This window comes from Shewanella sp. VB17, from assembly GCF_013248905.1.
GTDB lineage: Bacteria > Pseudomonadota > Gammaproteobacteria > Enterobacterales > Shewanellaceae > Shewanella.
The window spans coordinates 172381-230051 of the sequence record NZ_JABRVS010000001.1; the positions used below are offsets into that span (position 1 = coordinate 172381).

At 40.7% G+C, this 57671-nt stretch carries 51 protein-coding genes, 1 tRNA gene, 3 rRNA genes and 6 pseudogenes; 15 read left to right on the plus strand and 46 right to left on the minus strand.

The genetic code is table 11. The features are described from left to right. Window positions 1–38 precede the first annotated feature (38 nt). Window positions 39–191, plus strand: a complete 153-nt coding sequence (locus HQQ94_RS00725) for a hypothetical protein (RefSeq protein WP_173292646.1) — start codon at window positions 39–41, stop codon at window positions 189–191. Window positions 192–378: 187 nt separating this feature from the next. Here the strand turns inward: HQQ94_RS00725 and HQQ94_RS00730 are convergent, their stop codons facing one another. The 8 genes from HQQ94_RS00730 to HQQ94_RS00765 all read right to left on the minus strand — a co-directional run bounded on the left by HQQ94_RS00730 (window position 379) and on the right by HQQ94_RS00765 (window position 11017). Beyond that, complete coding sequence (locus HQQ94_RS00730) at window positions 379–1224, minus strand: DUF6999 family protein (RefSeq protein WP_173292647.1); 846 nt, start codon at window positions 1222–1224, stop codon at window positions 379–381. Then, window positions 1214–1903 (minus strand): iron-containing redox enzyme family protein, encoded by a 690-nt coding sequence (locus HQQ94_RS00735; RefSeq protein ID WP_254303969.1) that lies wholly within the window; start codon window positions 1901–1903, stop codon window positions 1214–1216. The genes HQQ94_RS00730 and HQQ94_RS00735 overlap by 11 nt, the downstream gene beginning before the upstream one ends. Further along, window positions 1904–3010, minus strand: coding sequence for a beta-ketoacyl-ACP synthase III (locus HQQ94_RS00740; RefSeq protein WP_173292648.1), 1107 nt, complete (start codon window positions 3008–3010; stop codon window positions 1904–1906). Further along, window positions 3007–3573, minus strand: a complete 567-nt coding sequence (locus HQQ94_RS00745; protein WP_173292649.1) for a diguanylate cyclase — start codon at window positions 3571–3573, stop codon at window positions 3007–3009. Before HQQ94_RS00745 ends, HQQ94_RS00740 begins: the two co-directional genes overlap by 4 nt. Window positions 3574–3957: 384 nt before the next feature. After that, complete coding sequence (locus HQQ94_RS00750; RefSeq protein WP_173292650.1) at window positions 3958–5304, minus strand: hypothetical protein; 1347 nt, start codon at window positions 5302–5304, stop codon at window positions 3958–3960. Further along, window positions 5304–5810, minus strand: a complete 507-nt coding sequence (locus HQQ94_RS00755; protein WP_173292651.1) for a hypothetical protein — start codon at window positions 5808–5810, stop codon at window positions 5304–5306. The genes HQQ94_RS00750 and HQQ94_RS00755 overlap by 1 nt, the downstream gene beginning before the upstream one ends. A gap of 73 nt (window positions 5811–5883) precedes the next feature. Then, entirely contained in the window at window positions 5884–9552 is a 3669-nt protein-coding gene (locus HQQ94_RS00760; protein WP_173292652.1) for an SPOR domain-containing protein, read from the minus strand. A gap of 94 nt (window positions 9553–9646) precedes the next feature. Further along, window positions 9647–11017, minus strand: coding sequence for a UPF0236 family transposase-like protein (locus tag HQQ94_RS00765; protein ID WP_173292653.1), 1371 nt, complete (start codon window positions 11015–11017; stop codon window positions 9647–9649). A 459-nt stretch (window positions 11018–11476) separates the two neighbouring features. On the opposite strand from HQQ94_RS00765, the gene HQQ94_RS00770 reads away from it, so the two are divergent. Both HQQ94_RS00770 and HQQ94_RS00775 read left to right on the plus strand, forming a co-directional pair. Then, a complete protein-coding gene (locus tag HQQ94_RS00770) occupies window positions 11477–12082 on the plus strand; it encodes a FlgO family outer membrane protein (protein WP_173292654.1) in 606 nt (201 codons plus the stop codon). Window positions 12083–12170: 88 nt separating this feature from the next. Continuing rightward, a complete protein-coding gene (locus tag HQQ94_RS00775) occupies window positions 12171–12803 on the plus strand; it encodes a FlgO family outer membrane protein (RefSeq protein WP_173292655.1) in 633 nt (210 codons plus the stop codon). Window positions 12804–13027: 224 nt separating this feature from the next. Here the strand turns inward: HQQ94_RS00775 and HQQ94_RS00780 are convergent, their stop codons facing one another. The 9 genes from HQQ94_RS00780 to HQQ94_RS00820 all read right to left on the minus strand — a co-directional run bounded on the left by HQQ94_RS00780 (window position 13028) and on the right by HQQ94_RS00820 (window position 21584). Continuing rightward, the gene (locus HQQ94_RS00780) at window positions 13028–13819 is read right to left on the minus strand and encodes a hypothetical protein (RefSeq protein ID WP_173292656.1); all 792 of its coding nucleotides are present in this window, start codon (window positions 13817–13819) and stop codon (window positions 13028–13030) included. A 73-nt stretch (window positions 13820–13892) separates the two neighbouring features. Then, window positions 13893–14573 (minus strand): FlgO family outer membrane protein, encoded by a 681-nt coding sequence (locus tag HQQ94_RS00785; protein WP_254303970.1) that lies wholly within the window; start codon window positions 14571–14573, stop codon window positions 13893–13895. Between the two features lie 237 nt (window positions 14574–14810). Continuing rightward, window positions 14811–15602 (minus strand): hypothetical protein, encoded by a 792-nt coding sequence (locus HQQ94_RS00790; protein ID WP_173292657.1) that lies wholly within the window; start codon window positions 15600–15602, stop codon window positions 14811–14813. Window positions 15603–15789: 187 nt separating this feature from the next. Continuing rightward, complete coding sequence (locus HQQ94_RS00795) at window positions 15790–16464, minus strand: hypothetical protein (RefSeq protein WP_173292658.1); 675 nt, start codon at window positions 16462–16464, stop codon at window positions 15790–15792. 112 nt (window positions 16465–16576) lie between these two features. Then, window positions 16577–17221, minus strand: coding sequence for a hypothetical protein (locus tag HQQ94_RS00800; protein ID WP_173292659.1), 645 nt, complete (start codon window positions 17219–17221; stop codon window positions 16577–16579). 951 nt (window positions 17222–18172) lie between these two features. Beyond that, entirely contained in the window at window positions 18173–19357 is a 1185-nt protein-coding gene (locus HQQ94_RS00805; RefSeq protein ID WP_173292660.1) for an NAD(P)/FAD-dependent oxidoreductase, read from the minus strand. Between the two features lie 22 nt (window positions 19358–19379). After that, window positions 19380–20396, minus strand: a complete 1017-nt coding sequence (gene gpsA / locus HQQ94_RS00810) for an NAD(P)H-dependent glycerol-3-phosphate dehydrogenase (RefSeq protein WP_173292661.1) — start codon at window positions 20394–20396, stop codon at window positions 19380–19382. A 109-nt stretch (window positions 20397–20505) separates the two neighbouring features. Next, the gene (secB, locus tag HQQ94_RS00815) at window positions 20506–21000 is read right to left on the minus strand and encodes a protein-export chaperone SecB (RefSeq protein ID WP_173292662.1); all 495 of its coding nucleotides are present in this window, start codon (window positions 20998–21000) and stop codon (window positions 20506–20508) included. 149 nt (window positions 21001–21149) lie between these two features. Further along, the gene (locus HQQ94_RS00820; protein WP_173292663.1) at window positions 21150–21584 is read right to left on the minus strand and encodes a rhodanese-like domain-containing protein; all 435 of its coding nucleotides are present in this window, start codon (window positions 21582–21584) and stop codon (window positions 21150–21152) included. Between the two features lie 241 nt (window positions 21585–21825). Here HQQ94_RS00820 and gpmM point away from each other — a divergent pair, with 241 nt between their 5' ends. Genes gpmM through HQQ94_RS00840 form a run of 4 tightly spaced genes read left to right on the plus strand, consistent with a single transcriptional unit; the run spans window position 21826 to window position 26541 of the window. Further along, complete coding sequence (gpmM, locus tag HQQ94_RS00825; RefSeq protein WP_173292664.1) at window positions 21826–23370, plus strand: 2,3-bisphosphoglycerate-independent phosphoglycerate mutase; 1545 nt, start codon at window positions 21826–21828, stop codon at window positions 23368–23370. Between the two features lie 7 nt (window positions 23371–23377). After that, window positions 23378–24514 (plus strand): murein hydrolase activator EnvC, encoded by a 1137-nt coding sequence (locus HQQ94_RS00830; RefSeq protein WP_173292665.1) that lies wholly within the window; start codon window positions 23378–23380, stop codon window positions 24512–24514. A gap of 34 nt (window positions 24515–24548) precedes the next feature. Next, a complete protein-coding gene (locus HQQ94_RS00835; RefSeq protein WP_173292666.1) occupies window positions 24549–25754 on the plus strand; it encodes a S41 family peptidase in 1206 nt (401 codons plus the stop codon). Between the two features lie 25 nt (window positions 25755–25779). Beyond that, entirely contained in the window at window positions 25780–26541 is a 762-nt protein-coding gene (locus HQQ94_RS00840; protein ID WP_375335710.1) for a divergent polysaccharide deacetylase family protein, read from the plus strand. Window positions 26542–26546: 5 nt separating this feature from the next. Here HQQ94_RS00840 and HQQ94_RS00845 read toward each other — a convergent pair whose 3' ends face one another. The 5 genes from HQQ94_RS00845 to HQQ94_RS00865 all read right to left on the minus strand — a co-directional run bounded on the left by HQQ94_RS00845 (window position 26547) and on the right by HQQ94_RS00865 (window position 32390). After that, window positions 26547–26798, minus strand: a complete 252-nt coding sequence (locus HQQ94_RS00845; protein WP_173292668.1) for a YkgJ family cysteine cluster protein — start codon at window positions 26796–26798, stop codon at window positions 26547–26549. 109 nt (window positions 26799–26907) lie between these two features. Then, a tRNA-Asp gene (locus tag HQQ94_RS00850) sits at window positions 26908–26984 on the minus strand. A 106-nt stretch (window positions 26985–27090) separates the two neighbouring features. Beyond that, window positions 27091–27206 (minus strand): 5S ribosomal RNA (gene rrf, locus HQQ94_RS00855). 259 nt (window positions 27207–27465) lie between these two features. Next, a 23S ribosomal RNA gene (locus HQQ94_RS00860) occupies window positions 27466–30370 on the minus strand. Between the two features lie 476 nt (window positions 30371–30846). Beyond that, window positions 30847–32390 (minus strand): 16S ribosomal RNA (locus HQQ94_RS00865). Together the 16S, 23S and 5S rRNA genes with 1 tRNA gene alongside form the textbook arrangement of a ribosomal RNA operon. 670 nt (window positions 32391–33060) lie before the next feature. On the opposite strand from HQQ94_RS00865, the gene HQQ94_RS00870 reads away from it, so the two are divergent. After that, on the plus strand, window positions 33061–33618 hold the full coding sequence (locus HQQ94_RS00870; RefSeq protein WP_173292669.1) for a gamma carbonic anhydrase family protein: 558 nt from the start codon (window positions 33061–33063) through the stop codon (window positions 33616–33618). Window positions 33619–33631: 13 nt separating this feature from the next. Here HQQ94_RS00870 and HQQ94_RS00875 read toward each other — a convergent pair whose 3' ends face one another. The 8 genes from HQQ94_RS00875 to HQQ94_RS00910 form a co-directional block, all read right to left on the minus strand. Beyond that, window positions 33632–33910 carry a DUF1488 domain-containing protein gene (locus HQQ94_RS00875; RefSeq protein ID WP_173292670.1) on the minus strand — a complete coding sequence of 93 codons (279 nt, stop codon included), beginning with the start codon at window positions 33908–33910 and terminating at the stop codon, window positions 33632–33634. A gap of 11 nt (window positions 33911–33921) precedes the next feature. Next, the gene (gene aroE / locus HQQ94_RS00880; RefSeq protein WP_173292671.1) at window positions 33922–34737 is read right to left on the minus strand and encodes a shikimate dehydrogenase; all 816 of its coding nucleotides are present in this window, start codon (window positions 34735–34737) and stop codon (window positions 33922–33924) included. Window positions 34738–34982: 245 nt separating this feature from the next. Continuing rightward, entirely contained in the window at window positions 34983–35903 is a 921-nt protein-coding gene (hemF, locus tag HQQ94_RS00885) for an oxygen-dependent coproporphyrinogen oxidase (protein WP_173292672.1), read from the minus strand. Window positions 35904–35923: 20 nt separating this feature from the next. Beyond that, on the minus strand, window positions 35924–36481 hold the full coding sequence (locus HQQ94_RS00890; protein WP_173292673.1) for an L-threonylcarbamoyladenylate synthase: 558 nt from the start codon (window positions 36479–36481) through the stop codon (window positions 35924–35926). A gap of 70 nt (window positions 36482–36551) precedes the next feature. Beyond that, window positions 36552–37115: a topoisomerase DNA-binding C4 zinc finger domain-containing protein gene (locus tag HQQ94_RS00895; RefSeq protein ID WP_173292674.1), complete on the minus strand. Its 564-nt coding sequence runs from the start codon at window positions 37113–37115 to the stop codon at window positions 36552–36554. Between the two features lie 299 nt (window positions 37116–37414). Then, a complete protein-coding gene (locus tag HQQ94_RS00900; protein WP_173292675.1) occupies window positions 37415–37888 on the minus strand; it encodes a DUF494 family protein in 474 nt (157 codons plus the stop codon). 2 nt (window positions 37889–37890) lie between these two features. Continuing rightward, window positions 37891–38910: a DNA-processing protein DprA gene (dprA, locus tag HQQ94_RS00905; RefSeq protein WP_173296459.1), complete on the minus strand. Its 1020-nt coding sequence runs from the start codon at window positions 38908–38910 to the stop codon at window positions 37891–37893. 132 nt (window positions 38911–39042) lie between these two features. Further along, window positions 39043–40152: a LysM peptidoglycan-binding domain-containing protein gene (locus HQQ94_RS00910; protein ID WP_173292676.1), complete on the minus strand. Its 1110-nt coding sequence runs from the start codon at window positions 40150–40152 to the stop codon at window positions 39043–39045. A gap of 181 nt (window positions 40153–40333) precedes the next feature. Here HQQ94_RS00910 and def point away from each other — a divergent pair, with 181 nt between their 5' ends. The 5 genes from def to HQQ94_RS00935 are packed head-to-tail and all read left to right on the plus strand — an operon-like array spanning window position 40334 to window position 45988. After that, window positions 40334–40843, plus strand: a complete 510-nt coding sequence (def, locus tag HQQ94_RS00915; protein WP_173292677.1) for a peptide deformylase — start codon at window positions 40334–40336, stop codon at window positions 40841–40843. Between the two features lie 7 nt (window positions 40844–40850). Beyond that, window positions 40851–41813, plus strand: coding sequence for a methionyl-tRNA formyltransferase (fmt, locus tag HQQ94_RS00920; RefSeq protein WP_173292678.1), 963 nt, complete (start codon window positions 40851–40853; stop codon window positions 41811–41813). 1 nt (window position 41814) lies between these two features. Next, window positions 41815–43092 (plus strand): 16S rRNA (cytosine(967)-C(5))-methyltransferase RsmB, encoded by a 1278-nt coding sequence (rsmB, locus tag HQQ94_RS00925; RefSeq protein ID WP_173292679.1) that lies wholly within the window; start codon window positions 41815–41817, stop codon window positions 43090–43092. A 9-nt stretch (window positions 43093–43101) separates the two neighbouring features. Further along, a complete protein-coding gene (trkA, locus tag HQQ94_RS00930; RefSeq protein ID WP_173292680.1) occupies window positions 43102–44511 on the plus strand; it encodes a Trk system potassium transporter TrkA in 1410 nt (469 codons plus the stop codon). Between the two features lie 34 nt (window positions 44512–44545). Then, window positions 44546–45988: a TrkH family potassium uptake protein gene (locus HQQ94_RS00935; RefSeq protein WP_173292681.1), complete on the plus strand. Its 1443-nt coding sequence runs from the start codon at window positions 44546–44548 to the stop codon at window positions 45986–45988. Between the two features lie 142 nt (window positions 45989–46130). On the opposite strand, the gene HQQ94_RS00940 is transcribed toward HQQ94_RS00935, so the two are convergent. The 4 genes from HQQ94_RS00940 to HQQ94_RS00955 all read right to left on the minus strand — a co-directional run bounded on the left by HQQ94_RS00940 (window position 46131) and on the right by HQQ94_RS00955 (window position 50093). Continuing rightward, window positions 46131–47087 carry a sensor histidine kinase gene (locus HQQ94_RS00940; RefSeq protein WP_173292682.1) on the minus strand — a complete coding sequence of 319 codons (957 nt, stop codon included), beginning with the start codon at window positions 47085–47087 and terminating at the stop codon, window positions 46131–46133. Window positions 47088–47090: 3 nt separating this feature from the next. Continuing rightward, window positions 47091–47636, minus strand: coding sequence for a heme NO-binding domain-containing protein (locus HQQ94_RS00945; protein WP_173292683.1), 546 nt, complete (start codon window positions 47634–47636; stop codon window positions 47091–47093). A gap of 11 nt (window positions 47637–47647) precedes the next feature. Continuing rightward, window positions 47648–48985: an HD domain-containing phosphohydrolase gene (locus HQQ94_RS00950; protein ID WP_173292684.1), complete on the minus strand. Its 1338-nt coding sequence runs from the start codon at window positions 48983–48985 to the stop codon at window positions 47648–47650. A 313-nt stretch (window positions 48986–49298) separates the two neighbouring features. Then, entirely contained in the window at window positions 49299–50093 is a 795-nt protein-coding gene (locus tag HQQ94_RS00955; protein WP_254303971.1) for a transposase, read from the minus strand. 345 nt (window positions 50094–50438) lie between these two features. Here HQQ94_RS00955 and HQQ94_RS00960 point away from each other — a divergent pair. Beyond that, window positions 50439–50753 (plus strand): annotated as a pseudogene (locus HQQ94_RS00960) (transposase); the annotation flags it as partial. Window positions 50754–51289: 536 nt separating this feature from the next. Continuing rightward, window positions 51290–51808, plus strand: coding sequence for a hypothetical protein (locus HQQ94_RS00965; protein ID WP_173292685.1), 519 nt, complete (start codon window positions 51290–51292; stop codon window positions 51806–51808). 215 nt (window positions 51809–52023) lie between these two features. On the opposite strand, the pseudogene HQQ94_RS00970 reads toward HQQ94_RS00965, so the two are convergent. The 12 genes and pseudogenes from HQQ94_RS00970 to HQQ94_RS22955 form a co-directional block, all read right to left on the minus strand. Further along, a pseudogene (locus HQQ94_RS00970) lies at window positions 52024–52356 on the minus strand (transposase); the annotation flags it as partial. Between the two features lie 477 nt (window positions 52357–52833). Continuing rightward, window positions 52834–53358 carry a DUF4303 domain-containing protein gene (locus HQQ94_RS00975; protein WP_173292686.1) on the minus strand — a complete coding sequence of 175 codons (525 nt, stop codon included), beginning with the start codon at window positions 53356–53358 and terminating at the stop codon, window positions 52834–52836. A gap of 24 nt (window positions 53359–53382) precedes the next feature. Beyond that, window positions 53383–53925: pseudogene (locus tag HQQ94_RS22425) on the minus strand (RHS repeat-associated core domain-containing protein); the annotation flags it as partial. Window positions 53926–53958: 33 nt separating this feature from the next. Then, complete coding sequence (locus tag HQQ94_RS22275) at window positions 53959–54201, minus strand: RHS domain-containing protein (RefSeq protein ID WP_217273967.1); 243 nt, start codon at window positions 54199–54201, stop codon at window positions 53959–53961. A 171-nt stretch (window positions 54202–54372) separates the two neighbouring features. Further along, window positions 54373–54435: pseudogene (locus tag HQQ94_RS23030) on the minus strand (hypothetical protein); the annotation flags it as partial. Window positions 54436–54511: 76 nt separating this feature from the next. Continuing rightward, entirely contained in the window at window positions 54512–54859 is a 348-nt protein-coding gene (locus tag HQQ94_RS00985) for a hypothetical protein (RefSeq protein ID WP_173292687.1), read from the minus strand. Further along, window positions 54856–55149 (minus strand): hypothetical protein, encoded by a 294-nt coding sequence (locus HQQ94_RS00990; protein WP_217273968.1) that lies wholly within the window; start codon window positions 55147–55149, stop codon window positions 54856–54858. Before HQQ94_RS00990 ends, HQQ94_RS00985 begins: the two co-directional genes overlap by 4 nt. Window positions 55150–55216: 67 nt before the next feature. Further along, window positions 55217–55417: pseudogene (locus tag HQQ94_RS22435) on the minus strand (RHS repeat-associated core domain-containing protein); the annotation flags it as partial. A 467-nt stretch (window positions 55418–55884) separates the two neighbouring features. After that, window positions 55885–56310: a hypothetical protein gene (locus tag HQQ94_RS01000; protein ID WP_217273969.1), complete on the minus strand. Its 426-nt coding sequence runs from the start codon at window positions 56308–56310 to the stop codon at window positions 55885–55887. A 7-nt stretch (window positions 56311–56317) separates the two neighbouring features. Continuing rightward, entirely contained in the window at window positions 56318–56716 is a 399-nt protein-coding gene (locus tag HQQ94_RS22440) for a hypothetical protein (RefSeq protein ID WP_254304139.1), read from the minus strand. Between the two features lie 72 nt (window positions 56717–56788). After that, window positions 56789–56893, minus strand: a pseudogene (locus HQQ94_RS22285) (RHS repeat-associated core domain-containing protein); the annotation flags it as partial. Between the two features lie 33 nt (window positions 56894–56926). After that, on the minus strand, window positions 56927–57409 hold the full coding sequence (locus HQQ94_RS22955; RefSeq protein ID WP_309247270.1) for an RHS domain-containing protein: 483 nt from the start codon (window positions 57407–57409) through the stop codon (window positions 56927–56929). Window positions 57410–57671 lie beyond the last annotated feature (262 nt).

A 57671-nucleotide genomic window follows, 5' to 3' on the forward strand; every position in this document is an offset into this window, starting at 1 on the left:
TTTACAACAATAATGACTCGGTTATCGGTAACTCTGATGTGACCTTTGGCCGAGGTGTAGACATTGGTAGTCGCTCTGCTGCGGAAGTTGGAGCGATATTTAATCGTGTCGCTCAAGACGCCAATCCTATTTCAGCAGACCGCTTGCCGTGGTTAACATGCAGGCGCCCTGCGCGCGTCATTGGCGAGTGATAAATGCCCCTCAGCAGGCTCGGTAAATCAACAAGTTAAATTCCATCTGATTGTTATTCACCCATCCGCTTGCTTAATGCCAACATTTTTGTCGATATTAAGCGGCGCAGCTTAACCCGATCTCAGGTTAACTTGAAGTGGTCAACTATGCCTGCCTATATTTACTTTTAGAAAATGTGATCAGCCTTCATTCGAAGATTTCAGATAGTGAACTTTCATTGCGTATGGCTTCCAGCTCTGCATAAAGGTACTCGGTAAAAAAACCATGCATCAGAAATCGCTGACTTAAATTCCAAGGGCCAACTAAATAGTGAGGATATTTGTTGTATGCCATCTCAACAATTTCAGGTTTATCTATAATCCGGCCAATACGGATCGCAATAGACTGATCTAAGTTAAAGCCGTTTATCGCATCTCGGTATTCGTCTCGTGTTAGCAAGAAGCAAAACAGACACATGAATAGTGCGTGAGAGGTTTCGAAATCAATCACTTGAGTTTTCTTTCGCGCCAACTCAAACGATGCCATATCCAGCTTTTCCCAATGCTCCCATGTCAACGATTTATGTGCCACTTGCAGTGCATCTTTTACATCCCCAAATTGGAAGAAAGCCTCAAAAAGCTCTTGGTCATGCTTAATAAAAGTATCCCGTAACATATCGTCAATACGCTTTGGATACAGATCCACGACCACATCTTTACCGGTATTTTCGGCTAGGAAATTAAGCACATTAGATTCGGTTGAAAAGTGACGCAAGATTAATAGATTCGCCTCTGGTGACACTAGATGCTTGCAGAACCAGCAGATCATTTTTTGCAATAAACCATGACAGTTAAACTGCGGCAGCGGAAGTCGCTTAAAAAACCAGATAAGATGTAACAAGATAGCAAACAGGCACTGCAATATCGGTCTCAATGTCCATCGAAATGGGTTATCGAGATCTTTGACCCACAAATCAACGGCGGCTTTTTCTATCGGTAATGAATTGTCGTTGGCAAGGGCACGTATAAACGCGCTTTGCTCTCTATTGGACATGATCAACCTCCTCCAACTGCAGAATGTAAAGCCTGGCAACGACCTCGGCGGTACGCTCTATCGATTTTATCGCAGCAGCATCAACCGCCACGCGATCCACCAGCTGATACAACTCCTCCATATGATGTTCATCATTCTCACCGTGATAACGCATAAATTGCGTGGCTGTGCTCGGTAACTCAAGTTGCTCCTCTACTAATGCTGCCCATTTGCTCGACATCTTGTTACCCAAGCCTTCAATGATCCACATGGCACCAATGAGATCGATCGGATTTTCTTGACTAGCGCGATACATTAAAAATCCATGTAACGCTTCTGAACCTATATTCTTACTTGTATTTTGAATCACGCTCACATTGCCGCCAGTGGCGACATAATCACTTTCTAGCAAAAGAAAATCCTTATGTTCATCCTTAGCATGGCCTATCACCGTTGAGCGAACATCTGCATAGTCTCGATTAAAGCTCGATGCACAGCGAGTGATCCAGCGGGAGCCTTCAATGACTTGCTGACGTAAATTCACAAGCAGTTTTTGATAATCTTCATGACTGAGCCGACGCTGCTCTAAACGTTTTACGATGGGGGCCTTAGATAACGCCAGATCAAAATCAAACCAGATCTTGAGAAGGGATTGTAAACACGCTTGGCCCGAGGGTGTTAAAATATGTTCTGTCATCATCTACTCCACGACAGTTAAATGCATGTAGGCACAATTAAATCGGCCACTCTCTGGTACCATACAAAACAACGTTTCGCCTACTGACAAGGAGTGTGTAGCGAGAAATTCATTCAACATGATAAAAATAGAGGCACAGCCCGTGTTACCTCGTTCATACAAATTGGTGTACCACTTCTCTTGCGGAATGCGCACTCCGGCAACCTCAAGCATCTCGACGATTTTACTTTTGAAATAGGCAGATGAAAAATGACATAACACATGGTTTATTTCTGCGACCTTGAACATCTCATCTTTCAACAGCTGCAAGAAGCCATTTACACCAACGGAAACGATGTTATCAAGTAGACGAACATCTTGACGTAGCAATAATGCCCCCGCTTTCTCGGCGTCGCTGTAGGTCGGAAAATCTTGCCAGCTCTTAGTGTCATTTTTTGGCATCCCCACCGACATACAAACCGGATAGACATCGGCATGGGAAAAGCTTTTTATCCAATCTATTCGTAAACTTTTGCCCGTCTTTCTTGGTCGGTTTTCAAGTAATAAAGCCCCAGCACCATCGGACAACATCCAACGTAAAAACTCAGCATTAAAATCGATTTCATTACCTTCAACTTGCTCATAACGAGTATGTTTAAACAATCGAGACGCCAATTCACTGGCGATCACTAAGGCATTAGTAGACTCCTGCGCCTTAATATTTGTATAGGCTGCTTTAAGTGCCATCATGCTGCTGGAGCAGATCCCATGGCTAGTGTTCAGCTGAACCGAAGGGATATCTAATTCAGCTTGTACCATGCTACCAAAACCTGGCAGCACCAAATCACCTTGGCTCGTCGCGACGCTAAGCATCTCCACTTGAGTGGAGGATATATAGCTTGCATCCAAACAGCGTAGCCCCGCATTGGCGGCCATTTCACTGTTAGTAATTTGAGTTTCTTGTTGCTGATTGATAGCGTAATGACGTGTTTTTATTCCGTTGGATTGCAATATTTTATGCTTCAATCGGCTTTTTTTACCATTCACTAACCCTAAGATATTTTCTATCTCGTCATTATCTATTGGGGGGCCAGGTAGATAATGCCCTGTACTGTTAATATAGACGCTCAATTTATTGATTCCTTTCTTATGGCGACTCGAATACATCGAATATTTTCTTCGATATAAGGAAATACACAAACGACAGACATAAAGCTTAAATAGATCAGCAAATACCCACTGCCACCATGTGGTGTATCCACAGCAATTAGAGACATATTATCTTGCCAATTCAAGCTGATAAGATTGATGAATTGCGGCCAATTTATAATAATAATAGTGATCAACATATACATAGGAAGCGTTCCGAGATAGTTATGGGCATGCATCTCCCAAATTGATATTTCTCGTTTTGGGGCCGCAAAGCTGACATCCGCGTGAGCAACAACTTCGTGCAGCATCCAAGTTAAAAAGCAGATGATTAAAATCAATACATTGACGGTATATAGAAGACATAACACCATAGGGATCGCAATTTGAATGCCCATTAATGAATGCATGAGCGTCTCTTTAACCCCCGAGGTGTGTTCTATTTTTGTGGCTCTGTGACAAAGCCAATCCGCTAATCCTGCGATACCCCAGATTGGCAGTAGCATGAACAGCAAAAAGTTAATCAATAATTGTGACGTATCCATGCCAATATTAGCTCTATTCTTTATTCCTAAATAATTGGATATACTAACATCCTTAGAAGTATTTGTAAGGTAAGCTTCAAGGCATTCTAATGAATTGATTTTAAATAATTTTGTACCTTCCCCCTGTCTCAGGATTGTTGCCCCCCCTTAAAATCATTCATGAATTCAGTCTAGAGAACGGTAAATAGAGAGCTAAACAGCTCGATATTCACAAGCACTTAAAGACGCATACCAATCAATTACACTTTCATTAGTTTAAGCGCGTAGCGAAAATCTCGAAGGCTTGTTCCAGTCGGTATTACCCAGTACATGGAAAATCACCTAATGTTTTCATTATTAATCTTGGCTTATCACATCCTACGATTATTCCTCCATTAGGCTGTATTATTGAAATAGGCATCGACCAATATCATCTGCTGAAAAAGTTTTAGTACCTTTAATCGGCTTAAAACTGACTGCTTGCTGACTGGTATTAAATAAATAGCCACTTACATGGCTGCTAGTAACACCATCTTCTACCTGCTTAGCTTGACCAAATAAACTTAACGTCACACTATTACTTGCCTCTATTTCCTGCTTATTACTCTCTATATCATCTACAGTGCTTGTGCTTGTACTATTACTGGTACTAACAGCAATCACCTTACCAAACATATTTTCTTGATATGAACATGCAAGCTCCCCGACCTCTAATGGATTGTTTTTACTAGATATCCATTGTTCACGTGACGGGATGCTATCTGTTTTCTCGGTTTGTTTAACCTGGTCATTTGGCATCTGGTTACCCTTGTCTTCGGCTTTTTTTTTCCATGTTAGATCCTCAATATTGCTATCAGCCACTTTTTTCCATGTTAGGCCCTCTATGTTGCCATCAGCCACTTTTTTCCATGTTAGACCCTCTATGTTGCCATCAGCCACTTTTTGCCATGTTAGATCCTCTATATTATTATCAGCCACTTTTCTCCACCCTACATTTTCTGAATTACCTTGTGCCGCATCTTGCCAAAAATCTCGTTCTTTAACGGTTTGTTTATAGGCCTGCATATCCGGTAAGCCCTCGTTTAATGGCTGATATTCACCCACTAGCAACTTCGGATCTTGTAGGTACTCTTGGTATGCTTGTGGAGAAAGAGACTGCTTAAGTAGCTCAATAAAAGCCACTAGAGAGCTTTGTGGGGCTTGTTGGTCAACGAGATAAAGCAGATAGTCTTTAACTAACGAAGGTTGTATTTTTTTTAGCTGAGCTAGTTGGTTATTTACTTGATAGACTTGAACATAAAAGTCATAAAAATCATATTTATACTCTTCAAAATAGTAATTAAGCAAGGTGCGATTACCACGATTGGTTTTGCTTTTATATTCTGTTAATTGTGAGCAAACTGGACTACAAATATATTTATTGTTAAACCAAGGCGATAACAAATTAATTTTATTAACGTTTTTTTCGTTATCAAGTTTAATGTTTTTTAGCTGATAACTTAAAGGAGCATGAATATTTTCCATCGGTAACTGGGATAATTTCGCACTAATAGTAATGCCATATTCTGGTAGGGTGCTTTCGCCGTACTGCATCAATGCCAACCATTTGTCTACCGTATATTTATGACCTTGTTGAGCTTGATCGATTGAACTTTGACAAGCCGTTAATAATATTAAACAAGGGAGACCAATAAAGGTGAATAAGTAGCAACGAGTTAATGTGTCAATGATGATCCTAAAATTATTTATCATTAGGGTAGCTCACTCCATTCGATACCTGCTACTTTTGTAAAGGTAACACTTGTGCTAGGTGTTGTTGGTGAAACAATGAGTAATTGCCCTCCGAGATACATATTGACGATGCCTGAACTACCACTGTCTATTTGTTGGATCGTGTTAGGGATAATAACAACGGTTTCAAAGTCACTAACTGATTCTCCAGCTGGAATATAAAGAAAACCATCACCTTCATTATCACGTTGATCCATTTTAAAGCGGATCTGCTTGTTTGGGTTGGCTATAATGGTGTAATGACCTCGTATACCACCGCCATAAGCACCACACATCTTCGATGGATTGCTCACTGTTATTGCACCGGTTTCATGACTCATCGTGCAATTACCTGCAATGAAAAGTACTAAACCGAAAGATATTTCTTTATTGACATGAAAAGAAGGCGTTAGGGCATAGCAACTAAAGCTTGTCGATAAGAATAGAGATATCAAAGCAAGTCGGTGGTAAGTCATACTATGTTTCATTTAATAACCTTTTGTCGGGATAAAGAGATTTATCATTTCTCAGGTAACTATTCTTCTATAGAACTCACCGCATTTAATACAGTTTTTCTACATTGGTAAATGGTGAAGAAGACGTTACCCAACCGTCAATATTTAATCTATCTTTTGCTAATATTGCCGCTTTCTTACTGGCAAAAACCTCACTAATTAAGCAGTAAAGCGTACCTTTATCTGTCGATTTCTTGGTGGAAGCAAAGAGTGATTTTACATTAAGCCTTTGTGCTGCATTTGTTTGGAAATCAGGGGAGTTTCCAGCATAATACTGAATAACCCAACCTGCCCTCATTTGGTTATTGGTATATTTTTCTTGTTGGTTGGCATTGTCACCTTGGTTGCTGATTTTTTTCAGATAATAATCTTGATTTGCTGCGAAGTTTGCCTTCGCAAAGCTAAGAGCTTGTTCTTTTTTATCGAAATCGCCTAACATTACTTTATAAACAGGGAGGTTATTTATTATGCTTTTTATCACGTAAGACGCTTGTGCTAAGTGAGTATATTTTGAAGCGGTTATATCCGCGGCAGCTTTAGTACTAAATACGCCTAACTGTAGGGTGTAAATATTGTTTTCTCCTGACTTTACAGCCACTTGTGCACTGACATCTTTTTCAACTCTTGCTATATTGGTTGCAACCGTTTTTTCTCGAGGCTGATTAGCAAATGATATTGACGGTAGTAAGTCTTGATTATTTTTTATGGCGTTCACTATTTTCAATTCATTCAAATCAGTTTCTAACTGTTGTTTTTGTTCACCTATATGCTTAACACTTACATCAGAAACACTACCTTTAAGGATGCTGTTTTTGATAGCATCATTTTCAATGCTTTTATCTTCAGGCGTTAATGAGTGTTTAGTCACTGATTTTCCTTTTGGGGGAAAATTAAAATACTCACGGCGAATTTTTTCATCATCGTCCCAAATAATCACTTCGGAATTATCTTCTGTTAAGTTAAAGTCAACGATAGTTTCTGCCGCAATGTCTTTTTCACTATCGCTTCGTTTTAACACTAAAGTACTTAGCTCTATGAAGCCACCCGCTTTAGGTGACGTAAAACGATAGCCAATAATATCTGCTGTTAACCCTTTTTCCCTGAGGTAATCTTTTGATATTGTTAGTTGGTATTGTTCTGGACCCAAATTAAGAAACTCATAGTAACCATCAATATCTGTTTTAGTCGTGATAACTGAACCATTTTGGCTATATAGCTCAATTTTTACTTGCTTGAGTGGTATGTCATTACCTGCCCTTTGGACAAAACCGAAAATTTCAGTTGTCAGATTAAATGGCATGTTAACTTCAACATAAGCTCCAGGATGAGTGTATCCTACATAATTATTATTGACGGTATGCGAACCTTCTTTCCATGAAGCACCAAATCTAAACTCACCACCTGTAGGTACGCCAGGTAAAATAGCACGGCCTTCATTGCCACTTTTTATTCCTTGCCATTCAGGACTACCAATAAATTCCACTTCAGATAAGTTATAATCAAGTGGATCAGGTATACCATTTGCTTGACGATCTAGATAACTATGTGTGTCTAGTGTTGCTGATTGACTAGAGGTTTTATTGCGAAATAATAGTCGGTTATTATGATAGTCATAACCTAAAAAGAAACGAATGCCGAGATTAAAGTTCCATGTCTGATCCGCATTGTAAAGTGTGCCAAGACTTAATTCAAACTGCTCTGCGTTCCATGTGGTTCGGTAACTAAACTGCCAATTATTATCCCCCTCGCTTAAGGGGCGATAGCGTGCCGTAAAATAATTATTAATACCATAAAACATAGGGCTCCATTCTAATGTCATGGTTGAGCTATTAAGAATAATGTCATCTGCTTTAGGATCGTAATTAAGGCTACTGCTCAAGCGAACATCATCCCATATTCTACCACTTAAATTAATACTGCCTTGCAGTGAGTCACCTTTAAGTATCATGTTTTCATTGGGTTTATTAGGATCGACTGTATTCAACAATTCCGTTTCGAAGTTAGAGTAATTAAAAGTATTAGTAAAATACAGTTGGCCAAAGCTACGGGAAAAATTATTACGTATATACCAGTTATTGGTCTTTTCTTTAGTATAATAAAAACTCGATATGCCATAACTCCAAGTCGCTAGAGACCCCGAAATACTGGCATTAAAAATATCAACATGGGAATTTTTAGCATTCAATCTTGCACTTTCATAGTCATCAGCAGACTCGTAAGAAAAAGTAAAACGTTCCTTGTTAAAGATATTACCTGTAATACTGGTAAGCTGTGCATAATTTAAATCTTGATTAAATGACAGATCATTTTCGACTAAATAACCTGGGAAAGTAAAAGCATTTTTCATACTGAAAAGTTGTTGCTTACCGTCAAAGGGATAGTCAATATTTGCAATACCGAAGCCAAGTTGCCAACCGTCTGAAATACCATAATCAAAAGTACCACCAAAATCCGTTAGCCCCCTATCAAGGTTACTATCATCATCAATAAGGCGATGATTCCGATCTAAGGCATATAGGTTGTAAGCCATGCCTCCTTTACTTAATGCATTTTTAGTAAGATCAACATACTTTTCAATGATTTCAGTTTCACCGTAAGGACCATAAAGCTTTATTTGATAGTAGTTATTGCCATATTCAGTCAACACATCATTAAGGATGAGTAAACCGTTATCAGGTACTGTTGCTACAGAAATAAAACGGTTATTGTGAAATAATTCAGCTTCCCAACCTGGAGGAGCTGTTTCTTCTATTGTTATTGCTAGATTTCGTCGTCGAAAGTCCTCTGGCGCTTGGTCAAACTGCGCTCCAAGGCCTGAGTTTGTTCGTGTGGTTAAGTTATTACTGTAACCACTGATATCACCAAAACTGTATTTATCAAAAGCACCAAGAATGTAATCGTCAGGTTTAGTCTTGTAACGACTTAGCTTTAAACGAGTGGATAGTTCGTCATTATTAACTTTACCTAAGGTAAGATCCGCTGAATGGTAGAGTAAATCAGAGTTGAGTTGTACTGACATTAGGTTTTTTTGGTCGCTGTCTTTTAAATCGAGAAAAGCACTAATACGACCATGGGGTACCGTTAGGAGGCGATATTGATCAGGAATAGTAATTTCTGGAGCAATTTTTTCTTTTGTTTCCCTCACTTCAGCAGACATTTCCAGTATACGTTGCTGCCTTTGTATTTCAACTTTTTGAATAGGGAATAAATAAATTTCAGTTTTTATGAGTATGCGTAATTGAAATTTATTGACTTCGATACTGACGCCAAAAAAGTTCGCTAACGTCTTATCGTCAATAAAAAGATAAAAACCATCATTCGCCCAAAGAGACTCTGTTTGTGCTGACGCTATTTGTTTTAAAAAGTCACCCGTCACTAACTTACTAAGAGGAAGGGTGTATTTAATATCTTCTTTCCAAACGATGAGTTGGTCTGTATGTAGTTGATAATTTATATTTAAAGAATCAAATAATGGCTCTATTGCGATTAACGTTCTATCTTGATGAGGAAAAGCATCAATAGAGCTAGCAACATAGTCACTATTTAACTTTACATCAAGCAATAAAAGCTCTTCTTCTACTAGCTGAACTTCTTTGAATGCGACTTCGGCAAAAGCCTGATTAGCTAGCAAAGTAAATAAACTAAACACAAAAATAAGGGACAGAATACATTTCAGCTTAAGTGGCGGTTTAATAGAATGACATTTCATTGACATTGTTTACTGCTCCTTAGCTGTTTTTTTATTACTAAAAATACAAATATGCATATATGTAATAAATATATTTAAGGAAATCTCATTATTTTTATTATTATGCTGCCGTTTTAGACATCGCTTTACTGACATAGCATTCCCAATGTTCTTGCCAGCTATTATTAGTGGATATTGAAGCTCTCACCTGAAGTAGAAAATGCAAGCCTTTACGTGACCACCTCATATGTTGTTGTCGATGACAACGCTGATTAATTAAACTTTCTACGGTTGATTCTGATAACTGACTAGTGAAAATCAACCCATTTTTGTGACGCTGTCGGTAGTCAATAATATAGCCAAGATTATTGTTTATATAACTTAATAGCTTAGTTATATTTTGCAGGTCATTTTTTTCATTAAGATTATTTTTTATTTCCTCAAGCCGGATGATTGCTCTATCAGGATACCCTCGCCATAAATGCCATTTAGCGCGTTTGGCTTTTTCTCGTAATCGTTTGTTTTTTAGTGATAGATTCTCAAATTTCATGACAATATCAAACCAATCTAGTATCCGTGTTACATCATGGCAATGGGGCGCTATCGCATCGATTACATTCCAACAATTATCAGTACCACCACATATTGCTGTGATTGAGGTATCTTTGGTCATACCTTGCTTTATGGCTGACTCAAGAGCTGTCTGTTTAAGATAAGATTGTTGATCAGCCAATGCCGAGGCGGCGCTGTGTTTACTGATTAACCTCCCCCTTAAGCTTGAAACTGGACCATTGCGCTTTAGCTTCCCCCCGCCGTAATCAATCAATTCTGGATCAAAAATCACCGCGGTCATAACTTCAAAGCAATTTTTATCAGCTTCAACAGTATTGACGTATCCTCCATCTACTTGAATACACAGGTTATCAGCTACTTGAGGTTGGATGATGTTATCATTACGTGATAATAAGCTTAGGTATTCACCAATGCATTCAGTGGTTTTCTTAATCCGCTCATGGTTATTAATACTTCGCTTCTTAGAAGAAAGTAACGCCAGTACATGCTCCGCATCCCGGTAACTGTATTTCGCGCCCATTTCAGTTTGAACCCTAGCAAGATCTGGGTGAATAGCGCAGCCAAAAAGTGAATCGATACTGGGTATACTTTTCCATTTACATTTGAGGCAGATTTGCTTTCTGGTGGAGACTTTATGATCTGTGTAAACGCCATGAAAGTTTGATTTCACGTAACCATTACGGGTAATTTTATTATTGCAGCGTGGGCACTTTGGAGTGTCCTCTTGCAGAAAATACGATTGTTCATCAAGGAGTGCCTGTTGAATATATTGAAGCATTTCTATCTGCTCAGCTTGTCGATACCCTAGAGCAGCTAAAGAGCTAGGTGGGATCACGGGTTTAATATTTATGATCGAGTGAGATTTTACCTCGCCAGCCTCATTTATGGTTTCAACAATGACACGCACGCTAAGATTCATATTAGGCTCGCTTATCCAATTCTCTCAATCAAATCAAAGCATAGCCTATTAAGCATACAATTCAATTACACGTGTAACTATATTTTTCTGCCAACCTTTTAAGTCTTCATTGTAAATTCAAAGCCGTTTTTTTCACGAGGAACAAACTCGCATTGGCAATATTTACCGTACTTGGTAGTGACGTAGTCAACACGGTATCTAAAAAATAACTGCAATGGTCAACATTTTGACTAGAAGTTAGCATTTGCACAAATAGTAAAATTAATGAGCTATCCTTTATTAAAGATAGTAAAACACTAAAAAAATCAACTTAATAGCATTCAAATAGATGACTTTTAATTTAAATATTAGCATTAAATTATTTATATTAAAGCTAATAGTCAGTGTTGGCTTATAAAATGCATAGATTACACATTGATTGTTAACAACATAACATTTCCTTTATACAATGGAAAAGCCATGAAAAAATCACTTCAAACTTATAGCTTACTGTTCGTTACTCTGCTAGCAGCGGGTTGTGCAACCCTTGATGACACAACGCGGTTATGTGCCAATGATAAAGGTGAATTTTATAAATGCGTTGATGCTGAGCTAGAGCAAGAAATGGCAGTGAGCACTGAGAAAACGTATCATGACTTTCAATCTGAAAGAAGCTTTCAAACGCTCAATGAGTACACTGAGCAAATGGTTTATCGTTTACATCAAAAGTTATCAAGAAAAAAGATAGCAAAATCAATTGTAGTTCCTCCTTTTGTATCATTATCTGCGATAGGATCCTCTAATCCTAACTTCGCTATAGACTTGGCTGAAGCTTTTATTATTGATATGCAAAACATTGGATTGCCTACAGCAGAGCTACTTTGGGCTAATATATCAATTGATTACCAAACAGACTATTTAACCTATTTAGAAAAATCATCAGGCTATGACGATATTGGCTATGTATTAAAGGGGACGATGAGAAAAACAAGCAATGGAATTATGATTTATGCAAGAGTTATAGACATTGAAAGTAAAAAAGTTGTTGCTTCCACGGCTAAGCTTTTACCACTTTATTTAATTTAGTTATCCTTCAATTTATTATCGATTGCTGTGCAGTCATAATGAAGCATATACGTAATGAATAGGCTAACAATATATTTAAGGCTATTTTATGAAATGTAACACCTTATTTTTACCATTTCTTATACTTAATTTACTAAGTGCATGCACCAGTTTTAATAGCGATGAACATTTCTGGGCCGATGACGACAAGGATACAGATGAGAAAAACACTTCTATTATTACATGTGATAATGAGCAAATGTTAATTCATAAAAATGTTACCAATTTAGCTAATAACCTTTTTTTTAGTGCAAAAAACATTCGCTTAGCTCAATCAGTTGCTGTAGGTACTTTCTTACCCATAAATTTAACCAATAACTCAAGTTTAGCTGAACAAAATTTCATCGGCTTACAGATTCAAGAAAGCTTTATCACGTTAGCAACACAAGCTGGTTTAAGTGTTGTTGAATTTAAAACTTCATCCACAATAAAAATTACACCCCATGCTGATGTGATGTTATCTAGAAATATTGAAGACCTCCCAAGTGATATAAACGCCCAGTATTTTTTAACTGGCACCTATTCAGAGCATAACAATAAGTTAATGGTAAATGCCCGTATCATAGAGCTAGAGAATCAAAGAGTCATTGCTGCGGTAACGGATTATATTACAATACCATCGTTATATAACAAGCAAAAAATCACAATAAAGGACAATATGATTTATCGTAAAGCACTCTAATATAAGCCTTTTAAATATAAAGATTATTATCAATAACACCTCGCTGCCAGCAAGTTGCTAAATGTTAATCTATGCTGGCTCATTTTTATTCGTCACTCATCGCGACTCATGACATCTAACGTTTCGAGACGGCATGCAAATTTGTTCACCCCTTCCGTGCTTTCATACCATGCCACAAGCAATGATGAATGCCCCAAAAGTGTCACTATTATGCTGCGATAACCTCACAATACTATCGGTTGTTCTATTGCTTTGTCACCACCATAATCTGGGTTTTCACTGAATTTAATAACTAAATTTTCGACCGGCACTCCTTTAGTACGGAGCATAAATTCAGTATTAGAGCTTTCCGGGTAAATTGACAAACCAGATTGAGAAGACACTGATTCACCAGTCTTTTTATTAAATAATGCTATATTTCCATAAATTGAACGTGTGCCACTACGCAATAATTTAAAAGACAAATCATCGCCTGTTAAGTCAAAATCTGAAAAACTGATTTCCGCATCGAGCTTACCTACGCGAACAATAATGGGGACACTATGAATCAATCTGGGGGCTATGCTAACTTGTTTGGTTTGCTCTTCATCTTGTACTATACCGCAATCGATAATGAGATAAGATCTGTATTCAGCAGCTTGCGCTTTGGCTTTTCTACGCATGGTAAACCGCACTGTTTGTGAGTGTGCAGAGGTTAAGGTAAAGCGTTTGGGAGAGAAGCGAACCCAATTTTTGGCCGAGTTTTCAGGGGGAGTAAGACCTTTATATTCAACCATAGCACCGTTGTCATCAAAGTTATTATGCCCGAGAGAAAGTTTACACTCTTCTGCCTTAGCATCTCGATTAAATAATATGAAGGAGTTGTTGCGATTATCCTCATCTAAATAAATTCGAAAGGTGGATAGATGCACTGCTTGGCAGTGAAAAGATACCATTGTTACTATCGATAGAGATAGCAAGGTTAATAATCCGCTCTTAGTCGCTATTTTCTTCAAGTGTAGTTTTGTTCCGAACATAGTAGTTCCTAACATTATTGTTATGATTTATGACTAATCATATCGTGCTAAAGTACATTTTATGAGCGCTTAGTTATCCTTGAACCAAAGGCACCTTCTTAACGCCTTGTTCTGAAGAGCTCACAGGTTTACTACTTAATAATGCTTTAGCCACATGGGCAGGGATAAAACTTTGTGCAGAGGCGACGACTGCTTTAGATGAAATACCAACAATACGGGCATTCACTAAATAACCACCTTGATGTTTGACTAAGTTCCCTGTGACTATGTACTTGATTGGAATTTCGGCTGTTAAGTCATTAAAGCCACGACTAGAAATAAAGTCTCCTTCCTGAGTAATACTCAATGAATCAGTAATTTTGAAATCTAACACAGGAATACCGACTTTATGAATTTCGTGAATAAGACTCTCGGCTATTTGATTACCTAACAAATTGGTTTGTTGAAGATCACTGTCTAAAAAAGCAAAGCTTGTCACCGCAATAGGCGTTGTGTTGTTAACATACTGCAAGTTTCCGACTAAGTCTTGCATCATTCCACGAATATAAAAATTTATATCGTTATTAAGTTCTCGCCCCTCAAAGGAATCAACTTTCATGTCCTCAGCGTTTAATGTGTTATTAAAGCGAAAGTTCCCTCTATCATTGACACTCATATTGGTGGTGAGTTCTGTATCTTGCGCAGAAGTTGTATCATTAAACATTGAACAGCTTGTCAACAAAGATATTACAACAAAAGAAATTATAGGTTTCATAAGCTTACCTTAAAATACTTTACGATAAATCATGTTTTTTATCTCCTTAGCCGGATTATAGTCCTGTCTGGATACCTTCGCCACAAATGTCATTTAGCACGTTTAATTTTTTCTCGATACATAATGGTAATGACCGAGTAAAATGTTCACACCGCCAGCTTAATTTATAATTTTCACAATGATGAAAACTAAGCTTTTATTAGACTCATTGATCCTGTTCACTCAATCAATAGACTATTAATCATAACGCTCTACGACACTACCAATAATAACTTTATCTCCACCAAACTGAGTGTTTTCAATGAACTTTAGTTGTAAGTCTTCAGGGTTAATGTCTTGAGTGCTTAAGGAGAAGTTACCATGAGAACTTCCGGGATAGAGTGAAATACCTTTTTGATAAGCTACTTTTTTATCTGTTCTTTTATCAATAAGTTCTAAATCACCATAAATAGAGCGAGTGCCATTTCGAGTGACTGTAAAATACACAGCAGAATTTTTTACGTTTATATTACTAAACGCCACATCCACTTTGAGTTTGCCTATACGTACAATAATAGGCACATTATGAATTAATATAGGTTTTATATTGACTAAGTTTTCCGTCGTTTCTTTATTTTCTACACCACAATCCACTACCATAAAAGATCGATACTCTGCAGGCATCGCGTTTGCCTTGCGACGCATGATAAAGCGTACTTTTTGTGAATTTTTAGGTGTTAAAGTAAAATGCTTAGGTGAAAATCTAATCCAATTTTTTGCAGAGTTTTCAGGAAGTTCATCCCCTTCATATTTAATTAGTTTACCTGCATCATCATAGTTATAATGACGTAAAGAAAGGTGACATTCTTGAGATTTTGTCTCTGAATTACTTAAAATGAATGTACTTTGCCTTTGATTTTCATCAAGATAAACTCTAAAAGCTGACATATGAATTGCTTGACTTTGAAAAGAAAATAGCAACATTAAGACGACTAAAAAGAAAAGTGTCACACATTTAGTTTTTTTATGTGATGACTTTAAATTTATCATAATTTATTCCAATCCTTATTTTTAAAGTCGATTTATTCCGCAGGTAGAGACCTAATAGTATAAAAGTTACTCATTTACTTTATTTAAAAACCCATACATACAAAAACCCTTTCTAAGGTAAAAAGGGCTTTATATTATTACTATGCTTGTTCGTTATTGATATTCATTTAATGCTTAGCTTATTCGCTTAATAAGTGACTAAAATATCAAATGTCTCAACTAAACTTTCACCAGCTGTATGTGTCGATGTGGTGGTAATCGTACCGCCAACGGCAATCAATGTTTTTCCTGGTGATGGAATACCGCCACCTGTATTGCCGACAGTATCACCAGCGTCTGCGATACGAACAGTATTTAATGCAACATCTGAGGTGAATGCAGTACAACTGTCACCATCACCCGATCCATCATAAATAGCAACACAACCTGTTGGCACAAAAGTGAAGTCCGTTCCCGTCGTGTTGGGTTTAACGGTGACTTTAACCGTACCACCATTGACCCCCGATATTTCATAAAGACCGTAAGTGCCACCTTTAGCTAAAGTCGCACAACCAGTGCCAGCTAGGTCATTAACATTAACACCTTCAGTATCAACTACGACTCCCGCCATTTTCATTGCTGTATCACCAGGATACGTAGCAGGAGTACCTTCATCGGTTAGCGACAATGTACAGTTAACGCCTGCCGTTAGTGCTAAACCTGTACCAAAGTCCAACCCTTGATTTTCGACGATTGTGATATCAGGTACAGTATCAAAACCGACCGAATAATCTGTACTGTCTGCAGCTGAAGCATGTAGACTGATGATTGACATTATTAATGTACAAGGAACTAATAATTTAGACATTTTAAATAGTTGCATGGCAACTCTCCTTCATATTGTTATGAATTATACCTAAAGCAGCTTAATATTTATTTGTTAAGCGTTACCAAGGAACATAATGTTAGTCCGTTTGTCCTATTCGCTAATTTTATTAATAAATAACATTAACAGGGAAGTTTTGTGTATAAGAAGTGCCAGCAGTTAAATCTACGGCGTTTGTGCCACCCACAGTGACAGTGCCCCCGACCGTAAATACTAACTCGCCAGCAACAGTTACACCTGTGCCCCCAGTAACAGGGCTTTCAGAAACGTTATCTAAAGGCAGCAATTTGGCCGCACTTACACCGGGTACGAACGCATCGCAAGTATCAGCAACGGCACCATTTTCATAGGTAACAATACAGCCAGAATTGGGTGCAAAATCAAAATCAGCACCGCTTATAGCTGAAATGGTAATATTAACAGTATTGCTTGAAATACCTGTAATTTTATAAACGCCGGGAGTCCCGGTTCCTAAACCATTAACACAGCCGGCCCCAGTTAAATCACCATAGTTCGCTTTTGCAACCGTTGCGCCATCATATTGCATAAGGTCAGCTAGAGCATCTCCAGGGGTCGTCGCATCCATAAAGCATGTTCCCCCTTGGGTCACAAACATATTCGCGCCATAAGTTAATGGAGTCACAGTGCTTAATACTACATCGGGTACTGTCTGTACCGTAATATTAAAACTACCAGTGGCTGCAATAGCATTACTTGATATCCCTAGGAATAAAGCTCCTAAAACTAATTTCATTTTCTTCCTTTGCATAACAACTACTCCTAACAAATTACCAATTTATGAAAAATGACTAAAATGTAAGTTACTCAAACAGGTGTAGGGTTTTCTACGACTGTTTATCTACATTACTAACACTATCGGCGCCCATCTTTTTAACTTTAGCCCTTTATTGATAGATTGTTACCCATCTGTTATTTATGAGCAGCTTGTTTACACTTAGATAACATTTAACATTTTAGATCAAACCGAGAAAAAGGCAACTCAGATCAATAACTACGATAAGGAAGTTTAATTGGTTTACATTACCACTATACCTAACAATTTGATTTTAAATGACATAGCGAAAATCTCGGCGGCATAGTTCAAAAGAGGCACATTTTACCGTCCTCCACATTTATAGGAGGGCCCTTTTTGCAGGCATGACTAACCAAGAGCATTAGCCCTGGCTTCTTTATTTAACATTAAGACTATTTATGGTTAGCTTGAAATTGCCAAATCGAGATAATTTCAAAACTGGCAATGTTCTGGATTGGCCCTAATCTGACCCTTTTTCGCTGCAAGATCGTGAAATACTCAAATACTTTGACACAGCTTCCTATCATTGAGGTGTGGTGATTTAATATTTCTACGGGGATTGCAGAGTGTTCTTTAATACCGGAGGGATAAACAGGTTACTAATCTTACTTAATTTAGCTAATTTTAGTGCGCACATGGATCATATCTAAGGTTTATATTATTCATCTAGCATAATAACTAACTATTTTAATTGAAAAAAGTGACTATTCTATTCGAACACTATTTATGGAATTAGTCAGGAAATTAGTCAATGAGGAGTTAGGGGGAGTGAACAAATTCAGGTACCCAGCCTGTAGCCCATTTATCAAAGCTCGGCCTGAATGCAGAAACAATTAATGCACTTGAACTCCGTCATTTTTCGACATGCTGAATCCTGCATTTTAAGGTAGGTTAAACCGCCAGCCCCGCAGCGACGCCTGATGACCAGGCCCATTGGAAATTAAACCCGCCTAGCCAACCGCTGACATCCACCACTTCACCAACAAAAAATAGGCCCGGCACTGTCTTAGCTTCCATAGTTTTTGATGACAGTTCATTGGTGTCCACGCCGCCTAAGGTCACCTCTGCGGTGCGATAACCTTCAGTGCCATTCATGACTATCTCCCAAGATTCTAAATCGACAGCAAGCAGCTCAAGCTCACTGTGAACCAGCTGGTTCATCGCCTTACTTAGTAGAGATTCATCAAATAGAGTTTCAACAAGACGTTTAGGTAACCAGTGACTTAGGGTATTTTTAAGGTTTTGTTTAGGATGATTGGCTAACACTAACGCAATGGCCGCCCTCGCATCGACGCCTGGTAATAAATTAATACTTATCGGCTCACCTGGCTGCCAATAATTAGATATTTGCAAAATAGCTGGGCCTGATAACCCCCGATGTGTAAATAGCAGCGCTTCACTGAACTGAGTGCCATCTTTCGCTGTGATAGTGGTCGGTACAGCGATACCTGAAAGGGATTCAAACTTCAATTTCTGCTCAGCATGCCAAGTAAAAGGAACTAATCCTGCACAAGTAGGCAGCACATTTAAGCCAAACTGCTTGGCGAGCTGATAACCATAAGGTGTGGCACCTAATTTAGGCATTGAAAGCCCACCAGTGGCAATGACCAGCGAATCACATGAATAATGGCCTTTATCTGTAGTTAGCTCAAATTGACTTTGGGCATTTTTACTCACGGCGCTAATGTCTGTACGTAACTGTACTTTTACACTGGCCCACTCACATTCAGTCATCAGCATAGCAACGATGTCTTTGGCTGAATCGTTACAAAATAACTGACCATGATCCCGTTCATGATACTCGATACCGTGACGTTCAACGAGCTCGATAAAATCACTTGAGCGATAGCGAGCTAGTGCCGATTTAACAAAATGACTGTTACCACAAAGAAAGTGATTCGGCTCAACTTTAAGATTGGTGAAATTACAGCGTCCACCGCCGCTTATCAGTATTTTACGGCCTGCTTGCTTGGCATTATCGAGCACTAGCACATCACGCCCACGGTAACCGGCACTGGCTGCACACATGAGCCCCGCAGCGCCCGCGCCGATAATAATTACATCATGATGTTTCACTTTACTGCCTCGGCTTTAAATACTAATCGTTTGACGTTTCTGACTTTTGCTCTCTGCTAAGTAAAGCCTTAGCGGCTTCATGAGGGCTCGCCCCTTGATACAAGACATTATACACTTGCTCAGTAATGGGCATTTCAACGCCAAGTCGTTTGGCTAATATGTAAACTTCTTTAGTATTTCGATAACCTTCAACGACTTGGCCTATCTCAGTTTGCGCAATATCAACATCTTTACCTTGACCCAAGGCTAAGCCAAAACGGCGATTACGAGATTGATTATCTGTGCAAGTCAACACAAGATCACCTAGGCCTGCCATTCCCATAAAAGTAGCACCTTGAGCACCAATGGCTTCACCCAGACGCGTCAACTCAGCCAAACCTCGGGTTATTAATGCGGTACGAGCATTCGCGCCAAAACCGATACCATCAGACATCCCCGCACTAATGGCAATGACATTTTTTACTGCACCGCCAAGCTGTAAGCCTATAAAATCATCATTTTCATAAACACGTAGACGTTTTGGGCTGTGAAGTAACTCGACAAGGTCTTTGATAAATATCAAGTCTGTACCGGCAATAGAGATTGCTGTCGGTAATCCAGCGGCTAACTCTTTAGCGAAAGTGGGCCCAGACAACACGGCCAAAGGATATTTGTCACCAAGAATATCTCGTGCAACCTCTTGCAATAAACGCCCCGTTTCAGGCTCAAGGCCTTTGGTCGCCCAAATAATACGAGCATCATCGCGTAACAGTAACTTAGCCTGCTCAAGCACTGAACCAAATACATGGCTAGGAACAACCACGAGCACGTTGTTCGATGCAGCAAGTGCGGTAGCTAAGTCTGCTTCAGGAATAAGAAGATCGGGCAGCGCAATACCAGGCAAGAAAACGTCATTAGCACGAGAGCGCTTTAGGTTTTCAATATGTTGAGGATTATGACCCCAAAGCAATGTTCGGTGTCCATTACTGGCTAAAGAAATAGCAAGGGCGGTGCCATAAGACCCCGCCCCCAGTACCGTAATATCGGCAGTATTTTTCATATGTACCCAAGTAACTTCAAGATTTCACTTAAGATTAAGCATCAAGTGAAAAAGCTGCTATCTGAGCAACAAGCAATACCTGCTGAACAGATACTGTTAAATGACAATATTACGCGTTTGCTGTTTCAACTTTTTCAGCATCTGCAGTTTCTGCGTCAGATTGACGCTGATTAACATACTGAGCGAATAGGGCATCAAAATTTACCGGCGCTAAATTTAGTTGCGGGAAAGTACCACGACTAACTAGGCTACCAACAGCTTCACGAGCATATGGGAATAGGATATTAGGGCAATATGCTCCCAAAGAATGAGCTAATTGCTGCTCAGTCAAACCATTAATGGCAAAAATACCCGCTTGCTGAACTTCACAAAGAAAGGCTGTTTCTTCACCATTTTTAGCTGTAACGGTTAAAGATAAAACCACTTCAAATACATTGTCAGCTAACTTAGCACTGCGAGTGTCAAGATCTAACTTAACCTCAGGTTTCCACTCTTTTTGGAATACTGCTGGGCTATTTGGCGTTTCGAAAGAAATGTCTTTCGTGTAAACACGTTGAATGTTGAATTGTGGATCTTGTTGTTCGTTGTTAGCGACTTCAGCCATGATTTTCTACCTGTCTAAGTTATTGGTTTTTAAATTAAAACCTATTCTTCAAGGGCTTTTGTTACTTGAGAGCGACCACTCTCAATCACCATCCCGGTTATTTAGGGCTTTTATTTTAAAATATACTTTTAAAATAATAACTTCAGTATCTATTTTTTACTTTTAGATACTGGCAAATTATTTGATTGCCAGTCACTCATGCCACCTTTGAGGTTATTTACAGATACAAAACCTGCTTTGACCATCAATTGCGCTGCTTGAGATGAAACCATACCCGCATTGCATACCATTATAATGGGACTCGCTTTAAACTTTTCAAGGGCGGAGATTTTATTATTTTTAATTTCTGACAGAGGAATATTTAACGCATCAATAATATGCCCCTTTTTAAACTCCGCTTTTTCTCTTACATCAATCACTTTCGCATCTTGTTTATTGATCAATAAAGTCGCCTGCTGGTGATCAACCGTGCTCACTTTAGAGATGCTAGATTTAAACACACTAACAATAAGGCCAACGAATAGAGCTATCCAAGCTAAGCTCAGCATAGGGTTCGCTTTTAAAAATTCAATATATTCTTGCATGGTAAATGGCCTACTTCTATGTGCTGAAATTACAATAAGGGGGACAGAGTATACCATCGCAATGCTAGATCACAGCAAGTTGTTACCCTAATAAACATCTCAAAATTGCCCTTGAGTGCCAATAAAGTCAATTTCGATAAGCCCAATCTAGGTAAATTGCTTTTTCCACTTAGTGTTACGTAGTAATATTTAGCCAACTCAAATTTTAATTGTCCACTTTATCAAATTTAAAGGTACTAGTATGAAAACACGTAAACGCCCCTTGGCTTTGCTGATCCTCGATGGTTGGGGTTATCGTGAAAATACTCAGAACAATGCAATATACCACGCGAACACACCGACATTAGATAAACTGAATTCAACTTACCCTAACAGCTTAATTTCCGCTTCAGGCCTAGATGTCGGCCTACCTGATGGGCAAATGGGGAACTCGGAAGTTGGTCACATTAACATAGGCTCAGGCCGTATTGTTTATCAAGAGCTGACACGTATAGGTAAAGCAATTGATGATGGTGAGTTTAATAAAAACCAAGTACTTAATGAAGCAATAGACAAAGCTATCACCCACAATGGGGCCGTCCATATTATGGGCCTAGTATCACCTGGTGGTGTCCATAGCCACGAAGCTCATATTGACGCTATGTGTCGTTTAGCAATAAAACGGGGAGCAAAACAAGTTTACCTGCATGCTTTTCTTGATGGACGTGATACACCACCCCGTAGCGCAAAAAATAGCTTGGCTCATTTTGATGAGCTATTCACGACATTAGGCACTGGCCGTGTGGCATCAATTATTGGCCGTTACTATGCTATGGATCGTGATAATCGCTGGGATCGTGTTTCGCAAGCTTATGATTTAATCACGCAAGGTAAATCATTACATCAGTATAGTAATGCGGCAGAAGCCCTTGAGGCAGCATATTCACGCGATGAAAATGATGAATTTGTTGGCAGCTCTGCTATTGTTGACTCACAAGGCAACATCGCACAACTAGCAGATAATGATTCATTAATTTTTATGAATTTTCGTGCAGATAGAGCACGTCAGATAACTCGCAGCTTTGTGGACCATGATTTTGATGGGTTCAAACGCCAAGTCATCTCTAAAGCACATTTTGTCATGCTAACACAATACGCCTCCGATATTGACGCGGCCATTGCCTACCCTGCAACGGACTTAATAAATACCTTAGGTGAAGCACTACAAAAAGAAGATAAAACTCAACTGCGTATTTCAGAAACAGAGAAATATGCCCATGTCACCTTCTTCTTCAATGGTGGCAAAGAACAGCCTTTTAAAGGTGAGGATAGAATACTAATCCAGTCACCTAACGTCATGACTTACGACTTACAACCAGAAATGAGTTCCGAAGAATTAACCAACCAACTCATTAAAGCCATTGAATCAACTAAATATGATGTCATTATCTGTAACTATCCAAATGGTGATATGGTAGGCCATACAGGTAACTTTGATGCCGCAATCAAGGCCTGTGAAGCTGTCGATACCTGTCTAGGGCGTGTGGTAGATGCACTAGAAAAAGTGAATGGCGAATGTTTAATCACAGCAGATCATGGCAACGCTGAGAAAATGACCGATGAATTAACAGGTCAAGCTCACACAGCTCACACTTCTGAACGAGTACCATTGATCTATGTTGGCCGTAAGGCAAGTATTATAGAAGGTGGTCGATTAAGTGATCTTGCCCCAACCATGTTAACCTTGATGGGACAAGAGGTGCCAGCTGACATGACTGGTCGCTCAATAATTAAATTCGATGAGTAAATAGTAATTGGTAAACATTAACTTTTTTTCTAAAGCCAGTATTTTTGCTGGCTTTATCCTACTTTCAACACAACTGCAGGCTTCAGATCTGCAGCAACGTCAATCCGATCTTAAACAGCTTCAGTCACAAATAAGTAGACAAGAATCGGATCTAAAAGATACTGATAAGCAGAGAACGAAACTAGTCAACCTGCTCAAGAAAGATGAAAAAGCGATTGCTGTCGTCGCAAAAAAAGTAAATCAAACCAAAACTTCATTAGCCCAAACAGATAAAAAACTGATCTCATTAACTCAGCGACAAAAAGCATTAAACAAGCTTAAAAAAAGACAACAAGAGTCACTTGCAAATCAATTAGCTAGTGCCTATCTCTCGGGTAATCACGATTACAGTAAAATGTTATTAAATCAACAAAGCCCTGCAACAATAGAACGCCTCTTAACTTACTATCAATACCTGAATAAAGCCCGAATGGCGTCAATTAATGAGCTCCAGGAGACAATGAAAGAGCTAGACGAGATCACTAAGGAACAAATCAGCCAGAAAAAAAATCTCAATCGTTTAATTCTAAACCAACAACAGCAAAATAAACAACTCACACTTGAGCAAGGGCAACGTCAAAATACACTAGCACTACTGCAAAAAACATTAAACAGTCGTGGCGCTAAACTAGAGCAACTCCAGATAGAGGAAGCCAGCTTAAAGCGAATTGTTGAACAAGCCATTGTTGATACTAAAAATACTCCAAAGATGAATGGCTTGTCACATGAGAATAAACTCTCATGGCCTACAGAAGGTCGTATTAAATCTGGTTTTGGCAGTCAACGTTCAGGACAGGTGAAATGGAAAGGTGTCACGGTTTCTGCACCTGAAGGACAAGCTATTACCGCCATCGCATCAGGTAAAGTGATCTACGCTGATTGGTTACGCGGTTTTGGTATGGTGCTAGTTGTAAACCATGGTAAAGGCTACATGAGCCTATATGGCCATGCACAAACATTATTAAAAAATGCGGGAGATCATGTAAATAAAGGAGAATCCGTCGCATTAGTCGGACGATCAGGTGGACAGACCGAGGCTGGCCTATACTTTGAAGTAAGGCATAAAGGGCAAGCTGTCGATCCTGCGAAATATTGTAAGCGCTAATCGATGACAAGGGCCCATATATATAAGGGCTGCCATGCAACAATTTATTCGCTACCTCTCATTTACTTTGTTGGGCTTAGCGCTGGGTCTTTCTGTTACTCTCTCGAGTCAGGAAAATACAGAACAGCTTCATTCACGTCTCAATTACCCACTTCTCCTCGATATCATCGATACGGTTGAAACTTACTATGTTACAAAATTCAGTAGAGATGAGTTAATAACCGCTGCTATAGAGGGGATTTTTGCCCATCTCGATCCATATTCAAACTTTTTAGATAAACAAGATTTCTCCAACATAAGAGAAGCTAATAAAGGGGAATATTTTGGTTTTGGTGTCGAAATAGCAAGCGAAGATGAAAAAATCACTATTATCACTCCCTTTGAAAATTCACCGGCTGATCATGCAGGTATTAAACCTGGTGATCAAATCTTAAAACTTAACAACAAGCCCGTTGATCCTAAAAAACTAGAACAACTATTAAAAGAAATTAAGCACCATAGTCGAAATCGTCTGTCTATAGCACTGACCTTGCTCCACCCCAGCGCCGGTACGGTGTTTGAAGTGACCCTTATACCGACGACTATTTCAATTCAGTCAGTATCAACAAAAATTATAGAAAATAAAATTGGTTATATACGTTTAACCAGTTTTCAAGATAACTCTACAGAGGATATGCTGAAACAACTGGCGCAATGGCAACAAATCAAACTGACAGGCATTATTTTAGATCTGCGAAATAACCCCGGTGGTCTATTAGATCAAGCAATCAAGATTGCTGATATATTTCTTGCTAAAGGAAAAATAGTGTCAACAGAAGGACGGTTTTTCGATGCTAACTCTGAATACTATGCCTCACCAAAAACAATGTTTGCTAATGTCCCTATGACAATACTGATCAATAAAGGCTCAGCATCAGCATCAGAAGTGCTCGCAGCAGCCTTACAAGAGAACAATAGAGCACAAATAATAGGAGAGACTAGCTTCGGTAAAGGAACGGTCCAAAGCTTAATCCCCACACTAATAGAAGGTCATGCCATAAAACTCACCATCGCTAAATACACCACTCCAAATGGACGTAACATCGACAGTAAAGGGATCGAGCCAGATATAAAATTAAACTTAGATACTATTACAAATAATAAAAGTATGACTATAATCAAAGAATTAGAGATTCAAGGTGAAGACACACAGGACAAGATCCTCGACTCTGCTATAACTTGGATTAAAACTAAAAAATAACCCACCTTAAGGGTGAAACATAATAATTATAGTGCGCTTTTTTTTATACTTTATCGCCGTTGTTATAAGTAGTTCTGCATATTCGGCCCAAGTCGCGATCATTATTGACGATATAGGATATCGTCAATCCGATGAAGCTGTACTGACGCTACCTGAAAGTATCACGCTATCGGTTCTTCCTCATACTCCATTAGGATATTCTGTCGCTAATATGGCCTACAACAAAGGCCATGAAATAATGGTACACCTTCCCATGCAAGCACTAAATGGAAAAGCTCTTGGTCCTGGGGGTCTCACAAACGCCATGAATGAAAAAGAATTAAAAAATAATTTAACATCTGCTTTTCTTAGCATCCCCTTTGCAAAGGGAGCCAACAATCACATGGGAAGTTTATTGACTCAATTAAAAGAACCAATGATTTGGGTTATGGAAAGCCTTAAACAAAATGATCTCTACTTTGTCGATAGTATGACGACACACTTTACCAAAGCCGGCAGCACTGCTAATCAATTAGGAGTACCTCAACTTAAACGCGAACTTTTTTTGGATAATGATGTATCGACAGCCGCTTTAGAAAGCCAGTTTTCAAAATTAATGATGTTAGCGCACAATCAAGGTCAGATAGTCGCCATTGCTCATCCATACCCAGAAACCATCCAATACTTAAAACTCAACCTGCATAGATTACAAAAGGCTGGTATAAAGTTAGTTAAAACTTCAGAGTTATTACCTTACAAATTAGCAAGTAAGAATAGTTCACCTACAGAAGCAGAATTAAAGTTGTGAGTATGCTAACCTGTTTCCTGTTCTAGCGTAGTAATCAGAAAAAGAGCTTCCGTATTCGTTTTTCCACAAACATCAAATGTTGCAGTAAAAGAACGGCACACGTCAGGGCGTTCCTCCATTCCAAATATCTTACATAAATTATCAACAGATAACTGTACGCAACGCTCACCAGCTAATTTACCATTAGGCATGCCAGGAATAGAACTCGTTATCGATGGCGCAATACAACACGCTCCACACCCAAGACGACAATCCATTCTTACTTACCCCACTATGCAACGAAGATCATAGATGTTCTATGCTCGGATTATATTTTTATCTCAACGAAAAAAGCCTCATCTTTCGATGAGGCTTTCGTCTTTGTGTTGGCGGAGTGGACGGGACTCGAACCCGCGACCCCCGGCGTGACAGGCCGGTATTCTAACCAACTGAACTACCACTCCTTTAGACATAAAGTCTAAATTCTTTTTCGTCACTAACTTGTCAAAGTTAGGAGACGTGTTTTCACTACTTTCTCTAATAAAAAGTCAAAGTGAAAACGAATTAGGCGCCTGGAAATGACCTACTCTCACATGGGGAGACCCCACACTACCATCGGCGCGATTGCGTTTCACTTCTGAGTTCGGGATGGGATCAGGTGGGGCCACAATGCTATGGTTTCCAGACAAATTCTTACTGGTTAATTATTCGTCTCACGGCATTGTTTCCTCGCTCCAGTGCTTGTGTACTAAAGTACACGCCGCGCTTCGCTCGTTACGGCTTTGTCAGCCAAACAATTTCCTGCGTAATTAACCAAATAACTAAATTCGAAAAGCTGTTAAATAAATATAATTGAGTGTAACTTAAATCAAATTGGTATTCTTTTTCGCTCTGTAATCACTCATTAACCACAAACTTCTTAGAAGTAAAACCCATCTGGGTTGTATGGTTAAGCCTTACGAGTCATTAGTACAGGTTAGCTCAACGCCTCACAACGCTTACACACCCTGCCTATCAACGTCCTAGTCTCGAACGGCTCTTTAAAGGGATTAAATCCCTAGGGATGACTCATCTTAGGACTCGCTTCCCGCTTAGATGCTTTCAGCGGTTATCGATTCCGAACGTAGCTACCGGGCAATGCTATTGGCATAACAACCCGAACACCAGCGGTTCGTCCACTCCGGTCCTCTCGTACTAGGAGCAGCTTCCTTCAATCATCCAACGCCCACGGCAGATAGGGACCGAACTGTCTCACGACGTTCTGAACCCAGCTCGCGTACCACTTTAAATGGCGAACAGCCATACCCTTGGGACCGACTTCAGCCCCAGGATGTGATGAGCCGACATCGAGGTGCCAAACACCGCCGTCGATATGAACTCTTGGGCGGTATCAGCCTGTTATCCCCGGCGTACCTTTTATCCGTTGAGCGATGGCCCTTCCATTCAGAACCACCGGATCACTATGACCTACTTTCGTACCTGCTCGACGTGTATGTCTCGCAGTTAAGCTGGCTTATGCCATTGCACTAACCGTACGATGTCCGACCGTACTTAGCCAACCTTCGTGCTCCTCCGTTACTCTTTGGGAGGAGACCGCCCCAGTCAAACTACCCACCAGACACTGTCCTCAACCCCGATTCAGGGGCCAGAGTTAGAACATCAAAACTACAAGGGTGGTATTTCAAGGTTGACTCCATCAGAACTAGCGTCCCAACTTCAAAGTCTCCCACCTATCCTACACATGTAGGTTCAATGTTCAGTGCCAAGCTATAGTAAAGGTGCACGGGGTCTTTCCGTCTAGCCGCGGGTATACGGCATCTTCACCGCAATTTCAACTTCACTGAGTCTCGGCTGGAGACAGCGTGGCCATCATTACGCCATTCGTGCAGGTCGGAACTTACCCGACAAGGAATTTCGCTACCTTAGGACCGTTATAGTTACGGCCGCCGTTTACCGGGGCTTCGATCATGAGCTTCTCCGAAGATAACCCAATCAATTAACCTTCCGGCACCGGGCAGGCGTCATACCGTATACTTCCTCTTGCGAGTTTGCACAGTACTGTGTTTTTGATAAACAGTTGCAGCCACCTGGTATCTGCGACTCCCGTCAGCTTAAAGAGCAAGTCTTATCACCAACAGGAGCGTACCTTCTCCCGAAGTTACGGTACCATTTTGCCTAGTTCCTTCAGCCGAGTTCTCTCAAGCGCCTTGGTATTCTCTACCCAACCACCTGTGTCGGTTTGGGGTACGATTCCTACTAACCTGAAGCTTAGAAGATTTTCCTGGAAGCATGGCATCAACTACTTCATCACCTTAGTGACTCGTCATCAGCTCTCAGCATCGCAATTTAATGCGTATTCCCGGATTTGCCTAAGAATACTGCCTACTACCTTAAACGCGGACAACCAACGCCGCGCTAGCCTAGCCTTCTCCGTCTCTCCATCGCAGTTAGCAGAAGTACGGGAATATTAACCCGTTTCCCATCGACTACGCCTTTCGGCCTCGCCTTAGGGGTCGACTCACCCTGCCCTGATTAACATTGGACAGGAACCCTTGGTCTTTCGGCGAGGGAGTTTTTCACTCCCTTTATCGTTACTCATGTCAGCATTCGCACTTCTGATACCTCCAGCGTGGGTTACCCCTTCACCTTCTACGGCTTACAGAACGCTCCTCTACCGCGTACATCAAAGATGCACACCCGTAGCTTCGGTGTATTGCTTAGCCCCGTTAAATCTTCCGCGCAGGCCGACTCGACTAGTGAGCTATTACGCTTTCTTTAAATGATGGCTGCTTCTAAGCCAACATCCTAGCTGTCTAAGCCTTCCCACATCGTTTCCCACTTAGCAATAACTTTGGGACCTTAGCTGACGGTCTGGGTTGTTTCCCTTTTCACGACGGACGTTAGCACCCGCCGTGTGTCTCCCGAGTAGTACTCATTGGTATTCGGAGTTTGCAAAGGGTTGGTAAGTCGGGATGACCCCCTAGCCTTAACAGTGCTCTACCCCCCAATGGTATTCGCTCGAGGCGCTACCTAAATAGCTTTCGAGGAGAACCAGATATCTCCCGGTTTGATTGGCCTTTCACCCCCATCCACAAGTCATCCGCTCATTTTTCAACATAAGTCGGTTCGGTCCTCCAATTGATGTTACTCAATCTTCAACCTGCCCATGGATAGATCACCGGGTTTCGGGTCTACACCTTGCAACTAAACGCGCAGTTAACACTCGGTTTCCCTACGGCTCCGCTATTCGCTTAACCTCGCTACAAAATGTAAGTCGCTGACCCATTATACAAAAGGTACGCAGTCACGGTCTCAAGAACCGCTCCCACTGCTTGTACGTATACGGTTTCAGGTTCTATTTCACTCCCCTCACAGGGGTTCTTTTCGCCTTTCCCTCACGGTACTGGTTCACTATCGGTCAGTCAGGAGTATTTAGCCTTGGAGGATGGTCCCCCCATGTTCAGACAAGATGTCACGTGTCCCGTCCTACTCGTTTTCATCTATGGTTAGTTTTCATGTACGGGGCTATCACCCTGTGCCGCTGTGCTTTCCAACACATTCCACTAACACCCCATAGACTTAAGGGCTAATCCCCGTTCGCTCGCCGCTACTAGGGGAATCTCGGTTGATTTCTTTTCCTCCGGGTACTTAGATGTTTCAGTTCCCCGGGTTCGCCTCACGACACTATGTATTCATGTCGTGATACATGCTTATGCATGTGGGTTTCCCCATTCGGATATCGTTAGCTCAAATGCTTGTTACTAGCTCGCCAACGCTTTTCGCAAGTTACTACGTCCTTCATCGCCTCTGACTGCCAAGGCATCCACCGTATACGCTTAGTCACTTAACCATACAACCCACATAGGTTTTCTTTCGCTTGCTACTTTGCCCTTATGCGGCGTTACTCAAGTTCGCTTGTCAGTTATGTAGCGCTGCTACATGCCTTTCTCGCTCACTTTCGCGCCTTGCCTAAGACAAAACTCGCTGCGCTAATATTATCTATTGTTCAAACGGGTAGTTTGAACGAGATGTATCGCAACTAATGGTGTTTACTTTCGCCAAAAGAATACTCTTGAACTCATCACCCTAAGGTAAATTATTCCGCACTTGATTTAAGTGTTTGAGAACTCAATTATTTATTTTCGCATTAATGCTATTAACAACAAACAACCTATAACATAAGCCATTCACTGTCCCTTTCACATTAACACTATCAGCTTTCCAAATTTTTAAAGAACAAGCATCACCGTAAAGGCGTGCCACTCGCTCTAACAAGAACAAGTTATCTGTGTGAACACTCAGCAAATATTGAGTTAGTCGTATAGGTAAGGAGGTGATCCAGCCCCAGGTTCCCCTAGGGCTACCTTGTTACGACTTCACCCCAGTCATGAACCACACCGTGGTAAACGCCCTCCCCGAAAGGTTAAGCTATCTACTTCTGGTGCAGCCCACTCCCATGGTGTGACGGGCGGTGTGTACAAGGCCCGGGAACGTATTCACCGTGGCATTCTGATCCACGATTACTAGCGATTCCGACTTCATGGAGTCGAGTTGCAGACTCCAATCCGGACTACGACCGGCTTTGTGAGATTAGCTCCACCTCGCGGCTTTGCAACCCTCTGTACCGACCATTGTAGCACGTGTGTAGCCCTACTCGTAAGGGCCATGATGACTTGACGTCGTCCCCACCTTCCTCCGGTTTATCACCGGCAGTCTCCCTAAAGTTCCCGACATAACTCGCTGGCAAATAAGGATAAGGGTTGCGCTCGTTGCGGGACTTAACCCAACATTTCACAACACGAGCTGACGACAGCCATGCAGCACCTGTCTCTCAGTTCCCGAAGGCACCAAACCATCTCTGGTAAGTTCTGAGGATGTCAAGAGTAGGTAAGGTTCTTCGCGTTGCATCGAATTAAACCACATGCTCCACCGCTTGTGCGGGCCCCCGTCAATTCATTTGAGTTTTAACCTTGCGGCCGTACTCCCCAGGCGGTCTACTTAATGCGTTAGCTTGGGAACCCAGTAACTAAGTTACCAAATTCCGAGTAGACATCGTTTACGGCGTGGACTACCAGGGTATCTAATCCTGTTTGCTCCCCACGCTTTCGTACATGAGCGTCAGTCTTTGTCCAGGGGGCCGCCTTCGCCACCGGTATTCCTTCAGATCTCTACGCATTTCACCGCTACACCTGAAATTCTACCCCCCTCTACAAGACTCTAGTTCCCCCAGTTCCAAATGCAATTCCCAGGTTGAGCCCGGGGCTTTCACATCTGGCTTAAAAAACCGCCTGCGTACGCTTTACGCCCAGTAATTCCGATTAACGCTTGCACCCCTCGTATTACCGCGGCTGCTGGCACGAAGTTAGCCGGTGCTTCTTCTGCGAGTAACGTCACAGCTAGCCGCTATTAACGACCAACCTTTCCTCCTCGCTGAAAGTGCTTTACAACCCGAAGGCCTTCTTCACACACGCGGCATGGCTGCATCAGGCTTTCGCCCATTGTGCAATATTCCCCACTGCTGCCTCCCGTAGGAGTCTGGGCCGTGTCTCAGTCCCAGTGTGGCTGATCATCCTCTCAGACCAGCTAGGGATCGTCGCCTAGGTGAGCCATTACCTCACCTACTAGCTAATCCCACCTAGACTCATCTAATCGCGGAAGGCCCGAAGGTCCCCTCCTTTCCCCCGTAGGGCGTATGCGGTATTAGCAGTCGTTTCCAACTGTTATCCCCCACGACTAGGCAGATATCTAGGCATTACTCACCCGTCCGCCGCTCGACGCCTGATAGCAAGCTATCTTCGTTTCCGCTCGACTTGCATGTGTTAGGCCTGCCGCCAGCGTTCAATCTGAGCCATGATCAAACTCTTCAATTAAAGTTTTTTGCTAAACCCCGTTAAGGACTCAGCGGCTCAATGAATTCTGATTTCATTGACAACACTCATAAGAGTGTTAACAACGATTGTACATATTGATTCAAACTAGGTTCGAATCTATGAACACTCATTCATTGAGAAATTTTTTGACTGCCTCACTTTTTACTAGAAAAAAGAGGCAGTTTCGAATAACTCAATACACTGTGAGTGTCCACACAGATTTCTTGTCTCAAATTGTTAAAGAGCGTTAGTACCAATCTTTCAGGTACTGCCGTTAGACGCTAGGTCGTTGGCTTGAGGAGGCGTATTCTACACTCTCCATTGTTGGCGTCAAGCGCTTATTTTAAGAAGATTTTCAACTGACGCTTTCTTGTACACTTTCGTGTTAGGCTACATCAATGAACCACTTAAACCGCTTTTCACCTGACTAAGCTTTCTATTGAAATCTCAATCTCTAGCACTGCTGCAAGTCCCTTACTCCTTAGCGTTTACGCTACCTCGTTGGCCTGCTGTGCCGTGTCAGTGGTTGCGCATTATAGGGATATCACCGCAGAGTACAAGCGCTTTTTTCACTTAAAAACCTCTTACCATACTGTTTGATGATAAAACATCCTGACGAGTCACTTTTTAAGCTTTATAATGCCCAAAAAGCAATGTTAAGGAGTTTATAATGACTATTACGAAAAAAACAACGTCATTACGTTCATTTAAAGGAATCATTCCCACACTTAAAAGCGGTGTTTATATCGACGAAGCTTGCATACTGATTGGTGACATCACACTTGATGATGATTCAAGTGTTTGGCCTTTAGTCGCAGCACGAGGTGATGTCAATTATATCAAAATAGGTAAACGCACAAATATTCAAGATGGCACAGTACTGCATGTCAGTCGCAAGTCCAACGCTAAACCTGATGGCAATCCTTTACTTATTGGTGACGAGGTCACTATTGGTCACAAGGCCATGCTACACGGGTGTACCCTAGGTAACCGTATTCTCATTGGAATGGGCGCTATCATATTAGATGGTGCGATTATTGAGGATAATATCATTCTAGGTGCTGGCTCACTCGTACCGCCAGGTAAGGTACTAGAAACTGGTTTTCTATATGTCGGCAGCCCAGCTAAGCAAATCCGCCCCTTAACAAAAACCGAGTTAGCATTTTTACCTGAATCTGCAGAAAACTATGTCAGATTAAAAAATACATATTTACAAGAAGGTGAATAAAATACGCCAGATGCTATAGTAGTAGCACTTTTCCATACTCATCGAATAACTCTTGTTCGATGAGTTTTTCAACCTCTTCTTCTATATCAAATCGATACTCATCAAATAACGCTAAGATCTGTGTTTCCATATCTTGCTGATTAGCTTCCATACTGATTGCTGATAACAAAACAAGTTTAGCTAAGCTTATCTGGCATTCAACATTCACCCCCTGCACTTGAACAGGGAAAATGACCACTTGGTTTTGTCGATCCCAATTTTGTAAATCTGGAAATAAAATACTTTGGTTCATCTCACTCTCGATTAAAGTTCTGATCTTAGTTGAATCAAAACAGGCTCGACTTCAGGCATGACTTTACGCCAAATTAAAAAGCTTTCAGCCGCCTGACCAACCAACATACCTAAACCATCAATAACCCGATTAGCATTCTGCTTCACGGCCCATACATTAAATGCTGTAGCAACACTGCCGTACATCATATCGTAACAGACGGTGTGCGCTGCAATCGTCTCAGGGCTTATGTTTGGAACTTCGCCTGTTAAGCTTGAAGATGTGGAGTTAATAATCAAATCGTAACTTTGTCCAGTATGATTTATCGGTAAAGTCTTCACATGGCCATAATCATTAAATATATCCGCTAATGTTTCAGCCTTTGTATGAGTACGATTCACTATGGTGAGTTCTGCAATATCTGATTGCAATAATGGTAAAACACAACCTCGGGCAGCCCCCCCCGCGCCGACTAATAAGACATTAAGTCCAGCAAGACTGCCTATACTCCTTTTTAAATCTGCTACTAACCCAAGACCATCGGTATTATCACCTCGAATTTTGCCATTAGATAAAACCGATAAGGTATTCACTGCACCAGCGAGTTCAGCTTGCTCACTCAGTTCATCGCACAAAGCAAAAGCATATTCTTTAAATGGCACGGTAACATTAGCCCCGAGGCCGTTATTAGCAGTAAACTTTCTGAAACTTAACTCAAATTCATCCCTAGGCGCTAGAATCGCTTCGTAGCTTAATGATTGGGCTGTCTGTGTCGCAAACATAGAATGAATCTTAGGGGATTTACTGTGCGCTATTGGGTTACCAAATACTGCATATCGTTCGGTCATGCTTGTCACTCTCTACTTCAGAAAAAACTAATGTAACTCAAATTCATTCTCTAACAAGTTATTCGATTGAATATCAATGTGCAATTATCTGCCCGCTAACTATCATTATTAATAACCAATTAACCTATATTAAATAGATTAGATAGCTCTGATCTACAATCGATGAATGCATGACCATTAAACCATCTTAGTAAAAAATACATTTCCAAAGAGATTCTGTAGGTATTTGGACCCACCAGCTCTCTTTATTTATCTAATAACAACCAATCTTTTGGTTTAAGAAAATCGGTATAAAGCAAGGCTTCAGGAGAATTGTCCTCTGGACTATATGCATATTCCCAGCGAACAAGTGGTGGAAGCGACATTAAAATTGACTCAGTTCGCCCCCCCGTCTGTAAACCGAACAATGTACCTCGGTCATAAACCAAATTAAACTCAACATACCGACCACGTCGATAAAGTTGGAAGTCCCGCTGCTTCTCAGCGTATTCAATCTCTTTACGACGGTCCACAATTGGAGCATAAGACGTTAAGAAACCATTACCCACAGCCTGCATAAATGCAAAACTAGTGTCAAATCCAGTAGCATTTAAATCATCAAAAAAAAGGCCACCGACACCACGATTTTCATCTCTATGAGGCAGATAAAAATAATCATCACACCATTTCTTATATTTAGGATAAACCTCTTTACCAAAAGGAAGACAAATATCATAGGCGTGTTGATGCCATTCAATCACATCTTCTTCAAATGGATAATAAGGTGTCAAATCAAATCCACCACCAAACCACCAAACTGGATCTGCGCCCTCTTTCGAGGCAATAAAGAACCGAACATTGGCATGTGTAGTAGGGATATAAGGATTATTAGGGTGTATAACTAAAGAAACCCCCATGGCCTCAAAACTACGCCCAGCAAGCTCGGGTCTATGAGCGGTCGCAGACGCAGGCATAGATGCGCCTGTCACATGAGAAAAGTTGACACCAGCTTGTTCAAATACCTTGCCTTGCGTTAATACACGGCTAGTCCCCCCGCCTCCCTCTTCTCTCTCCCAAGAATCAGCTTTAAACTGTGCTTCACCATCTAATTCCTCTAATCCCATACAAATTCGCTGCTGGAGATCGAGTAAAAATGCTTTTACTGCACTTGTGTTAGGTACAGACATAATATTTCCTTGTGTATTAACTAACGCAATATATTACCACTGATGGCATCAATGATTGTTGAAGGCTTACTATTCCCCCCAAGCGAGCCTGCGATCAAGGCATCTATTTCACCTGAAAATTTAACGATGACTTCATCACTACTCATAGCAGGCTCTTCACCTGAATGATTGGCACTAGTAGAAACTAATGGTTTGCCAATTAGTTGGCATATAGTTTGAATCGTAGGATGAGAAGAGACTCTGACAGCAAGCGAGCTGAAATGACCACAAAGTAAATTTGATATCCCTGGTTTACTTGGCATGATAAAGGTAAACGGTCCAGGCCACTTACTAAGCACGTACTCCAGTTGCTCTGCACTTAATTTAGATTCATCAATATAAGGACGCAACTGCTCATAATCGCTGGCGACGAGTATCAGTCCTTTTTCCCAAGGTCGCTTCTTTAAAGCTAATAAGCGAGTAATCGCTGAATCATTATCAGGATCACAACCTAATCCATAAACGGCTTCAGTAGGATAAGCTATTACCCCACCTTTATATATAATTTGCTTCGCTGCACTTGGGGCTTGTTCTAACATAGAAAAATCCAATAACCTGCCATTAATGGCTACTTTAAAGAGCTTGATGATACTGGGTAAAATCAGTCAACTATATGGCTCGTTTATACTTGCACTGTTTTTGCGGGCACTCAACGCGCGAACCTGCAGCACCTTTTCGTTCAACTAAAATACCAAAGCAACAATCAGGACACGCTTCATTGACAGGTGGATAGTTGACCAGAAATTTACACTTAGGGTAGCCACTACACGCATAGAAAGTTTTCCCGAAGCGGCTAGTTCTATGCTCAACATGGCCTTGCTTACAAATAGGACAAGGGATTTCGCTACCAGCTTCCTCTTGATCATGTTTTTCAATATGTTTGCATTCCGGATAATGAGTGCAACCGATGAAGATACCAAACCGGCCAGATTTAACCGCAAGTTCATTACCACACTCAGGGCAAGATGAGCCCTCAATAACTTGAGTCTCTATTGACTCATGCTGAACCAATGGTCTGGTATAATCGCAATTAGGATAGTTATTGCAGCCAATGAAACCACCATGTTTACTATTTTTTACTGACAATTCACTGCCACACTTGGGACAAAGTTCATACTCCTTCTCAAGTGCGTGCTCATGAGAGCTAAATAGCTGTTGATCGACCTTAGACATGCTAATCTCATTTACCTTCTATGGCTATATTTTACCAAGTTATGACCATACAGGGAAATACTCTCTTCGCACTAATGATTAAGTACACCTCAGAGCTCCTTGAACCCTTATCCTTACCGACTTATTCTGTTTGCATAAAACAGACACAAAGCACATTTGTTTCCATCCATGGCAAATGGGCATAAGTGTTCCAGACACAAAGTACATTTGTTACCACCCATGGCAAATGGGCATAAGTGTTCCAGGCACAAAAAAGGAGGCTTAAGCCTCCTCTCTTTACCACTATAATATGTCACTCACTACGAATGAAGTCTGCCATCAGGCTGCTCGAAAATGAGATCTTCCATCTGTTCATAGGCTGATTCGTTACCCGGCACGTTAAACAATACCATAAGCACAACCCATTTTAGATCTTCGAGAATAAGCGCACTTTCATCCAGCTCCATTACACGATCAATAACCATCTCACGAGTGACTACACTCAAAACTTCAATTTGCTCTAGGAACAAAAGAAAGCCACGACTCTCGACATCGAGTTTATTCATCTCATCCTTCGTGTATATTCTAAAGGAATGTTGAGCATGGTTGCATAAGTAAGGCTTGTCTCCCTCCTGTAATTCGGCTAAATTTTCGAGCCAAGATAGAGCCTTAATAATTTCGGACTGGTGGAAGCCAGCACGAGTCAGCTCTTGCGTTAACTCATCTTCATCCACGAGAAATTCAACTTCACTGTGAACATAGTTTTCAAACAGATACATGAGGATATCAAACATGGCTAGCTCCTCTTTATTTTTACATAACCACCGGGCACTACAGCGACCCAACCTTGTAGCTCAAGTTCAAGCATTTGCTCTAATACTAACTCTATGGCTTTTCCACTATGCTCAACCACGACATCAATTGGTGTGGCTTCATACCCAACACTAGCTAACAGTGAGGCAAATGGCAAATCAGAAGTGTTCTCACCCCCTATATGGTGACGACTTCTCAATTCTTCAAGGTGAAAATCACATAAAGCTGATACTTCTTCTATTATATCGGCCACATTCTCTACAAGTTTTGCCCCATTTTTAATTAAATCATGGCACCCTTGGCTATTTTCAGCCAATATGCTGCCAGGAATAGCAAAAACCTCCCTTCCCTGTTCTAAAGCTAGCCTTGCTGTGATTAACGAACCACTCTTCCTGCAAGCCTCGACAACTAAGGTACCTAAAGATAAACCGCTAATAATGCGATTACGTTTCGGGAAATTACCTGGAAAAGGCTTAGTGCCTGGCCAAAACCCACTAATAACAGCTCCATTTGTTTGAATACTTTCATATATTTGGCGATGACGTTTCGGGTAAACAATATCGATCCCGGTACCTAAAACAGCCAAGGTTCGACCTTCACTATCAATACAACCTTGATGTGCAGAGCCATCAATCCCTGCAGCCATACCACTGCAAACAGTAAAGGCTAATTCACTCAGCTCTTTACCAAACTGATAAGCCAGCTGCAAACCCGCTCTCGATGCAGCTCGACTACCAACAATAGCAATACAGGGTGGGTAAAGCGCATCCAATTGGCCTTTAACAAATAAAATGAGAGGTGGGGCAGATATCTGCTTTAAGAGACTGGGATAATTAGGATCATCGAAACAAATAATCGAGTGATTATCTGCTGCCTGCTGCCACTCTAAAGCCAATTCAACCAGAGAAAAATCGGGAGCAAGATCGGTCTCAAGTAGACTCTCTGGCAAAGGTAAGGCATGCTTCTCATGCTCAACCATCTGCCTAAGTTCTTCTACGTCCATGTAGTTCAGTAGCTGTTGGATCCGAGCAGGGCCAAGCCCAGATACTGCATTAACAACTAACCAGTCGACCAATTTATCTGTTATACATTACCTCTTTAACAAGTTAAGATTTTGAAAGTTAAAGTGTTAATTTTAATTAACAAAACTTCTTAGTAAATTCAAAGAAACTGGCTGGATCAATTTATCATCAACCCGAACCGTCTGGTTATTCGCCATGATAAGTCCAAGGCTGGTTCTTTCAAATACTTTAAACACCATTAATCTGCCACGATAAATATCTGGCATTTTGATCATGTTATCGGCAGAAGCTCCACTTAATAACTCCTGATAACTGCTGCGATTACTCGGTAAAACAGGCTCGCCATCACTGTCGATCACAATCCCTATACCATCTCGATAAATAGAGAATACATGACCAGGTTCTACACCATCATTAACGCCTTTATCAAGATACACAACATCGAGTTTTCCCATCTCTCGCAGGTGTTTTTCAGACGCTAATATAGAGGCTGATTCTTGCAATGTTGCAGCCTGAGGCACAAAATAAGCAGAGATAAGAGAATCATCTTCAATAGGTAAAATACGATATCCAGCTTTAGTTTCACGGAAATTACTCAGTAATTTAATTTTAGAAATAGCACCAGATTCAATAACGCGTCCGCTAGCAGTTAACACAACCTCTTGACCAAGGGACTCACCTGCTGGAGTGCTAAATTGACGCCCTTCGGAGTACACACCAAACTTATCGCCCAAAACAAGTTCGCTATGAATATAAATAATATCCCCCACAATATGATGCTTAGATTCGCTTTCGCCACCGAGTACCATGGGCTGCTCAGCAAACCAGCTACCGCCAACGACACGGTTTTGAGTTAAATAAGGCGCTATTAGCGCAAGATCGATAGCGGGTATCGCGTCACTTTTAGCTTGAACTCTTCCAGCTGGGCTTTGACGTATTAGAGGCTTGACCACCAATCTTGGCTCACCATCAATAAAAACCAAGGTTAGCGTATCATCTGGATAAATAAGATGTGGGTTGGCTATTTGAGGATTAACCCCCCACAATGTTGGCCAATGCCAAGGATCATTAAGAAAACGTTCTGATATATCCCAAAGCGTATCCCCCTTAACAACAACATAAGAATCAGGGTGCCCTTGTTTCAATATCAATTCATCTGCAGATATAATGTTACTAAATGTCATTAAAACTAATAAAATGAGTCGTTTCATGGTTTTTTCCATGCTGATAGCACGTTGATTTCTAATTCCGTTTTCCAGTGAAATACTAATAACGTTGAACTAGTTTGCATATATAGAGAGCTTTTGCTGTTATTGAATGCCACTAAGGATTAAAATTGAATCATTAACTAAAGTCAGTATAACTAACTGATGATGATTTGGCATATTTGTTAAGAGCTTATGTATGAGTTTATTAAAAGTTTTACGTTTCCCCGATGAAAGATTACGCACAATAGCTAAACCCGTCATGAAATTTGACGCAGATCTACAAATACAAATAGATAATATGTTCGACACAATGTATGAGGAAAAAGGCATTGGACTTGCGGCAACTCAAGTCAACTTTCACCACCAACTGATTGTGATGGACCTTCAGGATGATGTAGAAAGACCCAAAGTTTTCATTAACTTAGAAATAACCTCTAGCAGTGGTCATTTCAAAAATGAAGAAGGCTGCCTTTCAGTACCAGATACCTATGCCGACATCGACCGTGCAGAGCATGTCACAATAAAAGCACTGGATCGCGAAGGGAATGAATTTACTTTAGAAGCAGATGATTTATTCGCTATTTGCTTACAGCACGAATTAGACCACCTTAAAGGTAAATTGTTTGTCGATTACTTATCGCCGCTAAAGCGACAAAGAATCAAACAAAAACTTGAAAAAGCCGACCGCCTAGCAAAAAAAGGATAGCGCTACCTTGGAATCATTAAACATTATTTTTGCTGGCACCCCAGATTTTGCGGCTCGTCACCTGCAGGCACTGATAAACTCTGAACATAATGTCATCGGCGTCTATTCTCAACCAGACAAACCTGCCGGACGCGGGAAAAAATTACAAGCCAGCCCTGTTAAGCATCTCGCACTTGACCATAATATCCCCGTCTTTCAACCAACATCTTTAAAGGATGAGCAAGCACAAGCTGAATTGGCCAGTCTCAATGCGGACATTATCGTTGTTGTGGCTTATGGTCTTATTCTGCCTAAAATAGTGTTAGATACCCCCAAATTAGGCTGTATTAACGTCCACGGCTCCATTTTGCCACGCTGGCGAGGTGCAGCGCCTATCCAGCGTGCACTTTGGGCTGGTGACACAGAAACCGGTGTCACCATCATGCAGATGGATATTGGGCTCGATACCGGAGATATGCTCTTAAAAACTCAGTTGCCAATTCAAGATAATGATACTTCTGCCAGTTTGTATGAAAAACTCGCCAACCAAGGTCCCGATGCCTTAATAGAGGTACTAGCGAGTCTCGCTAAAGGTGACATCATTGCTGAAAAACAAGATGAATCTCTGGCAAACTATGCAGACAAGCTAAGTAGAGAAGAAGCTGAACTGGATTGGAACAAATCAGCTCAACAACTTTGGCGTGAAATAAGAGCCTTCAACCCTTGGCCTATAAGCCATTTTACCCATCAAAATGCTAGCATCAAGGTCAGAGAGGCCAACGTCAGTCAGTCTGAATCAAAAGCAATGCCTGGCACTATTATTTCAGCAGGTAAAGAAGGAATAGAGATCGCGACTGGCACAGGCGTACTCACTTTGCTTAATATGCAATTGCCTGGAAAAAAATCACTCAATGTGTGTGATATCCTAAACTCTCGTGGTGAATGGTTCACGCCCGGCACACTTTTAAACAATATAGACAAGGCAGAGTAATATGAATTTGCGTGCGCTAGCGGCAAAAGTCGTTTTTCAAGTGTTAGAAAAAGGCAACTCACTCTCTGTCGCCCTACCTGAACAACAAAAACAGTGTGAAAATAGTAAAGATAAAGCCTTGCTGGCAGAACTAAGTTATGGCGTGATGCGCCAACTGCCACAACTCGACAAACTTGTCAGTGATTGTATGGCAAAACCTCTTAAAGGTAAGCAAAGAATTTTACATCAACTACTGCTAGTGGGTTGCTACCAACTCTATTTCACTCGTATACCAAGCCATGCCGCAATTTCAGAAACTGCCGAAGCGTGTCGCCAATTGAAATTTGATGGACTAGTCAAAGTGATCAACGGGGTATTGCGCAATATTCAACGCCAAGAGAAACCGTTACCCACGGACAATGACACGTTAACCTATAACACTCCAGCCTGGATGATTAAACGCCTTCAACAAGCTTACCCAGACAACTGGCAAACCGTAATAGATAACAGCCATCAGCGCCCACCAATGTGGTTACGCAATAACAAACGTTCTCAAACTCGAGACGAATATCTAGCCCTATTATCCCAAGCTGATATTGCAGCATCCGCTGGTGAAGGTAGTGATGCTATCTTACTCGACAGCCCTAAAGATGTGCTACAACTCCCAGGATTCGAACTCGGTGCAGCCTCTGTACAAGATGGTGCAGCTCAATGGGCAGCAACCTTATTGGCTCCGGTCGATGGCGAATTAGTCCTCGACGCTTGTGCCGCGCCAGGTGGAAAAACCTGCCATTTATTAGAACATACCAATATCGAATTAGTCGCGGTCGACTTTGATGCTAACCGCCTCGAACGAGTACAACAGAATTTAGACCGTTTATCACTCGATGCTAAGCTAGTTCATGGTGATGCCGCCGATATCGACTCCTGGTGGCAAGGTGAGAAATTTGACCGAATTCTACTTGATGCTCCCTGTTCTGCTACCGGTGTAATACGCCGCCATCCTGATATAAAATGGCTAAGAAAACAAAGCGATATTGAAGAGTTAGTGCAATTGCAAAGTAAGATTCTAGATCATTGCTGGCAGTGGCTAAAACCTGGCGGTACGCTTTTATATGCAACCTGCTCTATTCTGCCTCAAGAAAACGCACAGCAAGTCACTGCATTTCTTGAAAGAACACAAGATGCCACACTGGTAGCCATCCCAGAACAGCCAAGCTCTATGACTGTCGGTTGGCAGATCACCCCAGGAATGGACAATATGGATGGATTCTATTACGCACGCCTAGTGAAGGGATAAACCACAGCCATGAAGATTATCATTTTAGGTGCAGGTCAGGTGGGCGGTACCTTAGCTGAGAACCTAGTCGGCGAAAATAACGACATCACCATTGTCGATAATGACAGGCGCAGATTACGTTCATTACAAGACAAATATGACCTGCGTGTTGTCGTCGGTAATGGCGCTCACCCCAGCACCCTAAAAGAAGCGGGTGCAGAAGATGCCGACATGCTAATCGCAGTAACCAATAGCGATGAGTGTAATATGGCGGCCTGTCAAATTGCTTACTCTTTATTTGGAACGCCCACAAAAATAGCCAGGATCCGCTCCGAGCAATACTTGGCATACCGCGATAAGTTATTTATTAATAGTGAAACAAAGCAAAATAATAATGGCCCTCGTGGTGGTTTTATTATCGATGAACTCATTGCACCAGAACAACTCGTCACCGCGTATATTCGTCGCCTAGTGGAATATCCAGGTGCCCTACAAGTACTCGAGTTTGCCGAAGGCCGCCTAAGTTTAGTCGCGGTTCGCGCCTATTATGGTGGTCCCTTGGTCGGCAATGCACTGGCTGCTTTACGTGAACATATGCCCAATATTGATACCCGAGTGGCAGCAATATTTAGGCAAGGGCGCTCGATCATACCAAGAGGCACCACGATTATCGAAGCCGATGATGAAGTTTTCTTTGTTGCCGACAGTCGTCATATACGAGCAGTGATGAGTGAAATGCAAAAGCTGGATAATTCCTACCGTAATATTATGATAGCCGGCGGTGGCAATATTGGTTTAGGACTGGCAAAACAACTACAGCGTAATCATTCAGTCAAACTTATCGAACACAAACAGGAGCGAGCCGAAGAACTATCGGAAAAGCTCGAAAATACCACTGTTTTTTGTGGTGACGCGTCAGATCAAGAATTACTGCTCGAAGAACATATCGATCAAACCGATGTATTTATTGCCGTCACCAACGATGATGAGGCCAATATTATGGCCGCATTACTCGCTAAACGCATGGGGGCAAAAAAAGTAATGGTGCTTATTCAGCGTGAGGCCTATGTCGACATCGTTCAGGAAGCCAATATCGATATTGCCATCTCACCACAACAAGCAACCATTTCAGCGCTACTGACCCATATCAGGCAAGGTGATATCTGTAATGTTTATTCACTAAGACGTGGTGCAGCAGAGGCCATGGAAGCCATTGCCCATGGCGATGCTAAAACCTCTAAAGTGGTAGGCAAAAAAATTAGTAGTATAAAGTTGCCGCCAGGTACCACAATTGGTGCCATTGTAAGGGATGACGAAGTACTGATGGCTCACGATAACACCATCATTGAACAAGGCGATCATGTTATTCTTTTCTTGGTAAACAAAAAGTTTGTTGGTGAAGTTGAAAAGCTCTTCCAACCGAGTGCTTTCTTCTTTTAATGACTAGCGTCGCTTTTCAACGAATTGAGGCATTATGCTGAATCTTCGACCTCTGTTGTTTATTTTAGGCATTTTTCTGTCGACACTGACAGTATTTATGTTTATCCCGCTCATCTTTGCCCTCTTTAATGGTGAAGAAACAGTGGGGGCATTTATGATCTCGTCACTAATAACAGGGACCAGCGCCAGCGCTTGTATACATAGAGGGCGTAGTAAAAATATCAATCTCAATATCCGAGATATGTTTCTCTTGACCAGTTTAACCTGGCTTATCGTCAGTTTTTTTGCCGCTATGCCCTTTACCTTGTATCACGGCATTAATTATACCGATGCCTTTTTTGAAACCATGTCAGGGATCACCACAACCGGATCAACGGTTCTATCAGGACTAGAGACCATGGATCACAGTATTTTGATCTGGCGCTCTCTATTGCAATGGATGGGGGGAATAGGGTTTATTGTTATGGCAGTTGCAATACTTCCCTTTCTCAATGTCGGCGGTATGAGGCTGTTTCGTACAGAGTCATCAGACTGGAGCGATAAAGCCATTCCCAGAACCCAAGATATGGCAAAGCACCTTTTTTACATCTACATCTTACTCACTATATTATGCGGCGTTGCTTATCACCTATCTGGCATGAATTGGTTTCAAGCGATAAACCATGCTATGACAACACTCTCGACTGGGGGGTATTCGACTTCAGACAGCTCAATGGCAGCTTTTTCACATCAAGCCCACTGGGTTGGCGTCATCTTTATGATGGCAGGTGGCTTACCATTACTCATGTTCGTCAACTGCCTCCAACAACGATCACTATGGGTATGGAATGATGACCAAGTAAAAGGTTTTATCCTGTTTATCTCCACAGTCTCTGTTGGATTAGCGTTTTGGCTCTGGCTCGGACACGAGATGAGCCCTTTAGATGCATTACGATTAGCCAGTTTCAATGTGGTGTCAGTTGTCACCACCACAGGTTATGGACTCACTGACTACACCGCATGGGGAGCATTAGCCAACATCGCCTTCTTATTCCTCATGTTTGCTGGCAGCTGTTCGGGGTCAACTTCTGGTGGTATTAAGATTTTCCGCTTCCAAATAGCCGTTGCCATCATGCGAGAGCAACTAAAGCAACAGTTTCATCCTAGCGGGGTATTTAAAGAGCGCTATAATCATCGTGTCATCAGCGACGATATCGTTCGCTCACTAGTCACCTTTATCTTGCTATATGTGTTTGTTATTGTATTGCTTTCAATTGTGCTCGTGTTAACAGGGCTTGATCCTATGACCAGTTTTTCAGGGGCTATCACAGCAGTATCAAACGTCGGCCCAGGGCTAGGTGACATTATTGGTCCTGCGGGAAATTTCTCAACGCTTCCAGATGTCGCTAAGTGGGCATTAGCGATAGGCATGCTACTAGGCCGCTTGGAAATACTGACCGTCGCGGTACTGTTTCACCCTCAGTTTTGGAAATACTAGTTCGAAGTATTTGGTCGATTTGGGTTGATGTTTGATTGGCCTGCTGATGAACAGGTTTAAGTTGACTAGTGTAATCTTAGATGTCTTGGTTCATTGCTTTCGGTTATTTTACGTTTCCTAGTTAAAATAGAAGTACGATTTATCACTGATCACTTTCAGGAAGAGGTAAATGAATAATGAAGGTTGTGCCTTCACCTTCTACGCTGGTTACTTTAATTTTCCCTCCGTGCTTTTCAATGATCCCAAATGATACTGAAAGGCCTAAACCCGTACCAACACCGATTGGCTTGGTGGTAAAAAAGGGGTCAAATATCTTTTTTATCACCTCTCTAGACATGCCTTTACCATTATCATTGACTTCGATCACAATCCATTGCTGATTCTTTTCTTTTCTAGTAGATGTTTTCAGAGATAGGATGCCTTTATCTTCACATGCGTGAGATGCATTCAAAAATAAATTCATCAGTACCTGATGAATTTCCCCCATATGGCATAACACCATAGGAACATCTGTTAATTGTTTTTGAACTTCCATGTTGTACTTAAGTTCGCTCCACACTACTTTTATTGACTCTTTAATAATATGGTTTACATCATGAAGCTCCATCTCAAGTTCACCAGAGTGAGTTACTTTTTTCAAATTAATAACGATCGAACTAACTCTATTTAAACCATTTATTGTATCTCCAAGCAGCTCTTTTAAATCATCGACTATAAAACTTATATCTTCTTCTTTTCTTAATGCTTGATATTGGTTTGCTAATGGGTGACTTTCTAGTGCAGGTAAATTTGATACAACCAGTTTATCGAGCTTTATAAATGATTCAACGTATTCTGATAAAGTAGTTAAGTTACTTAATGAGAACCCGATAGGGTTGTTAATTTCGTGAGCTACCCCAGCGGCAAGTAAACCGATAGATGCCATTTTTTCAGACTGCACTAATTGCTCTTGCGTTTCTTCAAGGGCATCAACAGTACTTTGTAACTTGACAACACTGTCATATAAACTACGTGATTTTTCATCAAGTAGTGTTTCTGCCTGTTTTCGGGCAAAGCGTTCACGCTCGTAAGCTGTTTTGTAAGGGTCTTTATCAGCCAAAATTTATCCCTTAAATTTAACGACAAGCTTACATCGGTCTTTACCCGCATGCATACATTCAGGGTGAACAATGCTAATTTCTTCATTAAAGTGTTTTGCTGCACCGAAAATTAAGCCAACACTTGCGTGGCAAAGTTTACGTTTAGAACAGTAGTACATGATTAAATCGGTGCCATCACCATCTTCATATTCAAAATTAGGTAAGTAAGCTTGTGGATGTAATCGTTTAACCTCAACATGAATAACACTGTGTATCGACAATAAGAACTCACGAAGGTTAGGTATGTTAGATACATCTGTTGGACAGTTATTATAAAGAGAAGTAAAGAGGTATTGGCCAAAAGCTTGGATCAGTTTCTCTGCATCAACACCTGTTTTTTCAGATAGTGCAATAACCATATTAACCAGCTCACTATCTTCATATTGTTCACCACTGGTGTACATGCCTTGTGAGACTGGCTCAGTTTTTTCTAATAGCTCATTCCATTGTTCCATTCCCATTTTTTCAATAACCATTTCTGAAAAAGCTGTAAATATTGAACCTTGCATAGTACATATCCTTAAGCGACAAATAATGTGACTTTAGTATTGTAAGTATCTTCGTATTCTCTTAACTTTTTTATCATTGTTTCGTTAACTTCTTGTCCTGCTGTGAGCATTACATTACCATTGTGTAATATTAAATCTTCAAGTAATTTGTTTCCGGGTCTAAGGGCTTCTAACCCTATACTGAACTCCATTTCATTATCATCTGAAACACGCTTACCAAGTAGATCAATAAAATTTTGTAAAACTTGACGATCGTACCAAACGCCTGAGCGCTCTTTCATCCAAGAATAAGCATTGGCAATAGACATTTTTTTATCGTTAGCTTTACCAGCAATTAAATAATCGAAATCTTTCACAACTCTTATAATGCGAGCACCAATAGGAATGTCTTCACCTGATAAGTGATCTGGAAAACCCGTACCATCAATGTTTTCATTTTGATGCAATATGTTTTCAGTTAACAAAGCAAAGCGCTTTACTTTTCCTACAATTTTAGCGCCAATAATAGGATGTGTAATAAGAGCATCATCAATATTATCAGCGCCTAATGTATTAGCTTGTAATATTTCGTCGGTTAACCCAACGGTACCTATTTCATGTAAAAGCGCGCATAGATATACGCGTTGACAATTCGTTTCATCTAACTTTAGGGACTTCGCTAATACCTTACATTGAATAGCAATACGCTTGCTATGTCCGGGACTAAATCCTGTCCGGTATTCAATGGTAGCCGACATCATGTCGAGTACGTCACACAGTAAATCTTTTTGTATATTTAAAGCGCTATGTAATTTTTGTTTACTTGCTTGTAATGCTTCAGTACGTACATTAACTTTTTCTTCTAAAGATTGATTGAGCTCGGCTAACTCTTTATTGGCTTTAATTACTTGCTCGTTAAGACGTTTCGTCTCTTTTTTTAGTAGATAGTGATCGCTGACTTTTGACAAGGTCAGTTGCAAATCTTGATTATCCCATGGTTTACCAATATAGGTGTAAATACCACCGTCGTTAATCGCTTTTATGGTAGAATCGACGTCGCTATAACCTGTTAATAGCAAACGAATAGCACCTGGGTAGATATCTTGGGATTTTGTTAAAAAATCTGCACCATCCATGTTAGGCATGCGCATGTCTGACATGATTATATCAACATGGTTTTCTTCAAGGTAAGTTAGCGCTTCACAACCATCAGTAAAAGCTACCACATTGTAACTTTTACGTAGTAATCTTTTTAATGCATTGAGTATATCTTGCTCATCATCAAGTAATAAAAGAGTTAAAATAGGCTCTTCGTCTACAGTTTCTGTAGACACTTCCATCGATGGTACATCGGTCATTTCATTTTTCATAAACTCCCTCTAGTATCATAGGTATATATCTACTTTGTTATATAGTAAAGTAAAATGAATAAAACCATCCCAATATCAAAGCAATGAGAGCAATATAGCCACCCATAATTATTTCACTTTTTAACACTAACCAAATAATTTTCTGATTTTGCTAAATACACACACCAATAAAATCCTCAGTGACCTAGCTTTCTATCAAATTCGTAACGAATCACAAAAATATCGACTATTGAGATATAAACAACCAACAAACACACCGAACTAGGTTCGGGCGCTTTTTATTCATTATGAGTAGTATGATTAATCGGTTTTATTAAGCACTATCCAACCATCGTCGACAATTAGCAGCACCTTGCCGCCGTTTACGGTCTAAATGTTCGCAATAGGCACCCAGTTCTTGAAGTGTGCCTACTGGCCCTTTAACCTTATATTCCAAGATTAGTCGACTAAAATCACTGGTGATTTTCAGCCAATTTTCTGGAGGAATATTTAACCTTTCAAGCAGTTGCATCGAAGACTGGCTTATTGCACCGCGCTTATCATCTCGAATAATCCTACCTGTATCATCAACCAATTGCAGATAATCTTGAACGTTAAACATTAAGCCTTTGGGCATATTCTTGCGTTCGTTGCCCACAAAAGGCAACAAAGCACTTGGCTGCTCACCTTTGAGCGCAGACTTTATTCTGAGCTGTATACTGGTAAAATCTGAATTTTCAGGTGTTTGTGCCATTTTCGCGCGAATGGGATTTAGGTCGACATAAGCCATGCAAGCCAGCACTGCTGCATCATCCAATAACGCTTGAGACTTAAATCGTCCCTCCCAAAATCGGCCTGTACACTTGTCTTCTTTATTGGCCATCCTAGCAATGGGTTCATTCAATGCTCGCATAAACCAACTGATATCACTTAAGCGACTGCGGTATTCTTCAATACGTTTCTGTAAGATTTTTTCTTGATATTTTTCAATGATTTTGCCTGTAATAAGGTCGCTATTTAAATCATCACCTTTAAAGATTTTTTGCCATTGCATGACCACTTCAACATCAGACCAAGCATCAAGCAGCGCTACATCAACCCGTAACACAAGATGTAAATGATTACTCATCACAGCATAAGCGCACACATCTATCGCAAAAACGCCAGCAAGTTCAAGGAGTCTTGACTCAACCCAATCTCGCCTATGCTCATAGGATTAATGCGTATAATTGTCAACCCCGCACAAAAAAGCCCTTCTAACACAGCGCCTCTCTGTTGCTACAGCTTACGCTGTAATAAGAAGGCAATGGTAAAAGGGCTTGATGTTAAATATAAATAGCCAAACTTACTAATGACTTTCTAGGCGTCGGCATAGCAATAACCTCAACAAAAAAACCTACTCTATAAAGCCTAGTTGAGGCGGTACAATTAATCCACTATCTTGGGTGTCTTGATAATTTGTTGATAATTTGTTGTCTGGCTTGGGCTAACACCGAGGCAATATGCCTCAGGAAATAAAAGCCAGATTTATGGTATTACTAAGCGTGGTGACAGCTATTTACGGAAACAACTCATCCATGGGGCGAGAACTGTTGTCAGTCATGCACACAAAAAAGATGATGCACTCAACCAATGGATAACCCAATTAAAAGCGCGAATAGGCTTTAATAAGACCGCAGTAGCCACAGCACATAAACTGGCAAGGTTGATGTGGATATTATTGAAAAAACAAACACGTTATCAAGCACAAATCGGCCAAACGGCAGAGATAATATTGTGCGTCCGATAATGTTAACGGTATCGACTATCAAGCAAAGCTCGTTCAAGACAAGGGCCTGTACTGAGCCCGAGTGGCTGTTGTGAGCGCTTGATAGTCACCTTTTAGGTAAGTGTTAAATTGATGAGAAAAGACTCAGTTCATCCTACATAAACCCGTTAGAGACAAGGGTTAATAACCCGACTGGCTGTTCAAATACTTTTAGGTGTGTAGGTACGGAATTCATCAGGGGCGCATTTTCTCTAAAAAGAGAACGTGTTAAGCCCGCCTCTTACTGTAACAAGAAGATCAGCACTATCGCTTAAAGCGAAAAGAGTCCGTCAATACACACGTAACGAGAGGCCATAGCTAACAGAGAAACCAAGGTAAAAAACACCTTGGCTAGATGAGTATTACCTTGACTAACCGGGAGCGTCCATATATGTCTTGATAATTTGTTTAGTACCTAAAAACTTGAGCTATATAGAAAAGGTGGTAGTATGGCACTTGCAATGTTAAACATTTGTAAAGCCAAATAAAAATGTGAAATTATTTATAAGGATTTAATAATGGGAATCACAAAAATCATCAATAGATGTTTACTTTTAATATCAATTTTATGTCTATCTTTTACCTTGGGGGCAGCTCAAGATTCGAGTCATCAAATTTCAGAGGGTAATCAATATATCCAAGGCCAGCTTAGTCTGATGCAAGATAATATTAGGGAAACTAATTTACTTAATGTGGTGAGTTACAACATAGATTATTCAAATGGTGATACTTATGAAATTACCTTTGTTCTGCATGGAGATATCTTCAGTTTAAGTTTTGATAAACAGTCTAAAGCAACAACAATATCAGGCGTTTCTGCTACAGGAGAGGATATTGTTATAGATAAAAAATATAAAAAAATATTTGCCGATTTAAATCACGCCTTACAATTAGAAGCCAACGAGTTTAAGAAAATTCAAACAAATGATAATACCGATGCTATTAAGTATTTATTTAAATTTGCCGATTTTCTTAATTCCTACCCAATAGATATGCCGGTAAATCTTATCATAAAATCAGAAGTGCGAGCAATATAGCCACCCATAATTATTTCACTTTTTAACACTAACCAAATAATTTTCTGATTTTGCTAAATACACACACCAATAAAATCCTCAGTGACCTAGCTTTCTATCAAATTCGTAACGAATCACAAAAATATCGACTATTGAGATATAAACAACCAACAAACACACCGAACTAGGTTCGGGCGCTTTTTATTCATTATGAGTAGTATGATTAATCGGTTTTATTAAGCACTATCCAACCATCGTCGACAATTAGCAGCACCTTGCCGCCGTTTACGGTCTAAATGTTCGCTATACGCATCTAGTTCTTGAAGTGTGCCTACTGGCCCTTTAACCTTATATTCCAAGATTAGTCGACTAAAATCACTCGTGATTTTCAGCCAATTTTCTGGAGGAATATTTAATCTTTCAAGTAATTGCATCGAGGACTGGCTTATTGCACCGCGTTTATCATCTCGAATAATCCTACCTGTATCATCAACCAATTGCAGATAACCCTTGGCATTAAACATCAGACCTTTGGGCATATTCTTGCGTTCGTTGCCCACAAAAGGCAGAGCAAGAGATAGCAAGAGATAGCAAGAGATAGCAAGAGATAGGACAGGCATAACTTCTAGGTTGTGCAAAAACCTTCCACATTAGCTTTTCTAAAGCAAAAGCCTTACTCCACCTACTTGCCTTTTGAATTATGAAACGCATGAAGGGACAGAAATACGCTAGGGAACTTTGTGTAGGTACCAAATTCATCAGGGGCGCAATCTAAAACTTATCAGCCCGCTTTCCCTTAGCAAGAAGGTCAGCACTATCGCTTAAAGCGAAAAGAATCAGTCAATAAACACGTAACGAGAGGTAATAGTTAACAAAGAAACTAAGGTCAAAAATACCTTGGTTAGATGAGTATTACCTTGACTAACCGGGAGCGTCCATATATGTCTTGATAATTTTACGTCTTGATAATTTTGTTTTTGTGAATGTTCCGTAATTTCATCAACTTGTCAATGTGTAAGCCCTAGTCCTGATAACTCTTGGTTTCGCTACAAGCTATGGATCCAGTTAGTAAATTCATCAGATAATTCTTTTTTATTTAATCTTTCAATCCATTTAACTTCTTCCTCTGGATCTTCAGAATCAGAGACAGTAAAAACGATAACACTATCTTCCTCACGATTATTTAAAAAGCCTATACTAGATAGGTTCTCCAAACTTTGAACACAAGCCTCGTATACGTTAGCTTTAAAATTTATAAATTGCTCTTGATTTTTTATTTTTTTCGATTCATCTATGAGTTGCTTAGAGATTTCTTGGAAAAATTCAGCCCCCTCAGATTCATACGCCCATTCACCTGGACTCCACCGATAATACGTGGAATCCTCAGGATCATCTGCACACATCAAATCGAAGTGCTTTTTCGAATTAAGAGCTGGACTTATACTCATTGCACTAGAATCAGAATAAAGTGAATAACCACAAAAATCATCTTCAGAATACTTATGTTTCAATGCTGAGAAACACTTTTGACTAGCTTCTTCAATTTCACTTCTTAATGTATCAAAGTCCATTATTTAAACCTTAGCTTTCAAATATTAATATAAAGTTTTAATCGTATCATCTGCAAAATGTTTATTCATTTCCTTCAGGGTATCAACAATCGCATTACGTGTACCTAATTCAATATCAGCTTTCTGTAATCTCTCACTAACAACCTTAGCCGCTTGGGTACTATGATTCTTATTTGGAGCCCAGCCTAAATTTTCTGGGCCTTTATACCAATCAATATCATGTTTCTCAAGTATAGCTTTACTGTTTGCAAGATATTCTTGCATTTGTTTACCACGACCTTTTTTAAAAACAATATGATGTGCATGGGGATTGATCATATCTTCAGGTGGTTCACCAGCACCATGTTTTCTTAATACATTTCCCCAGTTAGGTTCGGCCTCCCCGGGTTGAGGGCCAAAAGTCTTATCTTCTGCATTCTTCCCACCCGGACACTCAACCGGACATTGCACCAACCCCAGCGGATCCACCCAACCCGTTGGATTCTTCACATATTGATAGTTATTCAGTCCGCCTGCAAGCCCTATTGGATCTGGGGTGATAAATCGGCCTGTGTTGGGGCTGTAATAACGGTGCCTGTAGGCTCTTTACCCAACGAATGGTCATCCCGTCTCATGGTCAAAGTATTGGCCTTGAAACCTTAGGGGATTGTACACCTCATTGACGGTTTGCAGCGCGACGTTACCGTAAGCTTGATAGCTCACCGACCAGACAATATCACCTTGTTGGTTAGTGAGTTCTAATGGCGTGCCGAGCTGGTCGAGTTGATAAAAATAAGCTTGGCTGTTTTCAACCCCTTCACCTGTGATTAAGGCCAGCGGTTTAAAACTGCCGTATTCGTACAAGTACGTTTGATAGCGTGGCTCATACGCTGCTTGACCCGCATTGGCTTGTGCTTTCCTGCTCGCTCGCGTGCTGACCTCAGACTCTGTTAATAGCTTATCGCCTTGCCAGATAAAGTCGGTGCTGTGGCCGCGTTTGTCGGTGACGGTTTTGTTGATGCGGCGGCCGTAAACATCGTAACGGTAACGGCTGTGACTGCCATCGGGTTTACGTACCTCGATGAGCCGATGCTTAATCCACTATCTTAGGTGTCTTGATAATTTTTTTAACCGGGAGCGTCCATATATGTCTTGGTTAATTTTAGTAATCTGACTAATCTTGCTGGTTTTCTACTCTCATAAGAAAATCATCTTGCAAACTTCCTTGTATTTCCTCACCTTCATACAAAACTGTAAATTCTTCAGTCAATGCACCTAAATCAGTGGAGCCATCCAAACCACCTAATATAGTCGAAGCTGTATCAGTTACAATTGTTTCTATAAATGACATTATTCCCTTTTTTTCTTCAGGCCCACATGATTGATAAAAACTAATAAAACCTCCATACATTTCCTTCGTTTTTACAGCATCTAAGCCATCTAGGTCATTTTTACGCTGTTCAATGTAACAGTCAATTAACTCCGTAAATATTTCATTTGTTACCATTTCAGATTTTGTCATTTATTTACACTCTTTAGTCTCACTTCTGGGTAGTTGAACTTATTAAGTTCAACTAATTCTTGAAGCTTATAATTTGGTATATCAGGATAAACCCGTCTCAACTCACGAATATCTCTTGCGATCAAATCCCTAGCATTTGTAAAAGGTAAATCCGTGTTTGGATTAATTTTCTTTCTAGAAACTGTTTGTTTCCCTATTGGAAGCTCAAGATCCGCTATCGTATGTCCTTTTTTAGGAACAAGTATAGCTGGTGCCATTTTCGGATCATAGTCAGCAACCAGATCTTTCATTATATCCTTTTGCCCTGCATGATGAGAATCTAACCCTGTATTCTTACCTCGAACTAATCTCCGGTGCTCACCATATAAACCTACATCGTATTTCAAAGAAATACGATAACGGTACTGAATCCCCACCCGGGCACTCAACCTCACATTGCATCAGCCCCAGTGGATCCACCCAGCCTGTTGGGTTCTTCACATATTGATAGTTATTCAGTCCGCCTGCAAGCCCTATTGGATCTGGGGTGATAAATCGGCCTGTGTTGGGGCTGTAATAACGGTGGCGATTGACTCTTTACCCAACGAATAGCCGGTCTCATGATCCCAGTATTACCCTTGAAACCTTAAGGGGTTATCGACTTCACTGACAGTTTGCAATGCTACATTGCCGTAATCTTGGTCTACGATGTGCCTTATTGATAGCGGGATAGGGTGTTAAAGGTGGTGGCTGTGACCACCTTTAATTGTGGATGTCTCAGTTAATCTTTCCGTTGGGTTTTTGCACCTCGATGAGCCGATGCTTAATCCACTATCTTGGGTGTCTTGATAATTTTTTGATAGTTAGCAGAGAAACCAAGGTAACCAATACCTTGGTTAAATGAGTATTACCTTGACTAACCGGGAGCGTCCATATATGTCTTGATAACTTATTAGTAACACCACCATGCCGCACAATGGAATAAGCATTGGGATTAAGGTGACAGCTATAGCCACCTTTAATTCTAGGTATCTTGATAACACTAGTTAAATCACATCAATACCATTGCCTTTTGTTAATAAATTTTCAAGTGATTCTGAAATAAATTCAGCATCTTCAGCATCTAAGTTACCAAATCCGACCTTATAAATTCCAAACCCTTGCTCACCTGTCATTAGAATCAAAGCACTCCCTCCCTCATCATCACCTATAGCCAATGAGTCCGGTATATAATTTTGAACCTTATATTCCTCATTCATTTCTATACATCCAGCAGGGCCCCATATCCTGAAATATCGATCATCACTAATAAGTATTTCCACCTCAGTCATTTCATTAATAACATTTAGATAGTCAGTTGGAATTTCTATACAACTGAACTTATTCAGTGCAGATATATCTTCTGATAATGCTGCTGATTCATTTGCTTCAATTCTTAAACTTGGATGTAAATTATTTAATATATTCATCATTTCATCATTATTTATTTAATTTTAGGTAAGGTATATTCAATTTGTTTAGCATTTTATATTGCTGTTTCAAAACAGCATTTATACTATTGCTTTGGAACCCTACAGCACTCATGTCATCAACAATATATTGTAATTCCTCCTGAAGACTAGAACTCCATTTACCACCCCCTAACTCAACCCGTGCATTTCTTCGTAAATTCTGAGAATTACTTATTGATGTATGGGGAAGTCCTTTTCCTGTCTCAAGAGTTATTGTTGGCGCTAGCTTTTCATCATAACCATATTCAGCCAAATTTTCTTTCGCCCACTGCTGTTGCAAACCGTGATGAGACTGTAGTCGACCGCCATTAGGTCCGCGTCCTTTTGGTTTTGGTAGTGAATCTTTATGTGTCTTATTGAAATACATAAAATTCGCTTCAGATATTTCTTCAGCACCACCCCCCGGACACTCAACCGGACATTGCACCAACCCCAGCGGATCCACCCAACCCGTTGGGTTCTTCACATATTGATAGTTATTCAGTCCGCCTGCAAGTCCTATCTGATCTGGGGTGATAAATCGGCCTGTGTTGGGGCTGTAATAACGGTGCCTGTAGACTCTTTACCCAACGAATGGTCATCCCGTCTCATGGTCAAAGTATTGGCCTTGAAAACGCAGCGGATTATCAACTTCATTGACCGTTTGCAACGCGACGTTACCATAAGCTTGGTAACTGACCGACCAGACGATGTCGCCTTGTTGGTTAGTGAGTTCTAATGGCGTGCCGAGTTGGTCGAGCTGATAGAAATAAGCTTGGCTGTTTTCAATCCCTTCGCCTGTGATTAAGGCCAGCGGTTTAAAACTGCCGTATTCATACAAGTAAGTTTGGTAGCGTGGCTCACTCGCAGCATGACCCGCATTGGCTTGTGCTTTTCTGCTCGCTCGCGTGCAGACCTCAGATTCCGTTAATAGCTTATCGCCTTGCCAGATAAAGTCGGTGCTGGTGCTGTGGCCGCGTTTGTCGGTAACGGTTTTATTGATGCGGCGGCCGTACACATCGTAGCGGTAACGGCTGTGGCTGCCATCGGGTTTGCGTACCTCAATGAGCCGATGCTTAATCCACTATCTTGGGTGTCTTGATAATTTTTTTTTTCTTGAACACCTCAAGTTTTGCTACTTCAGAGTGATATTTGATAAATCTTTTGTGAATTCCTCAGCTGATTATTTTGTTGCGTATTGCGCACTATTGCTATGCAACATCAAACATATTGTAAGATATATTGAATTCTTCCGTATAACGTTAGTAATGACAATTGTGGGTGATGGGATGGACGCTCCATTATTATCCGTCAATGCGACAAGCATTCACCATTCAGTTACT

Excerpts from the sequence above, each read along its gene's own strand:
- HQQ94_RS00835 (WP_173292666.1), top strand. The coding sequence starts at position 24,549 with ATGCAACAATTTATTCGCTACCTCTCATTTACTTTGTTGGGCTTAGCG.
- dprA (WP_173296459.1), bottom strand. The coding sequence starts at position 38,910 with ATGGACGTAGAAGAACTTAGGCAGATGGTTGAGCATGAGAAGCATGCC.
- HQQ94_RS00765 (WP_173292653.1), bottom strand. The coding sequence starts at position 11,017 with ATGAATCTTAGCGTGCGTGTCATTGTTGAAACCATAAATGAGGCTGGC.
- HQQ94_RS00745 (WP_173292649.1), bottom strand. The coding sequence starts at position 3,573 with ATGGATACGTCACAATTATTGATTAACTTTTTGCTGTTCATGCTACTG.
- HQQ94_RS00900 (WP_173292675.1), bottom strand. The coding sequence starts at position 37,888 with ATGTTTGATATCCTCATGTATCTGTTTGAAAACTATGTTCACAGTGAA.
- HQQ94_RS00790 (WP_173292657.1), bottom strand. The coding sequence starts at position 15,602 with ATGATAAATTTAAAGTCATCACATAAAAAAACTAAATGTGTGACACTT.
- HQQ94_RS00800 (WP_173292659.1), bottom strand. The coding sequence starts at position 17,221 with ATGAAATTAGTTTTAGGAGCTTTATTCCTAGGGATATCAAGTAATGCT.
- HQQ94_RS00775 (WP_173292655.1), top strand. The coding sequence starts at position 12,171 with ATGAAATGTAACACCTTATTTTTACCATTTCTTATACTTAATTTACTA.
- HQQ94_RS00780 (WP_173292656.1), bottom strand. The coding sequence starts at position 13,819 with ATGTTCGGAACAAAACTACACTTGAAGAAAATAGCGACTAAGAGCGGA.
- HQQ94_RS00730 (WP_173292647.1), bottom strand. The coding sequence starts at position 1,224 with ATGTCCAATAGAGAGCAAAGCGCGTTTATACGTGCCCTTGCCAACGAC.
- HQQ94_RS00875 (WP_173292670.1), bottom strand. The coding sequence starts at position 33,910 with ATGAACCAAAGTATTTTATTTCCAGATTTACAAAATTGGGATCGACAA.
- HQQ94_RS00890 (WP_173292673.1), bottom strand. The coding sequence starts at position 36,481 with ATGTTAGAACAAGCCCCAAGTGCAGCGAAGCAAATTATATATAAAGGT.
- rsmB (WP_173292679.1), top strand. The coding sequence starts at position 41,815 with ATGAATTTGCGTGCGCTAGCGGCAAAAGTCGTTTTTCAAGTGTTAGAA.
- HQQ94_RS00820 (WP_173292663.1), bottom strand. The coding sequence starts at position 21,584 with ATGCAAGAATATATTGAATTTTTAAAAGCGAACCCTATGCTGAGCTTA.
- HQQ94_RS01000 (WP_217273969.1), bottom strand. The coding sequence starts at position 56,310 with ATGATGAATATATTAAATAATTTACATCCAAGTTTAAGAATTGAAGCA.
- HQQ94_RS22440 (WP_254304139.1), bottom strand. The coding sequence starts at position 56,716 with ATGTATTTCAATAAGACACATAAAGATTCACTACCAAAACCAAAAGGA.
- gpmM (WP_173292664.1), top strand. The coding sequence starts at position 21,826 with ATGAAAACACGTAAACGCCCCTTGGCTTTGCTGATCCTCGATGGTTGG.
- HQQ94_RS00985 (WP_173292687.1), bottom strand. The coding sequence starts at position 54,859 with ATGACAAAATCTGAAATGGTAACAAATGAAATATTTACGGAGTTAATT.
- HQQ94_RS00950 (WP_173292684.1), bottom strand. The coding sequence starts at position 48,985 with ATGAAAAATGAAATGACCGATGTACCATCGATGGAAGTGTCTACAGAA.
- gpsA (WP_173292661.1), bottom strand. The coding sequence starts at position 20,396 with ATGAAAAATACTGCCGATATTACGGTACTGGGGGCGGGGTCTTATGGC.
- HQQ94_RS00955 (WP_254303971.1), bottom strand. The coding sequence starts at position 50,093 with ATGAGTAATCATTTACATCTTGTGTTACGGGTTGATGTAGCGCTGCTT.
- HQQ94_RS00795 (WP_173292658.1), bottom strand. The coding sequence starts at position 16,464 with ATGCAACTATTTAAAATGTCTAAATTATTAGTTCCTTGTACATTAATA.
- HQQ94_RS00770 (WP_173292654.1), top strand. The coding sequence starts at position 11,477 with ATGAAAAAATCACTTCAAACTTATAGCTTACTGTTCGTTACTCTGCTA.
- secB (WP_173292662.1), bottom strand. The coding sequence starts at position 21,000 with ATGGCTGAAGTCGCTAACAACGAACAACAAGATCCACAATTCAACATT.
- aroE (WP_173292671.1), bottom strand. The coding sequence starts at position 34,737 with ATGACCGAACGATATGCAGTATTTGGTAACCCAATAGCGCACAGTAAA.
- HQQ94_RS00760 (WP_173292652.1), bottom strand. The coding sequence starts at position 9,552 with ATGTCAATGAAATGTCATTCTATTAAACCGCCACTTAAGCTGAAATGT.
- HQQ94_RS00755 (WP_173292651.1), bottom strand. The coding sequence starts at position 5,810 with ATGAAACATAGTATGACTTACCACCGACTTGCTTTGATATCTCTATTC.
- HQQ94_RS00785 (WP_254303970.1), bottom strand. The coding sequence starts at position 14,573 with ATGAAACCTATAATTTCTTTTGTTGTAATATCTTTGTTGACAAGCTGT.
- HQQ94_RS00910 (WP_173292676.1), bottom strand. The coding sequence starts at position 40,152 with ATGGAAAAAACCATGAAACGACTCATTTTATTAGTTTTAATGACATTT.
- HQQ94_RS00935 (WP_173292681.1), top strand. The coding sequence starts at position 44,546 with ATGCTGAATCTTCGACCTCTGTTGTTTATTTTAGGCATTTTTCTGTCG.
- hemF (WP_173292672.1), bottom strand. The coding sequence starts at position 35,903 with ATGTCTGTACCTAACACAAGTGCAGTAAAAGCATTTTTACTCGATCTC.
- HQQ94_RS00735 (WP_254303969.1), bottom strand. The coding sequence starts at position 1,903 with ATGATGACAGAACATATTTTAACACCCTCGGGCCAAGCGTGTTTACAA.
- HQQ94_RS00965 (WP_173292685.1), top strand. The coding sequence starts at position 51,290 with ATGGGAATCACAAAAATCATCAATAGATGTTTACTTTTAATATCAATT.
- HQQ94_RS00870 (WP_173292669.1), top strand. The coding sequence starts at position 33,061 with ATGACTATTACGAAAAAAACAACGTCATTACGTTCATTTAAAGGAATC.
- HQQ94_RS00750 (WP_173292650.1), bottom strand. The coding sequence starts at position 5,304 with ATGATAAATAATTTTAGGATCATCATTGACACATTAACTCGTTGCTAC.
- def (WP_173292677.1), top strand. The coding sequence starts at position 40,334 with ATGAGTTTATTAAAAGTTTTACGTTTCCCCGATGAAAGATTACGCACA.
- HQQ94_RS00990 (WP_217273968.1), bottom strand. The coding sequence starts at position 55,149 with ATGAAAGATCTGGTTGCTGACTATGATCCGAAAATGGCACCAGCTATA.
- HQQ94_RS00945 (WP_173292683.1), bottom strand. The coding sequence starts at position 47,636 with ATGCAAGGTTCAATATTTACAGCTTTTTCAGAAATGGTTATTGAAAAA.
- trkA (WP_173292680.1), top strand. The coding sequence starts at position 43,102 with ATGAAGATTATCATTTTAGGTGCAGGTCAGGTGGGCGGTACCTTAGCT.
- HQQ94_RS00845 (WP_173292668.1), bottom strand. The coding sequence starts at position 26,798 with ATGGATTGTCGTCTTGGGTGTGGAGCGTGTTGTATTGCGCCATCGATA.
- HQQ94_RS00895 (WP_173292674.1), bottom strand. The coding sequence starts at position 37,115 with ATGTCTAAGGTCGATCAACAGCTATTTAGCTCTCATGAGCACGCACTT.
- HQQ94_RS00975 (WP_173292686.1), bottom strand. The coding sequence starts at position 53,358 with ATGGACTTTGATACATTAAGAAGTGAAATTGAAGAAGCTAGTCAAAAG.